The organism is Cryobacterium sp. TmT2-59, from assembly GCF_004403545.1.
GTDB classification, from domain to species: domain Bacteria; phylum Actinomycetota; class Actinomycetes; order Actinomycetales; family Microbacteriaceae; genus Cryobacterium; species Cryobacterium shii.
In genome coordinates this window covers 1-46551 of sequence record NZ_SOGM01000081.1, presented here as the reverse complement: position 1 = coordinate 46551, position 46551 = coordinate 1, and the positions used below count along the sequence as shown (strand labels likewise).

General features: G+C 68.8%; 39 protein-coding genes and 1 tRNA gene. 20 read left to right on the top strand and 20 right to left on the bottom strand.

Going from position 1 to position 46551, the window contains the following annotated elements; translation table 11 throughout:
• From E3T24_RS12645 to E3T24_RS12635, 3 genes are all read left to right on the top strand, one after another.
• On the top strand, positions 1-1385 hold a 1385-nt coding region (locus E3T24_RS12645; protein WP_134434679.1), incomplete at its 5' end, for a multicopper oxidase family protein.
• Positions 1386-1427: 42 nt separating this feature from the next.
• Positions 1428-2669 carry an aminotransferase class V-fold PLP-dependent enzyme gene (locus E3T24_RS12640; RefSeq protein ID WP_134365199.1) on the top strand — a complete coding sequence of 414 codons (1242 nt, stop codon included), beginning with the start codon at positions 1428-1430 and terminating at the stop codon, positions 2667-2669.
• Complete coding sequence (locus E3T24_RS12635) at positions 2670-3731, top strand: hypothetical protein (protein ID WP_134365198.1); 1062 nt, start codon at positions 2670-2672, stop codon at positions 3729-3731. It abuts the gene before it with no gap.
• A gap of 49 nt (positions 3732-3780) precedes the next feature.
• Here the strand turns inward: E3T24_RS12635 and E3T24_RS12630 are convergent, their stop codons facing one another.
• From E3T24_RS12630 to E3T24_RS12590, 9 genes are all read right to left on the bottom strand, one after another.
• Entirely contained in the window at positions 3781-4245 is a 465-nt protein-coding gene (locus tag E3T24_RS12630; RefSeq protein ID WP_134365197.1) for a DUF2269 family protein, read from the bottom strand.
• A 74-nt stretch (positions 4246-4319) separates the two neighbouring features.
• Positions 4320-4967, bottom strand: coding sequence for a hypothetical protein (locus E3T24_RS12625; RefSeq protein WP_134365196.1), 648 nt, complete (start codon positions 4965-4967; stop codon positions 4320-4322).
• Between the two features lie 35 nt (positions 4968-5002).
• Positions 5003-6121: a ferrochelatase gene (locus E3T24_RS12620; protein ID WP_134434678.1), complete on the bottom strand. Its 1119-nt coding sequence runs from the start codon at positions 6119-6121 to the stop codon at positions 5003-5005.
• 7 nt (positions 6122-6128) lie between these two features.
• Entirely contained in the window at positions 6129-7325 is a 1197-nt protein-coding gene (locus tag E3T24_RS12615; RefSeq protein WP_134365194.1) for a TIGR04053 family radical SAM/SPASM domain-containing protein, read from the bottom strand.
• Positions 7322-8755, bottom strand: coding sequence for a protoporphyrinogen oxidase (gene hemG / locus E3T24_RS12610; RefSeq protein ID WP_160141039.1), 1434 nt, complete (start codon positions 8753-8755; stop codon positions 7322-7324). The genes E3T24_RS12615 and hemG overlap by 4 nt, the downstream gene beginning before the upstream one ends.
• A gap of 187 nt (positions 8756-8942) precedes the next feature.
• Positions 8943-10364 (bottom strand): aminotransferase class V-fold PLP-dependent enzyme, encoded by a 1422-nt coding sequence (locus tag E3T24_RS12605; RefSeq protein WP_134434677.1) that lies wholly within the window; start codon positions 10362-10364, stop codon positions 8943-8945.
• Positions 10365-10373: 9 nt separating this feature from the next.
• Complete coding sequence (locus E3T24_RS12600) at positions 10374-12449, bottom strand: heavy metal translocating P-type ATPase (RefSeq protein WP_134365191.1); 2076 nt, start codon at positions 12447-12449, stop codon at positions 10374-10376.
• Between the two features lie 56 nt (positions 12450-12505).
• A complete protein-coding gene (locus E3T24_RS12595; protein ID WP_134365190.1) occupies positions 12506-13540 on the bottom strand; it encodes an NYN domain-containing protein in 1035 nt (344 codons plus the stop codon).
• Positions 13541-13653: 113 nt separating this feature from the next.
• Positions 13654-14328, bottom strand: a complete 675-nt coding sequence (locus E3T24_RS12590; protein WP_134365189.1) for a BON domain-containing protein — start codon at positions 14326-14328, stop codon at positions 13654-13656.
• An 87-nt stretch (positions 14329-14415) separates the two neighbouring features.
• Between E3T24_RS12590 and E3T24_RS12585 the strand changes: the two genes are divergently transcribed.
• Both E3T24_RS12585 and ppsA read left to right on the top strand, forming a co-directional pair.
• Entirely contained in the window at positions 14416-15237 is an 822-nt protein-coding gene (locus E3T24_RS12585) for a pyruvate, water dikinase regulatory protein (protein WP_134365188.1), read from the top strand.
• A 98-nt stretch (positions 15238-15335) separates the two neighbouring features.
• Positions 15336-17732 (top strand): phosphoenolpyruvate synthase, encoded by a 2397-nt coding sequence (gene ppsA, locus E3T24_RS12580; protein WP_134434676.1) that lies wholly within the window; start codon positions 15336-15338, stop codon positions 17730-17732.
• A gap of 62 nt (positions 17733-17794) precedes the next feature.
• Here the strand turns inward: ppsA and E3T24_RS12575 are convergent, their stop codons facing one another.
• Both E3T24_RS12575 and E3T24_RS12570 read right to left on the bottom strand, forming a co-directional pair.
• Positions 17795-18517 (bottom strand): SOS response-associated peptidase family protein, encoded by a 723-nt coding sequence (locus E3T24_RS12575; RefSeq protein WP_134404416.1) that lies wholly within the window; start codon positions 18515-18517, stop codon positions 17795-17797.
• 85 nt (positions 18518-18602) lie between these two features.
• On the bottom strand, positions 18603-20045 hold the full coding sequence (locus tag E3T24_RS12570) for an Ig-like domain-containing protein (protein ID WP_134402793.1): 1443 nt from the start codon (positions 20043-20045) through the stop codon (positions 18603-18605).
• 242 nt (positions 20046-20287) lie between these two features.
• Here E3T24_RS12570 and E3T24_RS12565 point away from each other — a divergent pair, with 242 nt between their 5' ends.
• Both E3T24_RS12565 and E3T24_RS12560 read left to right on the top strand, forming a co-directional pair.
• Entirely contained in the window at positions 20288-21094 is an 807-nt protein-coding gene (locus E3T24_RS12565; RefSeq protein WP_134365184.1) for an HAD-IA family hydrolase, read from the top strand.
• Entirely contained in the window at positions 21091-23589 is a 2499-nt protein-coding gene (locus tag E3T24_RS12560; RefSeq protein WP_134365183.1) for a glycosyl hydrolase family 65 protein, read from the top strand. The genes E3T24_RS12565 and E3T24_RS12560 overlap by 4 nt, the downstream gene beginning before the upstream one ends.
• A 272-nt stretch (positions 23590-23861) precedes the next feature.
• Here E3T24_RS12560 and E3T24_RS12555 read toward each other — a convergent pair whose 3' ends face one another.
• The 3 genes from E3T24_RS12555 to E3T24_RS12545 all read right to left on the bottom strand — a co-directional run bounded on the left by E3T24_RS12555 (position 23862) and on the right by E3T24_RS12545 (position 26900).
• Positions 23862-24647, bottom strand: coding sequence for an SGNH/GDSL hydrolase family protein (locus tag E3T24_RS12555; RefSeq protein ID WP_134365182.1), 786 nt, complete (start codon positions 24645-24647; stop codon positions 23862-23864).
• A gap of 37 nt (positions 24648-24684) precedes the next feature.
• Entirely contained in the window at positions 24685-25218 is a 534-nt protein-coding gene (locus E3T24_RS12550; RefSeq protein ID WP_134404419.1) for a hypothetical protein, read from the bottom strand.
• Between the two features lie 206 nt (positions 25219-25424).
• Complete coding sequence (locus E3T24_RS12545; RefSeq protein WP_134365180.1) at positions 25425-26900, bottom strand: hydroxymethylglutaryl-CoA synthase; 1476 nt, start codon at positions 26898-26900, stop codon at positions 25425-25427.
• Positions 26901-27070: 170 nt separating this feature from the next.
• On the opposite strand from E3T24_RS12545, the gene mvaD reads away from it, so the two are divergent.
• The 3 genes from mvaD to E3T24_RS12530 are packed head-to-tail and all read left to right on the top strand — an operon-like array spanning position 27071 to position 31480.
• Positions 27071-28081 carry a diphosphomevalonate decarboxylase gene (gene mvaD / locus E3T24_RS12540; RefSeq protein ID WP_198419679.1) on the top strand — a complete coding sequence of 337 codons (1011 nt, stop codon included), beginning with the start codon at positions 27071-27073 and terminating at the stop codon, positions 28079-28081.
• A gap of 4 nt (positions 28082-28085) precedes the next feature.
• Positions 28086-29126: a hypothetical protein gene (locus E3T24_RS12535; RefSeq protein WP_134434675.1), complete on the top strand. Its 1041-nt coding sequence runs from the start codon at positions 28086-28088 to the stop codon at positions 29124-29126.
• On the top strand, positions 29123-31480 hold the full coding sequence (locus tag E3T24_RS12530) for a hydroxymethylglutaryl-CoA reductase, degradative (RefSeq protein ID WP_134402791.1): 2358 nt from the start codon (positions 29123-29125) through the stop codon (positions 31478-31480). The genes E3T24_RS12535 and E3T24_RS12530 overlap by 4 nt, the downstream gene beginning before the upstream one ends.
• Positions 31481-32190: 710 nt before the next feature.
• Here E3T24_RS12530 and E3T24_RS12525 read toward each other — a convergent pair.
• A tRNA-Leu gene (locus E3T24_RS12525) sits at positions 32191-32274 on the bottom strand.
• Positions 32275-32524: 250 nt separating this feature from the next.
• On the opposite strand from E3T24_RS12525, the gene E3T24_RS12520 reads away from it, so the two are divergent.
• The 7 genes from E3T24_RS12520 to pknB all read left to right on the top strand — a co-directional run bounded on the left by E3T24_RS12520 (position 32525) and on the right by pknB (position 41403).
• On the top strand, positions 32525-33280 hold the full coding sequence (locus E3T24_RS12520) for a DUF3662 and FHA domain-containing protein (RefSeq protein WP_134365177.1): 756 nt from the start codon (positions 32525-32527) through the stop codon (positions 33278-33280).
• Entirely contained in the window at positions 33277-33858 is a 582-nt protein-coding gene (locus E3T24_RS12515; protein ID WP_134434674.1) for an FHA domain-containing protein, read from the top strand. Before E3T24_RS12520 ends, E3T24_RS12515 begins: the two co-directional genes overlap by 4 nt.
• A gap of 4 nt (positions 33859-33862) precedes the next feature.
• Entirely contained in the window at positions 33863-35092 is a 1230-nt protein-coding gene (locus E3T24_RS12510) for a PP2C family serine/threonine-protein phosphatase (protein WP_134365175.1), read from the top strand.
• Positions 35082-36473, top strand: coding sequence for an FtsW/RodA/SpoVE family cell cycle protein (locus E3T24_RS12505; protein WP_241975918.1), 1392 nt, complete (start codon positions 35082-35084; stop codon positions 36471-36473). The genes E3T24_RS12510 and E3T24_RS12505 overlap by 11 nt, the downstream gene beginning before the upstream one ends.
• Positions 36473-37924, top strand: a complete 1452-nt coding sequence (locus tag E3T24_RS12500; protein ID WP_134402788.1) for a penicillin-binding protein 2 — start codon at positions 36473-36475, stop codon at positions 37922-37924. The genes E3T24_RS12505 and E3T24_RS12500 overlap by 1 nt, the downstream gene beginning before the upstream one ends.
• The gene (locus tag E3T24_RS12495; RefSeq protein WP_134402787.1) at positions 37921-39642 is read left to right on the top strand and encodes a protein kinase; all 1722 of its coding nucleotides are present in this window, start codon (positions 37921-37923) and stop codon (positions 39640-39642) included. The genes E3T24_RS12500 and E3T24_RS12495 overlap by 4 nt, the downstream gene beginning before the upstream one ends.
• Positions 39643-39771: 129 nt before the next feature.
• The gene (pknB, locus tag E3T24_RS12490; RefSeq protein WP_241978703.1) at positions 39772-41403 is read left to right on the top strand and encodes a Stk1 family PASTA domain-containing Ser/Thr kinase; all 1632 of its coding nucleotides are present in this window, start codon (positions 39772-39774) and stop codon (positions 41401-41403) included.
• 63 nt (positions 41404-41466) lie between these two features.
• Here the strand turns inward: pknB and E3T24_RS12485 are convergent, their stop codons facing one another.
• Genes E3T24_RS12485 through E3T24_RS12480 form a run of 3 tightly spaced genes read right to left on the bottom strand, consistent with a single transcriptional unit; the run spans position 41467 to position 43076 of the window.
• Positions 41467-42105, bottom strand: coding sequence for a gamma-glutamyl-gamma-aminobutyrate hydrolase family protein (locus tag E3T24_RS12485; RefSeq protein ID WP_134402785.1), 639 nt, complete (start codon positions 42103-42105; stop codon positions 41467-41469).
• Positions 42102-42263 (bottom strand): DUF4175 domain-containing protein, encoded by a 162-nt coding sequence (locus tag E3T24_RS17435; protein WP_166789101.1) that lies wholly within the window; start codon positions 42261-42263, stop codon positions 42102-42104. The genes E3T24_RS12485 and E3T24_RS17435 overlap by 4 nt, the downstream gene beginning before the upstream one ends.
• A 9-nt stretch (positions 42264-42272) precedes the next feature.
• The gene (locus E3T24_RS12480) at positions 42273-43076 is read right to left on the bottom strand and encodes a class E sortase (protein WP_134365169.1); all 804 of its coding nucleotides are present in this window, start codon (positions 43074-43076) and stop codon (positions 42273-42275) included.
• A 96-nt stretch (positions 43077-43172) separates the two neighbouring features.
• On the opposite strand from E3T24_RS12480, the gene E3T24_RS12475 reads away from it, so the two are divergent.
• A complete protein-coding gene (locus E3T24_RS12475) occupies positions 43173-43418 on the top strand; it encodes a cell division protein CrgA (protein ID WP_134365168.1) in 246 nt (81 codons plus the stop codon).
• 122 nt (positions 43419-43540) lie between these two features.
• Here the strand turns inward: E3T24_RS12475 and E3T24_RS12470 are convergent, their stop codons facing one another.
• Positions 43541-44383 carry a rhomboid family intramembrane serine protease gene (locus tag E3T24_RS12470; RefSeq protein WP_134365167.1) on the bottom strand — a complete coding sequence of 281 codons (843 nt, stop codon included), beginning with the start codon at positions 44381-44383 and terminating at the stop codon, positions 43541-43543.
• A gap of 12 nt (positions 44384-44395) precedes the next feature.
• Positions 44396-44935, bottom strand: a complete 540-nt coding sequence (locus E3T24_RS12465) for a peptidylprolyl isomerase (RefSeq protein ID WP_134365166.1) — start codon at positions 44933-44935, stop codon at positions 44396-44398.
• A gap of 124 nt (positions 44936-45059) precedes the next feature.
• On the opposite strand from E3T24_RS12465, the gene E3T24_RS12460 reads away from it, so the two are divergent.
• Entirely contained in the window at positions 45060-45587 is a 528-nt protein-coding gene (locus E3T24_RS12460) for a hypothetical protein (protein ID WP_134365165.1), read from the top strand.
• A 276-nt stretch (positions 45588-45863) separates the two neighbouring features.
• Positions 45864-46551: DUF222 domain-containing protein (locus E3T24_RS12455; protein ID WP_134434673.1), on the top strand; the 688-nt coding region annotated here is incomplete at its 3' end.

Below are 46551 nucleotides of genomic sequence, written 5' to 3'. Positions count from 1 at the left end.
CCGGCCGGCCCGCCGGCTCGCCCGCCGGCCCGGCCGCGGGCGACGCACTTCGCGAGCCCGCCGAGCTCCGCAGCCGGGCGGGACTGCTCGAGCTGCGACTGGATGCCGCCGCCGGACGGACGCAGATCGGCGGCAGGACCGCCACCACCCTCGGCTACAACGGCGGCCTTCCGGGGCCCACCCTGCGCCTGCGCGCCGGCGACCGCCTGCGGGTGAGCCTGCGCAACGGCCTGACCGACCCGACGAACCTGCACGTGCACGGCCTGCACGTCTCCCCCGAGGGGAACGCCGACAACCCGTTCGTCATGATCGACCCGGGCGCCTCCTTCGACTACGACTACCTGCTGCCGCAGGACCACCCGCCCGGCCTCTACTGGTACCACCCGCACCACCACGGCCTCGTCGCCGACCAGGTGTTCGGCGGCCTCTACGGCGCCATCGTGGTCGAGGACCCTGACCCGGTCGACGTCGCCCGCGAGCGGCTGCTGATCATCTCCGACCTCACCCTCGACGGGTCGGGACGGGTCGCCTCGGCCGGCCGGGCCGAACGGATGGCCGGCCGCGAGGGCGAGCTCGTGCTGGTCAACGGCCAGCTGAACCCGACCCTGGGCATCCGCCCGGGCGAACGGGAGCGCTGGCGGATCGTCAACGCCTGCGTCTCCCGCTACCTGCGCCTGCGGCTCGACGGGCAGGCCGTGCAACTGCTCGGCCTCGACTCCGGCCGATTCGAGACGCCCCAGGACGTGGCGGAGGTGCTGCTCGCGCCCGGCAACCGCGCCGACCTGCTGGTCACCGCCGCGGAGGGGACGGCCGTGCTGCGGGCGCTGCCCTACGACCGCGGCAGCATGGGCGGGATGATGGGCGGCACCGCCCGGTCGACGGCGGAGGTCTCCCTGGCCACGGTGACCGTGTCCGGCGAGGCCGCGGCCGCGGCATCCGTCGTTGCCCGGCGTCCGGCGGCCCGCGATCTGCGCGCCGAGCCCGTGACGGCCCGCCGGGAGCTGATCCTCTCGATGGGGATGGGCGGAGGGATGGGCGGCGGGATGAACTTCACCATCAACGGCGAATCCTTCGACGCCGGACGGGTCGACACCACGGTGCAGGGCGGCAGCGTCGAGGAATGGCTCCTCACCAACACCAGCCCGATGGACCACCCGTTCCACCTGCACGTCTGGCCGATGCAGCTCCTCGAGACCAACGGGCGGGCCGCGGACTCCCCCCCGTGGCAGGACGTCGTCAACCTGCCGGCCCGAGGGTCGGCGCGGGTGCGGATCGCGTTCGACGACTTCACCGGCCGCACCGTGTACCACTGCCACATCCTCGACCACGAGGACCTGGGAATGATGGGCGTCGTCGAGGCCCGGGGCCCTCTGCTCGGCGGATAGTCAGGCTGCTCTTCTAGACTGAGCCGGAAAGAAACGAAGGATATGAAGCACTCTGGGTTGTTCCGGCGCACGACGCCGAACCCGAGCACGACCGACAGCCAGGCCGCCCGAGCGGATGATTTCTCCTACCTCGACCCCGGCTCGACCTACCTCGACTCTGCCTGCCAGAGCCTGCGTCCGCAGCCCGTGCTCGATGCGATGACCGAGTACTACACGGCCTACAACGCCTGCGGCGGGCGCGTGAAATACGCCTGGGGCACGCGCGTCGACAACGAGGTGCAGGACGCGCGCCGCGCGGTGCTCGACCTGCTCGGGCTGTCCGCACGCCAGCGAGCGGTCTCCTTCACCCTCAACACGACCTTCGGCCTGAACCTGCTGCTGCAGCAGCTGCCGCAGGACCGGTTCGCCTCCATGGTGACCAGCCACATCGAGCACAACTCGGTGTTCCTGCCCACGATGACGGCCGCCACCCGGCTGGGGGTGCCGCGCCTCGTTCTCGACCGCACCCCCGACGGCGCCCTGGTCTACCAGCCGGCCCAGCTCGAGCGGGCGGTCGTCGTCGTCAACGTCGCCTCCAACATCGACGGGCGCCTGCTGACCAACCTCACCGACCTCGTGCGCGACACCCATGCCCGGGGCGGTATCGTCATCCTCGACGCGGCGCAGGCGATGGCGCACAGCCGCGCCCTGCTCGCCAAGACCGAGGCGGACGCGCTCTGCTTCTCGGCGCACAAGATGTACGGCGCGAGCCTCGGCGTGATCGTGGCCACGCACGAACTGATCGAATCCCTCGACCTCACCTTCGTGGGCGGCGGCATGGTGGCGGATGTCCGGGAAGACTCCTACGACCTGCTGCCGGGCGACCCCGGCGCCCTGCTCGAACCCGGGCTGCAGGCCTGGGGCGAGATCATCGCCCTTCGCCGCGCGATCGGCTGGCTCGGCACCGTTCGCCCGGGCGGGCAGACGCCGGCCGCGCACGTCGCGGCGCTGTCACAGCAGATGTTCGAGGGACTCGCCGAGATCCCCGGACTGACCCTGCTCAACACGGAGCCCAGCCCCGTGATCAGCCTCTACGCACCGAGGCAGGATTCGCACCGGCTCGCCGTGTTCCTGTCCCAGTCGGGCGTCATGGCGCGCAGCGGTTACTTCTGCGCCCATCACTACCTGAAGGAACAGCTCGGCCTGCCGCCGCTGCTGCGCTTCTCGCTCGGACTGCACTCCACCCCGGCCGACATCGACAAGGCCGTCCAGGCCCTCGCGCGCCTGATGAAAGGCCTCTCGTAAGTGTTCTGTGTTGCCGCATTCATCGTTCTCGTCCTCATGGCCGCCGTCTCGGCCAGGTACCGCCGCTACCTCGGCAAGGCGTGGAACTGCACCCTCCGCCGCGTCACCTTCCGCCCCTGCGACACCACCTTCAAGCAGGACATCAAGGACCACCTGCTCGCCCCGCTGGCCGTGCGCCGTCCCGGCCTGGTCGGACCGGCGAGCGTCACGCTCGAGGTGCTCGCGGTCCTGGTGGTCCTGACCACGATCTGGAGTGGGTACACCGTCGTCAAGAGCGGCGTCAACCTCTACGTCTACGGCACCTGCAACAAGCAGGATTCCGCCTCCTGCAGCCTGGGCGCGGAGGCCTGCGCCATCCCCGACCAGACCCCGACCTTCGGTGAGTCCCTGGCCGAGGGCGACGTGATCGGGGCGTTCGGCAACGACTTCGCCAGCCTCGGCAAGACGTTCTCGGCCATTCCCGCCCGCATGCAGAACTGGGACGCGAAAGACTACCTGCCCGCCAACGCCAGTTACCTGAACCCGTTCGACGAGAAGAAGGAAACGGCGCTCGAGGTCATCGACCCCGGCTGCACCTACTGCCTGCAGCTCTTCCAGAACATCGAGAAGGCCGGCTTCGACCAGAAGCAGAACCTCACCTACATCGCCTACCCGATCGCATCCGAGGACGGCTACAAGTTCAAGAACTCGCTGCTCGTCACGCAGTACCTTGAGGCCCTGCGCCTGAACCCGCTCGACGGCGCGAAGACACCGGTCGACTGGGAGATCCTCAGCCGGATCTACACGGAGAAGAACGAGGCGGGCGTGTCCTGGCAGAGCGTGATCAACGGCGCAGACCCCGCCGTGGCCACCGCACTGCTCCAGGACTGGTCAGCCGAGTTCGGCCTGAGCCCGGCGCAGGTCGCCGAGGTGGCATCCGTCGCCGCCTCCGACGAGGTGGCCGGCATCATCGCCGCGAACACGGAGCTGGTCGAAGAGAGCATCCACACCGTGAAGATTCCGTCGATCATCTTCGACGGGCGCCGCCACGACGGACTCGTCTCGCTGGACGACCTGGACTAGACGCGGGGCGGGCGGCCGAAGCGGCCGAAGCGGCCGGACCGGGTGGCTGCTACGGCTTCCAGACCATCAGCACGACGATGAGCACGAGGAGCAGCGACGCGATGCCGGAGCCCATGGCCACGCGGGAGTAGCCGGCGATCTTGGTGCCGGTGGCGGGCATGGCGTTCGTACTCAGTGCCTCTGTACTCAGTGCCTCGGCGGCGGAGCGCATCGCCGGGACCACCAGGAACAGGTTGATCGCGAGGGCGATCACGTACAGCACGATCGACAGCCAGACCCAGGTGGAGCCGAAGGAGAAGCCCTCGTCCGCGTCCGCCATGCCCAACGCGCCGAAGCCGAAGAACGCCACCAGCACGGACAGCAGGCTGAACAGGTAGACCGATTTCGCCAGCGCGGCGACCTGTCCGGCTTCCCCGGCGCGCATGGAGCGCATCGCCGTCATGGGCAGGATGGCCATCGGGCCGACGATGAAGACGGCGGAGACAATGTGCAGGGTGTTGAACAGAAGTTCCATGGCTTCAGAGTAGGCCCGGGGCGGCGGCGGCGGTGAACCGACACGTCTGAGGCGTTGACGGCGGCCCGCACCCCTCAGAGCCGTCGTTGGGCGGCCGTCACCTCGGGGTGGTCCTCGGGGAGGGCGTGCCGGGCTCCGGCGTGCAGCAGGGCGACGTTCTTCTTCTCCCAGTCGAGCACGGCCTGCCGTTGCGGGTCGAGCGCCCGGCCCTCGGCGCAGGCGGACGCGCTTCGGCCGCAGGCACAGACCGTCGGCTTCGCCGGGTCGGCGTGGTGCAGCTGTCCGACCCGCCAGAGCACGGCCATCGCCCAGTCGATCTGGCGCTGCGCCAGCACGGTCTTGCGCTCGGCGCGCCGCACCAGGTCGCTCTCGAGGAGGGCGCGCACCCCGTCGCTCTTCGTCCGGTCGAACTGGCCGGCCACGACGCCGCGCAGCTCCGCCACCTGGGCGGCGAGGCCGTCGATCACCGCCTGCTGCTCAGCGTCCACCACCGCCGACTTCTCCGCGAACTTGCGGTGGTTCTCCTGCTGGTCCGCATACTGGCCGACCCAGAGCTTGATGTGTTCGGCGTCGCGGCGTTCAGCCTTCTCCGGCCCGAGGTGGTGCAGGCACGACGCACACACCACCTGGTCGGTCGGCGAGGTGAACGTGAACGGCTGCAGAGACTGGCAGCAGAAACACTGGGCCCGGATGGCCACATGCAACGGATACGGATGGGTCACGGAACTCCCTGCTTAGCCCTGTGCCGAGCGTACTGCTAATGCTGCCGTGGCCGCCCGCCGGCTGCGCCCTTCGCGCAGCAGCCCGCGGCGCAGGCATCGGGCCACGGCCCGAGGGCGGTCAGCGCGGCGCGCGGCGAGGCCGGCCCAGGTGCCAGGCGCTCCAGCAGCAGGTCGACGAGTCCCGAGACGAAGGCCGGGTGAACGCCCGGAGTCGGCACCCGCAGGAATTCGATTCCCACTCGGTGTGCGGTCGCGGCCGCCTCGGTGTCGAGGTCCCACACCACCTCCATGTGATCGGAGATGAAGCCCAGCGGCACGACGACCACGGCCCGGGTTCCGGCCGCGGCAAGGCGCTCGATCGCGTCATTGACGTCGGGTTCGAGCCAGGGCATGTCTGGCGGGCCCGACCGGGACTGGAAGGCCAGCGACCAGGCGGGTGCGGGCGGCCATTGAGCATCGGGGTCAGCGACGGGCAGTGCAGCCATGACCACCGCCGCGACCGCCAGATGCTGGGCCTCGTAGGCGCCGCCGGGGCCGAGATCGCGATCCGGGAGGCCGCTGCGCACGGCATCCGCGATCGGAATGGAGTGGGTCGTGAAAAGAACGTGGGTGTCGGCGACGCAGATGCCCCGCCGGGTGAACCGGGCCAGGGCCTCCCGCACGCCCTCGATGAAGGGAGCGACGAAGCCGGGGTGGTCGAAGTAGGGGCGCACGGCGTCGAGCTGCACGCCGCCGATACCGGTGGGCAACGCCTCGGAGAGGTCCTCGCGATACTGGCGGCAGCTCGAGTAGGAGCTGTACGCGCTGGTGGTGAGGGCGAGCAGCCGGGTGTGCCCGTCGAGAACGGCGGCGGCGACCTCGCCGGGCAGGTACGGCTCCCAGTTGCGATTGCCCCAGTACACCGGGAGGTTGACGCCGCGTGCGGCGAGTTCGGCCTCGAGCGCCGCCCGGAGGGCACGGTTCTGGGCGTTCACCGGGCTCACGCCGCCGACGGCGCGGTAGTGCGTCGCCACGGTCTCGAGGCGGGCCTCCGGGATGCCCCGGCCCCGGGTGACATTTCGGAGGAAAGGGATGACGTCGTCCTGGCCCTCCGGGCCGCCGAATCCGACGAGCAGGATGGCGTCGTACCGGTACGGGAGCGGTTCGGCGCTCATCCCGCCGCTAGGCGCCGGCACCGACGGCCGCCGGGGCCGCCGCGCCAGGTTGGAAAGGACACGCGGGGTCTTCGCCGAGAGGGTCGCCGCTGTCCGCGAACGCGCGGGCCCGGGATCCTCCGCACAGGTCGGCGTACTCGCACCGGCCGCAGCGCCCGCTGAACTCGGTGGCCCGGATCTGCTTGAGCAGCGCGTTGTCCCGGTAGATCTCGGCCAGGGGTGTCGTGCACACGTTTCCGAGGCCGAGGGGCAGGAAACCGGCGGGGTAGACCTCGCCGTCGTAGGCGACGAATACGATGCCCTTGCCGTCGCGGGTCGACGCGGTCTGGGCGCGCGGCAGGCCGGCGGGCGGTCCCATCAGGGTTTCGAGCCTGGCGGACAGCGCGCGGTACCGCTCGCTTGCCGGCGCCGGGTCGCCGGCGCGGCGCCGGGCGACGACGCGACGGAAGAAGGGAGCCTCGACCGTGCGCACGATGAAGCCGTGCTGGGAGGCATCGAAGAGGAAATGGCAGATGTCCTCGTGCTCGGCCGGGGTGACGGCTTCGGTCGAGACGCCTCGGCCGACCTGCACCAGGAAGAAGACCTCCCAGATGGCCGCGCCCGCCTTCTTGATCAGGGCCGCGACATCCGCGAGCTCGCCCACGTTGGCGCGCATGACGGTCGTGTTCACCTGAACGGTGAGTCCGGCCGCTGCGAGGGCACGGATGGCGCGCACGGTGTCGTCGAAGTGGCCCGGAATCCCGCGCACACCCTCATGGGTCGCCGCGACGGCGCCGTCGAGGCTGATCGACACCGCCTTGACCCCGCTCGCCACGATCCGGTCGATCATCAGGGGGGTGAGGGTGGGGGTGACGGACGGGGAGAGCGCCGTGGGCAGTCCCAACCCGGTGGCGTAGTCGACGAGCTCGAACAGGTCGGGCCGCATCAGGCAATCGCCGCCGGTGAGCACCAGAATCGGATACGGTCGGCCGAAGCCCGCCACCTGGTCGATCAGGTCCCGGCCCTGCGCGGTGGTGAGTTCGCCCGGAAGGGCCTGCATGTCGGCGCTGGCCCGGCAGTGCTTGCAGGCGAGCGCGCAGGCGCGGGTCGTCTCCCAGAAGACCAGCATCGGGCGCTTCGCGTAGTCCGGCCCCTTGCCACGACGCGCGGCCGGCACGGCCGGCAGCACGGCGGTCTCCCCGAGCGGGATGCTCAGCCCGCTCATGCGGACGCCTCGCTCCGGGCACGCGCATCGGACAGGACCTGCGCGATGCTGTCGGCGGTGCGCTCTGCGTCCGCCACGCAGCTGGCCAGCCCGACCCCGCGGTAGGCGGAGCCGGTCAGGCGGATCCCGGGCAGCCGGCCGAGTGCCTCCTCGGCGGCCGCGAGCCGAGCCTGGTGGCCGACGACGTACTGCGGCATTCCCTGCGGCCACCGTTCGATGTGCTGTTCGGTCGGGCGCCCGGTCAGGCCCATCGCCTCCACCAGCTCGGCGTGCACCTGGCTGACCAGGGTATCGTCATCGAAGCCCACCCAACGCTGGTCACGGCGCCGGCCCACCATGCAGCGGATGAGGACGGTGTTCTCATCGGCAAGGTGCGGCCACTTGACACTGGACCAGGTGCAGCCGACGATGAGGCGACCCTCTTCTGGCGGCACCAGGAAACCGGTGCCGTCGAGGTCGTGAGCCACCGCGGAGTGCGGGTAGGCCAGACAGATCGTGGCCACGTCGACGTAGGGAATGCCGCCGAGTGCGGCCGCCAGATCCGGCGCCTCGGCGGCGATCATGCCGGCGGCCACGAATGCGGGGATGGCGAGCACGACCGCATCGGCCGGAAAGACGGTCCCATCCTCCAACGCGACCAGGTAGCCGGTGCCGTTCTCGTCCCGTGTCACGGATACCGCGGCACTGCCCAGACGCACGTCATCGCCCGCCACGCGGTCGGCCAGCGCGTCGATCAGGCGGGCCAGCCCGCCGACCAGGGTTACGAGGGCAGCGCCGCCGGTTCCGGCCGGTTTCGGCGCGTTCCGCCGGCGGCGGCGCAGGCCGAGATAGAGACTGCGGTTGGCCCGGCCCAGTGCCTCGATATCCGGTGCGGTGCTGCGAGCACTGAGCTCGTCGGCCCGGCCGGCGTGGACGCCGCCCAGGAGCGGGTCCACGAGCCGGTCGAAAACCTGCCCGCCCATCCGGGGCCGCACCAGTTCGGCGATTGTGGGGTCCTCCGGCAGCGCCGCCCGGGTCGGGAGCACGACGTCAAGGGCCGCGCGCGCCAGGCCGAGGGGCGAGAGCAGTCGCGATTTCATCAGCGGCAGCAGCCGGTCGGGGATACCGAACAGGGTGCCGGCCGGGAGGCGGCGCAGCGCGCCGCGCGACCAGATCCGGGCGCCGGACCCGGCCGGGGCCACGACAAGATCACTGAGACCGAGGTCCTCGATCAGTGCCGCCGCCACGGGCGCCCGCACCATCAGGGCGTCGGGTCCGACGTCGACCAGGTGCCCGCCGAATTGCTCGGTCGCGATCTTGCCGCCGAGCCTGGGCCCGGCCTCGACCAGACTGAGTTGCACGTCCGCGCCGAGCCGGCGATGCAGGTAGTGCGCTGTCGCCAATCCGCTGATTCCGCCGCCGACAATGACGATCCGTGGTTGAGAGAGCACTTGTATATTCCTCCAGCTGCCGGTACGTCCAGCGCAGCCGGCAACCGATGGCAATCCTTGTTGCCTCGATCCTACGACCGTCGTGCGGCCCCGTTCCAACCGGGGCACCGGCCGTGGGCGTCGAGTATCAGGCGAATCGCCGCCCGGACCGGGGCCTGATCAGATGACGGATTGCCTGGACGGCCGCCTAATATTCTCGTTTTGGCATACGCTTTTCGGTGGGTAGGGAGACCGCGGCGCGGGCTCGCTCCACCGCCTCGACGGAGCGGGCGACGTCCTCCGCATCCGTCGACCAGTTGCTCACCGATACCCGCAGCACGTCTCTGTCGTGCCAGCGGGAGCCCGACATCCAGGTGACTCCCTCGGCGAGCAGCGCCTCGGTCACCCGGCGGGTGCTCTCGTCGTCACCGAAACTCACGCACACCTGGGTGAACACCACGTCGTTCAGCACCTCGGCGCCCGGGATGCGCCCCAACCCGTCGGCGATGGCCCCGGCCTGGTCGGCCAGGCGCTCCACCAGCGCCACGGTACCGGACCGGCCCAGCGATCTCAGGGCCGCCCAGACCGGCACGCCGCGGGCCCGACGCGAGAGCTCGGGCACCTTCTCGTGCGGATCGCCCGGGCCGCGCTCATCCGCGACCAGATAACTCGTGTGCACCCCGAACGTGGTCCTCAGATCGGCGGGGCGGGCCACGATGGCCATGCCGCAGTCGTAGGGCACGTTGAGGGTCTTGTGCGCGTCGGTGGCCCAGGAATCGGCGGTGTCGAGTCCGGCCAGCTGCTCCCGATAGCGCGGGCTGGCCGCGGCCCAGAGGCCGAACGCGCCGTCCACGTGCACCCAGGCTCCGTGCTGCCGGGCGAGGGCGGCGAGTTCGCCGACCGGGTCGAAGGCGCCGGAGTGCAGGTTGCCGGCCTGCAGGCAGACGATCACGGGCCCCGTGACCCCGGTGAGCGCGGCGGCCAGGGCGTCAGGACGCATCCGGCCCTGGTCGTCGGCCGGCACCACGATGGGCGCGCCGAGGCCCAGGTAGCGCAGGGCTTGGTCGATCACCGCGTACCGTTCCTCGCCCACGAAGACCTTCACGCGCGGCGATCCGGCCAGCCCGTTGACGGCGACATCCCAGCCGGCCCGGCCGAGCACGTGGTCCGGCCCAGCGGCCAGACCCGTGAAGTTGGCCATCGTGGCGCCCGTGGTGAAGCCCACGTCGGCCCCGGCGGGGAGCCCGAGCAGGTCGAGGATCCAGCCGCCCGCGGCCTCCTCGGCGGCCGCAGTGGCCGGCGTCGCGAACCGCATGCCCGCGTACTGGTCCCAGGCGCTGACGAGCCAGTCCGCGGCCAGGGCGGCCGGCAGCGTGCCGCCGATCACCCAGCCGAAGAACCGGCCGGACGGCATCGCCATCAGCCCGGGTTCGGCCAGGGCGGCCAGCTCGTCGACGACCTGGGCCGGGTCGGTCGGCTGATCCGGCAGGGGCGCAGCGAAGCCGGCGACGAGCGCGTCGGCATCCAGCCGGGGGCCGACGGGCCGGGTGGGAACGGAGGCGAGCCAATCCATCGCGTGCACCCGAGCCCGCTCCAGCGCTGCGCGGTAGTCCTCCGGGCGAGCAGTCATGGCGCGATTTTATCGCCGCGCACCGAGCGCGGAAAGGGTGCTGGTCTCCGGCCGCAGGTCGAGGCGGCGCAGCAGCTGCGCGTTCACGGCGACCACCACCGTCGACGCGGACATCAGCAGCGCCCCGACCTCCATCGGCAGCACGAAACCCACCGGGGCCAGCACCCCGGCGGCCAACGGCACGGCCAGCAGGTTGTAGCCGGCCGCCCACCACAGGTTCTGGCGCATCTTGCGGTAGCTCGCGCGGGACAACTCGATCACCGAGAGCACCGACCGGGGGTCGTCGCTGGCGAGGATCACGCCGGCCGAGGCGATGGCGACATCCGTGCCGGCTCCGATCGCGATGCCGACATCGGCCTGGGCCAGCGCCGGCGCGTCGTTGACGCCGTCCCCGACCATCGCGACCGTGCGGCCCTCCCCCTGCAGTTCGGCCACCTTCGCGGCCTTGTTCTCGGGCCGTACCCCCGCGAACACGCGGTCGATGCCCAGTTCGGTTGCGACCGACCGGGCCACCGGTTCGGCGTCGCCGGTGATCATCACCACCTCGATCCCCTCCGCGTGCAGCGCGTCCACGGCCTGCCGGGATTCCGCCCGCACCTCGTCGGCGAGCCCGATCGCGCCGACCACGTCACCGTCCCGGAGCACGTGCAGGACGATGGCGCCCTCCCCGGCCCATGCTTCCGTCTCCGGCAGCGGAGCCCGGTGGTGCCGCCGCAGCAGTCCGGGGCCGCCGACGCTCACCTGCCGCCCGTCGACGAACCCGGTCACCCCGACGGCCGCGGACGCCTGGAACCCGGTGGCCCGCGGCACTTCGAGCGCACGGGACCGGGCCGCGGCCACGATGGCGCGGGCAAGCGGATGCTCGCTGTCGGCTTCCACGGCGGCGGCGAGCGCGAGCGCATCCGTCGGCGACGCGTCGGCGGGGGCAGCGAGGCGAGTGAGAGTCGGCTCGCCCCGGGTCAGCGTGCCGGTCTTGTCGAACAGGACGGCGTCGACCAGGCGCATGCTCTCCAGGGCCAGCCGGTCCTTGACCAGCACGCCGCCCCTCGCGGCCCGCTCGGTCGCGATCGACACCACCAGCGGAATCGCAAGCCCGAGCGCGTGCGGGCAGGCGATCACCAGCACCGTCAGGCTGCGCACGATCGCGGTCTCGGGGGTGCCCACCAGGGTCCAGACGGCCGCGGTCAGCAGGCCGGTGCCCAGCGCGAACCAGAACAGCCACCCGGCGGCCCGGTCGGCGATCCGCTGCGCGCGCGAGGACGAGCCCTGGGCCTCCGCGACCAGGCGCCGGATGCCGGCCAGCGCCGTGTCCTCGCCCACCGCGGTGACCCGCACCCGCAGGGCCGAGTCGGTGGCGACGGTGCCGGCGACGACCTGCCCGCCCGGCCCGCGGCGAACGGGCCGCGACTCGCCCGTGATCATCGACTCGTCGACGTCGGCCGTGCCCTCCGTGACCTCGCCGTCGGCGGGCACGCGCCCGCCCGGCCGCACGATCACGAGGTCGCCCACGGAAAGCTCGGTCGGGGAGACCACGACCACTTCGTCGCCGACCACCCGCTCCGCCTGGTCGGGCAGCAGGGCGGCCAGGGACTCGAGGGCGGTGGAGGTCTGCGCGAGCGAACGCATCTCGATCCAGTGGCCGAGCAGCATGATCGTGATCAGCAGCGCCAGTTCCCACCAGAAGTCGAGTTCGGGGGCCAGGATACCGAGGCTCGCCCCCCACGATGCGGCGAACGCCACCGTGATCGCGAGCGCGATCAGCAGCATCATGCCCGGCGTGCGCGCCCGCAGCTCCGAGACGGCTCCGGTGAGGAACGGCCGGCCGCCCCAGACGTACATCACCGTGCCCAGCACCGGTGAGATCCATTCGATCCCCGGCAGGCCGGGCAGGCGGTAGCCCACGAGCATGGCGAACATGGGGCTGAACCAGACGACCGGAACGGTGAAGACCAGCATCACCCGGAACAGGCGGCGGAACCGGGCCACGTGGTCGCCGTGCCCCGCGTGCCCGGCGTGCCCGGAGTGCCCGGAGTGCCCGGGCGGGCCGGGGGCGGCATGGTCCATCTCAGCGTGGTCGTGCTCCATGCCGCCACGTTATGCCCCTTGGGGATGTCCTGCCAGAGCGCTGCCGCGGCCCGTCCTCAGCGTCCGGTGTTCGCCTCCGGACGCAGCCGGATCAGCCGCTGCGGCCCATCCTCGTCCAGTTCGGCCACGTCGCCGCGCGAGGAGAGGAAGTCGGTGAAGGAACGGAAGCCTAGCGGCTTCTCGTTGAATGAGGGGTCCATCCGGCGCATTTGGTTCTTCACCGATCCGGTGTTCAGCCACTCGTCGGCGTCGCCTTTCGCGTGACCGATCTGCAGGGCCCGCACGAGGAGCTTCGTCGCGATGGTCTGCGGGTCGGTGTCATCGGCCGGTTCGGGCTCGTCGTATTGCGAATCGTCGGTGTGCGAGAACATCGGGATCGTCGTCAACTGGCGCACCGGGATCGGGGTCGTCTGGGGCCCGGCCACCTCGGGTTCCGGCGCCGCCCTGCCCGACGGGGGCTTCTCCGCCGTCACCGGCGCGGTCACAGCGGCGGCCGCCGCGGTGGCGGTCACCTTCGCGATTCCCGGCAGGGAGTCATAGTCCTCGAATTCGTCACAGGCGGCCGCGAGCGAGGTGCTCGTCGACCCGGCGACTCCGATGCCGACGACGAAGCGGCCGAGCCTCTTCGACTTCTGGGCGAGGGCGATGTAATCGGAGTCCCCCGCGACGATGATGATGTGGGTGAGGTCGGGCAGCCGGAACAGGTCTTCGACCACGTCGACGGCGAGACGGATGTCCGCACCGTTCTTCGTTCCCCGCGTGGTCGTCGTGAACAGCTGGGTGAGGTCGACGGCTCGGGACATGAGCTGGCGTTGGTAGCTCGCGTTGACGGGCACCGACCAGTCGGCGTACGCCCGGTTGACGACCAGGGTTCCGAATGACGCGGCGAAGTCGATGATCGCGTTGAAGTCGACCGTCGCGGCGTTCAGCCGCGTGGTGACCAGGGGGTCGGAGGCAGCGCTCGATCTGTCGAAATTGCGGATGCCATCGCGCTGGAAGGCATTGCGGCCGTGCAGTTGCTGGTATCGAGAGATGACGATGTTGTCAAAGTCGATGTAGAGGCCGACGCGTGAATCGCTCGGTTCAGTCATGTGATGGGTTCCTTAGCTACCGGCGCACGAATCGGTCCGGGCCCGGCACTTCAGTCTGCTGCGACCGACGCGAGAACAGCAACTCTCCGTCCTGTGACTTCGCCGACGGATGCTCAGAAAGCGCGCACCGTGAGGTGGTTGTGCACCTCCGACACGTGCGGCGACCGCCAGGCGGCCTTGCCGGCCTGTTTCTTCTCCGCCCAGGACCGCACCGAGCCGGTGAGCGTCACCTCGCTGCCCTGGATGCCGACCGCGATGTTGTCGGCGTCGAGCTGGGCGCTGCGCAGGATGGCCTTGTGGATCAGTTCCTCCGTGTCGGTAGCCGACGGGCGCCTCGTCAGGCCGATCCGGCTGTCGACGAGGTGCACCCCCGAGATGCGCTCCACGGCTGCGCGGGCGGCTTCTCGTTGGTAGTTCCAGTCGACCGTGCCGGACAGCGTCACGATGTGGTCCCGCGCCTCGGCCTTCACCGCGTCCCGGGGGATGCCGGCCGCCCAGGAGAGCGCGTTCTGCACGGCACGGGCGATCTCGGTGTCGGTGTGCTCGGCGACCGCCGAGGAGCGCACCGTGAGGTCGTCGGCGACGGCGGTCACGCCGCGCACGCGCAGCGCCGCCTCGGTCGCGGCGATCCGCTCCGCGTGGTTGCTGACCTCTCCGGCCAGGGTCACGACCCCGTCGTTGACGGAGACGCCGATATGGGCCGGGTCGAGACCCGGCATCCAGTTCAGTTCGTCGCTGACCTCGGCCTGCACCTCGAGGTCGTTCGGTTCGTCCTCTGTTGTCGTCATGCGCCCAGCATGGGCCTGCGCGGCCCGGCCGTCTAGGGCCGGGGTGCCGAATCCGGCGAACGGGGCCGGCGGGTGGAGAATGCGACTATGACCAACGTCGATCCAGTCCCGGTTTTCTTCCTCTCGGACAGCACGGGCATCACAGCGGAAACGCTGGGGAACACCCTGCTGACCCAGTTCCCGGAGATCGACTTCGACCGCACCACCATCCCCTTCATCATGGACGTGGCCCAGGCACAGTCCGTGGTCGCCACCATCGACGGCGTGGCCGCGCACGGCGGCCACAAGCCGATCGTGTTCTCCACGGTCGTGACCAGCTCCATCCGTCATACCCTGGCCGAGTGCACCGGCACCCTGGTGGATCTGCTCGGCACCTATCTGGGCCAGCTGGAGCAGGCCCTGGCCACCCGGGCCAGCAACGAGCCGGGGCGGGCGCACGGACTCGGCAACGCCGCCCGCTACCAGTCACGTATGACCGCGGTGGAATATGCCATGGAACATGACGACGGCCAGAGCCTCCGCGCCCTGGAGAAGGCCCAGATCATCCTGGTGGCGCCCTCGCGGTGCGGCAAGACGCCCACCACGATGTACCTGGCCCTGCAGCACGGGATCTTCGCCGCGAACTTCCCTCTGGTCGACGAGGACTTCGAGCGCGAGGGTCTGCCCAAGCCCCTGCGCCCCTTCGTGGACAAGTGCTTCGGCCTCACCACCAACCCGTTGCGGCTCAGCCAGGTGCGCACACAGCGGCGGGAGGGGTCACCCTACGCGTCCCTGCGCCAGTGCGGGTTCGAACTGCGCAGCGCGGAGCGACTGTATGCCTCCCACGGCATTCCGTTCCTCAACTCGGCGAGCATGTCGGTGGAGGAGATGTCCGCCACAATCCTGCAGCAGATGAAACTCAAGCGCTGAGGCACCTGACACTATGGAAGCAGGGACTCGCCCACGACGACGAGCCACCTCACCTCGCGGCCGCACCCCTGGCCGCACACCTGCAAGGGAGCAGAAACATGACGACGGACATCCTCTGGTTTTCAGAAATCGGACTCACCGACCTGGATCGCGTGGGAGGCAAGAACGCCTCCCTGGGTGAGATGGTGCAGAACCTGACGTCCGCCGGGGTCAAGGTGCCAGACGGCTTCGCCACCACGGCCGACTCGTACCGCCGGTTCCTGGCCGATTCCGGCCTCGACCGGAGGATCATCGAGCGCCTGCGGGGCCTCGACATCGACGACGTCACCGAGCTGGCCGCCGCCGGCCAGGAGATTCGCACCCTGATGCGCGACACCCCCTTCCTGCCCGAGTTCGAGGCTCAGATCCGGGCCGCCTACGCGACCCTGGTCGGCAAGCACGAGGGCTCGGAGGAGCTGTCCTGGGCGGTTCGCTCCAGCGCCACGGCCGAGGACCTCCCCGATGCGTCCTTCGCCGGCCAGCAGGAGACGTTCCTGAATGTGCGCGGGATCGAGAACATCCTGCCGGCGATCAAGGATGTCTTCGCCTCGCTCTACAACGACCGTGCCATCGCCTACCGGGTGCACCACAACTTCGAGCACGCCGAGGTGGCCCTCTCCGCCGGGATCCAGCGCATGGTGCGCGCGGACATCGGATCCTCCGGTGTCATGTTCACCATGGACACCGAATCCGGGTTCCGGGACGCGGTCTTCATCACCTCCTCCTACGGACTCGGCGAGGCCGTCGTGCAGGGCGCCGTGAACCCGGACGAGTTCTACGTCTACAAGCCGGCCCTGCTGGCCGGACGGCCCTCCATCCTCAAGCGCACCCTCGGCGAGAAGGCGCTGCAGATGACGTTCACGCAGAACCGTGAAATCGGCCGCACCATCGACTTCGTGCCGGTGGAGGCCCGCCAGCGCAACCTGTTCAGCATCACCGACGCCGACGTGGAGGAGCTCGCCCGCCACGCGCTGGCGATCGAGGCGCACTACGGGCGATCGATGGACATCGAGTGGGGCAAAGACGGCCTCGACGGCGGCATCTACATCCTCCAGGCGCGCCCGGAGACGGTGCAGTCGCGGGCGTCCGCGGTCTCGATGAGCCGGTTCAAGATGCATGAGACCGGCAAGGTGCTCGTCGAGGGCCGCGCCATCGGCCAGCGGATCGGCGCCGGGCCGGTGCGCATCCTCTCGTCCATCGACCAGATGGCGAGTTTCACGACCGGGGATGTGCTCGTCGCGGACATGACCGACCCGGACTGGGAACCGATCATGAAGCGCGCCAGCGCCATCGTGACCAACCGCGGTGGCCGCACCTGCCACGCGGCGATCATCGCCCGCGAACTCGGCATCCCCGCGGTCGTCGGCACCGGTACGGCCACCGACGTCCTGTCCGACGGCCTCGAGGTGACGGTGTCCTGCGCCGAGGGCGAGAGCGGCCTGATCTACGAGGGCATCCTCGACTTCGGCATCGAGGAGACCGCGCTCACCCTGCTGCCGCCGGCGCCGGTCAAGGTGATGATGAACGTCGGCACGCCCGAGCAGGCGTTCACGTTCGCCCAGCTGCCCAACCACGGCGTCGGCCTGGCCCGGCTCGAGTTCATCATCAACCGCCAGATCGGGATCCACCCAAAGGCGCTGCTGAACCTCGCGGACCAGCCGGCCGACGTCGCCGCAGAGATCAACACCCGCATCGCCGCCTACGGCAGCCCGCGGGAGTTCTACATCAAGCGGCTGGCCGAGGGTGTCGCCACCATCGCGGCCGCGTTCGCGCCGGAAACCGTGATCGTGCGGATGAGCGACTTCAAGTCGAACGAGTACGCCAACCTGATCGGCGGCCCGGCCTACGAACCGCACGAGGAGAACCCGATGCTGGGCTTCCGCGGGGCGTCACGCTACCTGGAGCCGTCCTTCCGGGACTGCTTCGACCTCGAGTGCGAGGCGCTCTCGTTCGTGCGCAACGAGATGGGACTCACCAACGTCAAGCTGATGATCCCCTTCGTGCGCACCCTGGACGAGGCGCGCGGAGTGATCGACCTGCTGGCCGAGAACGGGTTCCGCCGGGGTGAGAACGGCCTCGAGATCATCATGATGTGCGAGCTGCCGGCCAATGCGCTGCTGGCCGACGAGTTCCTCGACCACTTCGACGGGTTCTCCATCGGCTCCAACGACATGACGCAGCTGACCCTCGGCCTGGACCGGGACTCCGCGATCGTGGCCGGCGGTTTCGACGAGCGTGACCCCGCCGTCAAGAAGCTGCTGAGCATGGCGATCGCGGCCTGCAAGGCCCGCGGCAAGTACGTAGGAATCTGCGGCCAGGGTCCGAGCGACCACCCCGACTTCGCCGAGTGGCTGGTCGAGGAGGGCATCGACTCCGTGTCCCTGAACCCGGACACCGTGGTCGACACCTGGCTGCGCCTGGCCGCCGCCGCGGCGGTCGAGGTCCCGGCGGTCTGACGCGAGGCGGGCCGACGCGGGGCGGTCCGGCTCGGCGCGGGCGTCAGAGGGGGCGGATCAGGTCAGGGCCGCCGTTCGGCACGCCCGCCTGGAGCTCGACCCGGTTCACCGATGTGGACACCGGGTAGCAGTCCAATTGGCCCGCGATGGCGGCCGAGTCGCTCTCGAGCATCCCCAGCAGCTCCTTCGCGCCGAGGCCGTCGCCCAGCCACGCGTCGTAGGAGCCTGCCCACAGGGCCGCCGGCATCCGGGCGAGGCTCGAGGCCCGGCGCGACGCGCGCGTCGCGGGTGATGATCGACATCGACAGCCGCCACCGGCGCGGATCCTTCTCGGCCAGGGACGGATCCGGCCAGGCGCACACGATTCCCGCCATCGCCAGCGGATGCTGCGGCTCCCGGATGAAGTACGGCTGCTTGCCCGATTCCTGTTGCTCCCACTCGTAGTAGCCGGTGGCGAAGACGATGCAGCGTGACTTCAGGAACGGATTCTTGAACAGGCCGAGCCGGTCGACAGACTCGATCCGCGCGTTGAAGACCGGCTTCCCGCCGCCGAAGGTCGGCGATCCGGGCGCGACCATGCCCCAGCGCACGTCCGCGACCTCTCGATCACCGTGACGTTCACGCATCACCGGCACCTCGTTCGTCGGCGCGATGTTGTAGTGCGGCTGTCGCTCTGCGAGCGTGGCCGGCTGCGCGCCGGGCTGCTTCGGGTCGAGCTGCTGCTCCGCAACCAGGAAGTCCAGCAGCTGGTACACCGTGCCATCCATCGCGAATCGACCGCACACCGCCGACCTCCGTCCTTTCGTCCCCTCCAGTAAACCCCTCCGCGCGAGCCTCTGCCGGAGTCCACGGGTCAGAAGCGACCGGGCCTCATCCAGTGCACCAGTCCGGCATGAAGCCGGACACGCTGCGCGTGCTGGTGCCGGTGGCCAGGTCGACGAATGTGGTGCTCATGCCGGAGAACGCGGGCACCTGCCGGTAGGCGTCGGCCCGTCCGCTGCCCGCAATCGTTTCGACCGCGAGGTACTGGCCGTTCGGGGAGGCGCAGACGTCGCGCACACGGGAGGACTCCGACGCGGGCGTGAAGACCACGTTCGAACCGTCATCGTCGGTGACGGCGATCAGGGAGATGAGGTCGTTGATTCCCGTGCTCTCCTGCAGGTACAGCCGCGCGTACCGCCCCTGCTCGTTCAGCAGGATGAGTTTGCCGGGGTACGCGGCCTCGTCGAGCGGGCTGGGCGCCAGCTCGAAGGGCGTCACCTCGCCGTCGGCGAGGTCGAGGGTCGAGCCCCGCTCGGGATCGGCCAGGATCAGCGCCCGGGAGCCGGGAACGAAGCCGCGCATCTCGGCGTGCACGCCCAGGGGCTCCAGCGCGCCGTCACCGAGCACGTCGACCAGGAACAGGCTGTGGCCGGAGTCGTGCACGACCAGCGAGGCGGTGTCCGGCACGAACGCCAGGTCCATCGCCTCCACCGCCGGCCCGTCGGCGCCGGCGACCTCCTCCGGGAGTCCGGACTCCGCGGTCAGGTCGTAGATGAAGGGCGTCTTCTGATGACGGCGCCCTTCTGCGGCCGGGCCGCTGGTGAAGGTGTAGGCGATGAGGTGCCTGGAGGGCGACGCCTGCAGGTTCTCGACCGTGCCAGCCGAGGGCAGGGGCAGCCGCACCGTCTCCCCGATCGTCTCGCCGCCCGCGAACGAGACCACCTCGATCGCGGCCGCGGCCGCGTCGTCCAGGGTGACGGCGGCGAGATGGGAGTCCAGCGCGACATACTGCTGGATGCGCGGGGCGCTGAACACGACCTCACCGTCGCCGCGGCCGCGCAGGGTGGTGCGCCGAACGGTGTCCGGCAGCTTCGCCCCGTCCTCCCCCACCCGGTCGTCGCGCTGCAGGGCGTAGAGGCCGGGATCGGGGGTCGTGAACCGGTAGTCCAGCGTGGCAGCGGCGTTCCGGGCCGACCCCGCGACATCCGTGACCGTGACGGTGTACTCGGTGTTGTAGCGAAGGATGCCGGTGAACCGCACCGTGAGTTCGGCGCCCGACACCGAGGTCGAGACCGCCGTCTTCGGGGTCACGGACACCTGGCCGGCCTCGATCTCGGCGAGCGGCTGGTTCGCCGTGAGGCTCAGCCGGGATCCGGCGTGCACGATGGACCGGTCGAGGTCGATCTCGGCGGAGGCGAGCCGGGGCGCCTGGGCGAAGTTCACCGCCGCACCGGCTGCCGCGAGGCCCGCCACCAGCACCACCAGCACCACGACGACGAGACCGAACGAGCGGGTGAAGCGCCGGTTCGCGCGCCGGTCGGAGCGGATCATTTGAGTAATCGTAGCGGGCCGATCGACGCCATCCTCGCCGGATAAGCCGGGCACTCAGGCCGGGGGCTTAGGATCGATGATGTATTCAGGCGCATGCTGCCCGCCAGCCGGCCGCATCGTCGTCAATTGCGTTCCCCCGCCATTGGCGCCCATGATGACGATCCACCCCGATCGAGATCGTGACCTACTGACCGATTCGATCACCCCCCCCCCACTTTGGCACCTACCCAGCAAGGCTCCCCATGACATCCACGCAATATTCTCTGTCGTGCGCCGAAACGCGCGACCGCCTCCTGACCCTGCGCGGCGTTCTGTTCGACCTCGACGGAGTGCTCACGCCCACCGCCGACGTTCACATGGCCGCGTGGTCGCGACTGTTCACCCCGTTCCTCGAGGAGCAGGGCGTGAGCCCCGCCTACAGCGACGCCGACTACTTCCGCTACATCGACGGCAAGCCCCGCTATGACGGCGTGCGCTCCCTGCTTTCCTCCCGCGGGATCACCCTGCCCGACGGGGATCCGACGGATGCCCCCGAACTGAACACCGTCTGCGGCCTCGGCAACCGCAAGAACGAGGCGTTCAGCGAGACGCTCGCCGAAGACGGAGTCACCCCGTACCCCGGATCGATCGAGTTCCTCGACTACGTCGTGTCCGCCGGCCTCGCCGTGGCCGTCGTCACCAGCTCCCGGAACGGGGAGAAGACCCTCGCCGCCGCCGGCATCCGGGGCCGCTTCGAGATCCTCGTCGACGGTCTGCTGTCCGCCGAACGCGGCCTCGCCGGCAAGCCGGCCCCGGACACCTACGAACTGGGCGCCAAGCTGCTCGGGCTCACCGCCGCCGAGTGCGTCGTGGTCGAGGATGCGCACTCCGGCATCCAGGCCGGCCGGGCCGGCAACTTCGGCCTGGTGCTCGGCGTCGACCGCGGCGTCGGGGCGCAGACCCTCCTGGAGGCCGGCGCCGACGTCGTCGTACCCGACCTCCACGACCTCCTGCCCGACGCTTCCCCCGTGCACTCGAACACGTCCCACCCCACGGAGGCCGGCGAATGAACCTGAACCCCGATCCCCTGGACCGCAACCGGTTCCCCGTCGACGAATGGGCCCTGGTGGAGAAGAATTTCTCCGGGTCCGACATGGGCCGCACCGAGACCCTCTTCGCCGTCGGCAACGGCTACCTCGGCCTGCGCGGCAACGTGGATGAGGGCCGCGACGCCCACGCCCACGGCACCTTCATCAACGGGTTCCACGAAACCTGGCCCATCCGCCACGCGGAGGAGGCGTTCGGCTTCGCCCGCGTCGGCCAGACCATCGTGAACGCACCGGATGCCAAGATCATCCGCATCTACGTCGACGACGAGCCGCTCGTGCTCACCAACGCCGACCTGCTCAGCTACGAGCGCCGCCTGGACTTCGCCGACGGCGTGCTCTCCCGCGAGCTGGAGTGGCGCACGCCCTCCGGCAAGCGCGTGTCGATCCGGTCCCGGCGCCTGGTCTCGTTCACGGAGCGCCACCTCGCGATCCTCGAATACGAGGTCACGATGCTCGACGCCGACGCATCCGTCGTCATCTCCAGCCAGATCCTGAACCGTCAGGACGGTGCCAGCGAGTACGACGCGTCGAAGCTGATCTCCGACAAGAAGTTCGACCCGCGCAAGGCGGAGTCCTTCACCGACCGGGTGCTCATGCCCCGGTTCAAGCGCGCGTCCGACGGCCGCTACGTCCTCGGCTTCCGCTGCACGAACTCGGGCATGACGATCGCCTGCGCCGCCGACCACGTGATCGAGACCGTGAACGAGTACGACGTGGACTCCCACATCGACGACGACCTCGCCAAGCACGTCTACCGGGTCAAGGCCAAGCAGGGCAAGACCATCCGCATCACCAAGACGCTCAGCTACCACACCTCCACCGGCGTGCCCACGCACGAGCTCGCCGACCGGTGCGACCGCACCCTCGACCGGGCCCGCGAAGAGGGCACCGCCGTGTTCCTCACCCAGCAGCGCGAGTGGCTCGCCGATTTCTGGGCGCGCACGGATGTCGTCGTGCACGGTCAGCCCGCGCTGCAGCAGGCCACCCGCTGGAACCTGTTCCAGCTGGCCCAGGCATCGATGCGCGCAGACGGCCAGGGCGTGTCCGCCAAGGGCGTCTCCGGCTCCGGCTACGGCGGGCACTACTTCTGGGACACCGAGGTCTATGTCGTGCCGTTCCTGACGTACACGTCGCCGAACGCCGCCCGCAGCGCGCTCCGGTTCCGCCACTCGATGCTTGACCACGCCCGGGCCCGCGCCACGGAGCTGAACCAGCTCGGCGCCTTGTTCCCGTGGCGCACGATCAACGGCCTCGAGTCCTCCGCGTACTACGCGGCCGGCACCGCGCAGTACCACATCGACGCCGACATCTCCTATGCGCTCAGCCAGTACGTGGCGGCCACCGGCGACGAGGACTTCCTCGCCCGCGAAGCCATCGACATCCTGGTGGAGACCGCGCGCATGTGGGCCGACCTCGGCTTCTGGCGCGGCAACGGCAAGGATGTCTTCCACATCCACGGCGTCACCGGGCCCGACGAGTACACGACCGTCGTCAACGACAACCTGTACACGAATATCATGGCGCGCTCGAACCTGCGCACCGCGGTGACGGCGGTGCGGCGGCTGCGCTACATCGATGTGGAGTCGTACAACTCCATGGTCGCCAGGCTCGGCCTGGACCTGGCCGAGGTCGCGGAATGGGCGTTCGCCGCCGAGGCGATGCACATCCCGTTCGACGAGACCCTCGGCATCCACCCGCAGGACGCCCAGTTCCTGGAGAAGGAACGCTGGGACCTCTCGAAGACCCCGGCGGCTCACCGGCCGCTGCTGCTGCACTATCACCCGCTGGTGATCTACCGCTTCCAGGTGCTCAAGCAGGCGGATGTCGTGCTCGCCCTGCTGCTGCAGGGTGACCAGTTCACGGCCGAGCAGAAACGCGCCGACTTCGACTACTACGACCCGATCACCACCGGCGACTCGACCCTCTCCGACGTCGTGCAGTCGATCATCGCAGCCGAGGTCGGCTACCACGAGCTCGCCCTGAAGTACTTCACCTCCGGGCTGTTCGTGGACCTGGCGGACCTGCACCACAACGCCGCGGACGGCGTGCACGTGGCCTCCGCCGGCGGAGTGTGGAGCGCGCTGGTCTACGGCTTCGGCGGGATGCGCGACCACAACGGCCGCATCACCCTCGACCCGCGGCTGCCCGTGGACTGGGAGGGGCTCAGCTTCCGGATCACGCTCAAGGGCACCCGGGTGCGCATCGACGTGCGCCAGACCGAGGTCGAGATCACCGTCGAAGACGGCGACGAGGCCAAGCTGGCCGTACGCGGCGTTCCCGTGCACGTTCGGGAGGGCCAGCCGGTCACGGTTCCGCTCGCGCACCAGGGCTCACGCGACCCGGGCCAGCCGGCAGCGGCGGCGATCGAGGGTGGCCGCCGTTCCGACGGCACCGTCATCACGTCCTCGATCCCGACGATCGCCCACGAGGCCGATTTCTTCGACGCGATCGACTAGCTCCCGGTCACCGCGGTTCGCCGCGACGAGGAACGGCCCCCGACGCACGTTGTCCGGGGCCGTTCTTCGTCCCCGGTTCTTCGTCCCCGCCCTGCCGCCCCAGGTCCCTCCACCCCCGGTCCCTCCGCCCCCGGTCCCTCCGCCCCGGGTCCCAACCAATTCGACGGAGATTTTGCTCTAAACGGCCAGTTTCAAGCGATACGGGTCAGTTTTCGTCAAAATCTCCGTCGAATTCGTTAGTGGGGCCCGACGGGTCAGGCGCGGCAGTCACGCTACAGGGCCGCCCGGATGGCGTCAGAGTAGGCCAGATAGCCGGCGGGGGTGGGGTGGAAGGCATCCGGGCCGGCCATTTGGATCCAGGGGTCCGTGCTCCCGATCCCGTGGCCGGAGAAGGCCTGGGCGACATCGACGTACTCGATGTCCGCGCCCGCGGCCTGGGCCTGGGCGACAGCGCCCTGAATGTTTTGGTTCAGCAGCAATGTTGCACCGTTGAGTTGGTTGATCAGCGGGTCTGTCGTGGATGGTTCGAACAGGTACGGGTAGCCGGTGACGATCGTGTGGGCCTTGGGTGCCGCCGCGTCGATCTGGGCGTAGGTGTCTGCCAGCGAAGCGGCGAGCGCACCCAGGAGGCTGCCGGCAGTGGTGATGGCATTCGAGCAGGTCATTGCGTCCGCCGAGACGCAGACGGCCGCGATCCCGGCGACGTTCAGGTCATTGCCGCCCACGGTCAGTGTCACCAGGGTGGTTCCCCGGTTCAGGGCGGAGAGCTGCGTGGCAGTGACGTCGGTGGTCTTCGCCGAGCTGCAGCTCACGTTGCGCAGCAGGTTGATGCCCTTGACCGCGTCCAGCAGCGCCGGGTAGCCGTTCGGGCTCTGCAGGCAGCCGTCCAGGTAGCCGCCGCCGCCTTGCCCGGCCGCGTAGGAGTCGCCGAGGGCGACGTATTTGCTGACCGGGGCCGTGGGCGCGGCAGTGGCCGGGAGGTCGCCGGCAGCACCCACGCCCGAAGCGGCGAGGACGACGGTGATCACGCTGGATAGGAGTCGGGTTCGTGGTTTCATGACCTGAACCTACTCGCAACGTGCACGGTCCGCAGGACTATCTTTGGCGCGGCCTCAGCGATTCCACTAGGGCGGCCCGCCGCTCGGCCATCGCGGTTTCCTGAGCCGCCCGACGCATCCGTTGCCTCTCCCGTTTAGCTCGGTAGAGTTCCCATCGGCCGCGGTCGATCGCACCGCGGATGTCCATGAGGATGCATTGCCGCCCCTCCCTGGGTACCAGCCCGCTGCGCATCACCGCCGTGGCCAGAATCTCGGCCAGGTCGAGCTGCACGCGCTGTTCCAGGTGATTCGGACGCAACCACGGCGAGGTGAGAAACAGGGGAAGCACGAAGAGCAGGTCCTCCGCGTGCATCGTCCTGGTGAAGGCCCCGTCCGGCTCGAACTGCCGCTCCGCGGCGAGCAACACCCGATCCGGCTCGACCAGGATCCTCTCGCCGTCGGTCTCTAGACATTCGCGCAGGAGTGACTCGACCAGGTCGATCCGTCGTCGTTTGACTCCCGTAGCGCGCTCACGCTCCGCGTGGATGACGTGACCGAGGATGTCGTCGATGGTGGGGACCGAGGGTGTCATGCGCCCAGTGTCACCAGAGCCTCTGACACTGCCCCCGCCGCATCCGGCCGCCGCCTGCCCGGCGTGCTCGCCCGGCGTGCAGAGTTCACCAATTCGACGGAGATTCTGCCCAAATCACTTCGTTTTGGCCGAAATACCGCTTTTTAGAGCAAGTTCTCCGTCGAATTGGTTCGGGCGCTCGGGGACTCTCGGGCAGCGGGGAGCTCTCAGGCAGTGGGTGGGACGTAGCGGTAGTACTCGATGCCCTGGTCGTAGAAGTCGGGCCCGTTGGACGTGCCGAGGTGGTCGACGACGAACACGTCGCTGGGTTCAGCGGCGACGAACTCACCCAGGCGTCCCTCGTGCAGGGCGATGTACTGCGCCTCGGTGAGGTCGATCGGGTCGTCCAGCGCGCTCTCGAAGTTGATCCGGGCCGCCGCATCCTGCCAGCCCGGCACGACCCGCATCGGCAGCGCCTCCGCGGCGTCACCGCTGCCGTAGCCCAGGGCCAGCCACTCCTGGCCGGAGAGCTCGAGGCCGTCGGCCAGGGCCTGCTGCAGGCCGGATGCGAGCCACGCCGGCAGAGCCGCCGTGTACAGGTTGCCCAGGTCGCGCATGGCTTCGGAGCCGAGGCCGAGCTTGTCGCGCACCAGGGTGCCCCAGAGTTCGGTGCTGCGCAGGTGCTGGCGCAGGCGGCGCGACAGCGGGAAGACGTCGCCGGTGATTTCGCCGATCTCCGCCCCGTTGCCGTGGAACGGGGAGGGGGCACACAGTTCGGCGAGCAGGAGCTCCGCGTCGATGCCGGCGTCGGCGCAGTGGGCGCGCAGCTGGTCCCGGCCCGATTCCTCGTCGGCCGCCAGCGCGAACAGGTAGGCCATCACCCAGCCGGTCGCGGGCATCTGGTGGTACGGGCGGTGCATGAACACGCGTTCGACCACGTCGAAGTAGTCGAGGGCACGCCCCGGGCGCTTGCGCAGCACGGCCGCCATGGCGTGATGGGTGGCATCGATGTAGCAGCTGGTCGAGTAGCGGCCGTTAAACACGGGAAGGTCCTGCATCTGCCCGTCGTCGCGGGGCGGCTGGCCCCGAAAACGTGCGAACGGCTTGCGGAAGTCCGCCACGCGGTAGTCGGAGTCGCTGCCGGACCCGGCCAGATTCACTTCCAGCAGGCGGGGAGCGGACTCCAGGAGCATGGCAACCGCGCCGGCGCCCTGGGTGGGCTCGCCGCTGCCGCCGCGGGCGTACTCTGCGATGTCGGCGGAGACGACGATCGCCTGGCGGTCCGCGCCATCCGTCGCCAGGTAGCGCAGCGCGGCCTTGACGCCGTAGACGCCGGCCAGGCACGCCTGCTTGAACTCGGGCACCTCGCAGTCCCGGGCCAGCTGCGGCAGGCCGTGGGCGCTGAGGGCATCGTTGACCATGCCCTTGACGATGACGGCCCCGGCCGAGTTGTCACTGCTGGATTCGGTGCCCAGCGCCAGGAAACCGACCTGGGTCGGGTCGATGTCGTAGTCCCGGATCAGTCGCCACACGGCGTTGGCGGCGAGCGTGTACACGCTTTGACCGGGGCCGCGCATGCGGAAACTGCGGCCGACGACGTTCTGCACCTTGTTCCAGGGTTGATCGTTCCACTCGCACCAGTCCTCCAACTGCACACGGTACGGCGGGACAAACAGAGAGAATCCACTAATTCCAGGCGTCAAGAGGTTCCACTTCGCGGCTCGCGTGCTCGTTCACCCACACCGGGCATAAAACGCACCCTTACATTATGAAGGGAGCGGTTTGAGATGTGCTGTGCGAATAGCGGCTGAACATCGATCTGCGGCCCCGGTCAGGCACGCTAAAATCGAGGGAATTCGATCGGAGCACCACTGTGGATCAACTCATCAATGGTGGCGCCACCGCCGCGGCCCGTGCGCACAGCAATATCGCGCTGGTCAAGTACTGGGGCAAGCGCGACGCCACCTTGAACACCCCCGCCGTCGGCTCGATCTCGGTCACCCTCGACGCCCTCTATACCGACACCCGGGTGACCTTCCGCAGCGATCTCACCGACGACGAGCTCTGGCTCGACGGATGCCGCAGCGACGCCACCCGCGTCCGTCGCGTGCTCGATCTGGTGCGCGGGTATGCCGCCAGCGCCGGTCACCCCGCCGGCGGACAGCACGCCGTCGTCTCCTCAACGAACAACTTCCCGACGGGAGCAGGCCTGGCCTCGTCGGCATCCGGGTTCGCCGCCCTCGTCGTGGCCGCCACGGGCGCCGCCGGCCTCGCCCTGCCCGCCCGGGAGCTGTCCATCCTCGCGCGCCACGGCTCCGGTTCGGCGGCCAGGTCGATCTTCGGCGGTTTCGCCGAGATGCACGCCGGCACCGCGTCCGACGGGTCGGACTCGTACGCCGAGGAGCTGCAGGGCCGGTCCGCCTGGCCGCTCGCGGTGGCCGTGGCCATCACCGAGCGCGGCGAGAAGTCGATCAACTCCACGATCGGCATGGTCGAGAGCGCGGCCACCTCGCCCTTCTATCCGGCCTGGCTCGACTCGGCCGACGGCGACCTCGCCGAGATGCGGGCCGCGATCGCCGCGCGCGACTTCACCCGGCTCGGGGAACTCACCGAGTACAACTGCCTCAAGCTGCACGCGCTGATGCTGTCGACCCGCCCCGCGCTGATCTACTGGAACGCCGCTACGGTGGCGGCCATGCATGCCGTGCGCGAACTGCGCTCCGGCGGCGTGCCCGCCTACTTCACCATCGACGCCGGGCCGCAGATCAAGGTGCTCTGCCTGCCCGGTGACGCCGAAGTGGTGCGGCAGGCGCTGGCGGCCGTCCCCGGGGTGCACGAGGTACGGATGAGCACGCTCGGCCCGGGCGCGTACCGGCTGGAGTGAGCTCGTGACGATCCGAACATCCGCGCCCGGCAAGCTTTTCCTGCTCGGCGAGTACGCCGTGCTCGAGGGTGCGCCGGCCCTGTTGACGGCCGTCGACCGACGCGTCCTGGTGTCGATCGACGACATCGACGACCTCAACGACCCGGCATCCGGCGCCTGGCAGCTGACCGCCGCCGGCCTCGGCATCGGCATCGAGAACCTAACCCTGAACACGGATGGCGCCCTGCCCGCGGGCCTCGATCCGCGGCTGCGCGCCCGGCTCACCCTGTTCGACGCCGTGCGCGAAACCGTCCTGGCCCGGGCGCCCCGGCCGGTCCGCCCGCTGCGGATCTCGATCGACAGCACCGCGTTCTCCCGGGGCGGCCACAAGCTCGGCCTGGGGTCGAGCGCCGCCGTGGCCGTCGCGCTGACCGCCGCCCTGGCCCGGTCCGCCGGGCTCGACCTCGGAAGCGAGGAGCTCTTCCGGCTCGCCCACGCGGCGCACCGGAGCGCGCAGAACGGCACCGGCAGCGGCGGCGACGTCGCCGCGAGCGTCTACGGCGGACTGATCGGCTACACCCCGGGCGCCGACCCCGTGCGGCTGCGCTGGCCGGCGGGACTGAGCCTGATGGCCGTCGTCACCGGCGAGGGGTCCCTGACCACCCGGCTGGTCGGCCGCGTCGCCGAGTACGCCGCCACGGATGCCGCGGGGTACGCAGCAGACCTGTCCCGTCTGGCGGGCCTGGCCGCACGAGCGGAGACGGCCCTGGCCGATCCCGCCGGTTTCCTCGGCCTGGCCGCCGACTATTTCGCGGCACTCGCCCTGCTCGACGCCCACGCCGGGGCGGGCATCGTGACGGAGCGCCACCTCGAGCTGCAGGCCTTCGCGCACCGGGAGGGCGGCGTCTTCAAGACCTCGGGAGCCGGCGGCGGTGACGTCGGCCTGGCATTCAGCCTCAGCGGCGAACCCACCGAACGTCTCTCCGCGGCACTCGAAGCCGCCGGTGCCACGGTCGTCCCTCTCGGTTTCTCCGCCCCCGGTCTGCAGGAAGGTTCCCTCGAATGAGCGACTCGCGCATCCCTAAGTTCTATCGTTTATCCGTCCCCGAACGCCTGCAGGTGCTCCACGACCGCGGTGTCCTCAGCGACGCCGATCACGCCGCGCTCCGAGACGGCGACTCCTCCCTCGACGTGGAGACCGCCGACCGTCTGATCGAGAACGTGATCGGAGTGTTCTCCCTGCCGATGGGACTCGGCTTGAACTTCCGCGTCAACGAGCGCGACTACCTGGTGCCGATGGTGGTCGAGGAACCGTCCATCGTCGCCGCGGTGAGTTCCACGGCCCTGCTGGTGCGCCAGGCCGGCGGGTTCACCAGCGTCGCGGACGAGTCGCTGCTGATCGGTCAGATCCAGGTCGTCGACGTCGACGATCCCGAGGGCGCCCGCCTGGCCGTACTCGCCCGCAGCCGGGAGATCATCGCCCTGGCCGACAGCGGGCATCCGAACATGGCGGCCCGCGGCGGCGGCGCGCGCGGCGTCGAGGTGTTCCTGCGCGGGGAGACCGCGCAGAACGGCGAGCTGCTGGTCGTGCATCTCAGCGTGGACACCCGGGATGCGATGGGCGCGAACCTCGTCAACTCGATGTGCGAGGCGCTCGCGCCGTTGATCGAGGAGATCACCGGCGGGCGCGTCTTCCTGCGCATTCTCTCCAACCTCACGGATCGCGCCCTGGTGCGTGCGCGGGCCGTGATTCCGCACGCGCTGCTGGCGACCGGGGAATTCATCGGCGAGCAGGTGCGCGACGGCATCGTTCTGGCGAATGAATTCGCCGCGATGGACCCGTACCGGGCGACCACGCACAACAAGGGCATCATGAACGGGGTCGACGCCGTCGCCCTCGCCACGGGCAACGACTGGCGGGCGATCGAGGCTGCCGCGCACGCGTATGCCGCGCGGGGCATGCGCTACGCGCCGCTGACCGACTGGAGCGTCAACGAGCACGGCGAGCTGGTCGGCGAGCTGACCATGCCCCTGAAGGTGGGAACGGTCGGCGGCCAGGTCGAGTCGAACCCCGCGGTGCGGCTCGCGCGCACCATCCTCGGCGTGTCCTCCGCCCGGGAACTGGCCGAGGTGATGGCGGCCGTCGGCCTGGCGCAGAACCTGGCTGCGCTCAAGGCGCTGTCCACCAGAGGCATCCAGCACGGCCACATGCGGCTGCACGCGCGGGCCGTGGCGGCCGCGGCCGGCGCCCAGGGAGCCAGGTTCGACGAGGTGGTCGAGAAACTCATCGCCGACGGCGAGATCAAGGTCTGGAAGGCCCGGCAGATCATGCAGGCCCTCGACGGCGCCGCGGCTTCCGCCGTGGCCGAGAATGCCGCCGCGACCGAGGGCACCTCCGAAGCCGAGACTCCCGCCGCCGTGACGGCGCCGCGCCCCGCGGCATCCGTCCTCGTCGCGGCGCAACCTCCGGTCGCCCCCGGCGCCCCGGGACCCGATGCCCACGTCGGGTACGGCAAGATCATCCTGCTGGGCGAACATTCCGTGGTCTACGGCCACCATGCCATCGCGGCGCCGATCGGCCTGTCCGTGCGGGCCGAGGCCACCCGGACGACGTCGTCGGCTGAGCCGGTGATCGCTGACTGGAGCGTGGACGGGTCCTTACGCGAACCGATCCGGGAGGATATCTCGCACCGGGTCGCTGCCCTGATCACCGGGCGCCTCGGCGTGCCCGCCGCGGGCCTCCGCGTCGAGGTCTTCTCCGACCTGCCGCGGGCGAGCGGCCTGGGAGCGTCCGCCGCCTTCGCCGTGGCCGTCATCCGCGCGGTGGCCAGCCGCTTCGACCTGCGGCTCAGCGACGCCGAGGTGTCGAACCTGGCCTTCGAGTGCGAGCGGATCGTGCACGGCACCCCGTCGGGCATCGACAACACCGTCGCCACCTTCGGCCGCCCGGTCCTGTTCCGAAAGACGGATGCCGCCGGCGGGCACGAGATCCACGATATCGTCACGCCCTATCCGATCCCGGTCGTGATCGGGCTGTCCGGGGTGCACGCCCTCACCTCGCAGACCGTCAGCCTGGTGCGCACCGCCTGGCAGAAGAACCCGGCACGCTACGACTCGATCTTCGCCCAGATCGACGCATTGGTCCTGGCCGGGGTGGACGCGCTGCGGCATGGAGACATCGCCGAACTGGGCGAGTTGATGAACATCAACCAGGGTCTATTGAACGCCCTGCAGGTGTCGAGCCCGGAGATCGAGCAGCTCGTGGCCATCGCCCGCCGCGCCGGAGCCCTCGGGGCGAAACTGACCGGCGGCGGGGGTGGCGGCGCCATGATCGCCATCGCCGAACCCGGCGGCACGGAACCGATCATTGCCGCCATGCGCCGCGCCGGGTTCGCCACTTACCTGACGGAGCTCCGTTGACGGCGAGCGACGCGCCGCAATCCGAACCTTAATTCGATTTTTCGGATTCATCTCCTCGCCCTTCGGTGTTCACTCCACCGGCCTGTAAATGCCACTTTTCACAGCGTGGGTGCGGAGTTATCCACAAGTGGAATCCCAGTCAGGACAACACACAGACGGCTGTTTTCACATTTTCTACACAGAGTTGTCCACAGGCCTGTGGAGAGAATCATCTTCTACTCTTTGGGTGCTCGATCTGTCTGACGGGCGCAGCCGGTCCCTTCATCCGAACAGGCACCGCGTAAGCCCGTCGTACCCCCGACTCAGCCGCCTTCTTCTTCCTCCTCGTCTCCTTCCTTTTCTTCGCCGAGCCGTGAGTATCGCCCCCTTTTCGCGCCGGCGGAGGGGCGGTACTCACGGCTCGGCGAAGTTGCGGGCGCCGCGTTATCGCCGCCGCACGCCACCCTGGTGGTCCCACGGGCAACACCAGTCTCAAGTGCCACGGGCGGCGCGGGACGAGCCCGGGCCATCCGCGGCCACGACTCCTCACCTGGAAGCAGGGCGCCGGCAACGGCCTCGACCTGATCACCCGCGTCACCGGCGCCCCGGCCGCGACGTCGGCACCGGCCGTCGCACACCACCTGATTGAGCGCCACGGACTCCAGAAACGACGAAAGGCCCCCGATTGCTCGGGGGCCTTTCTTGTCCGACCGGGGTCTTTCAACCCTGTGTGCGCGAGGGGGGACTTGAACCCCCACGTCCTTTCGAACACTGGCACCTGAAGCCAGCGCGTCTGCCAATTCCGCCACTCGCGCGAACTTTTGAAGATTAGCATTTCCGGGACCACTTTGCCATTCGAGAGCCGTGAGCCGTGAAACCGGTCCGGAAACGGAGACGATGAAGCCGAGATGGCACCACTTCCGGAGGGGAGCGATCAGGCCGAGATAAGGCGAGACAGGATCGCTCCCGTAGGATGACAACTCCTGCCGTCAGTTGCCGGGCAGGTGAGTTAACACTTGAGACAAGTAACATGCTCATAGCCGAAAGGATCGGATCGGGAGACCTGTGGGCATTCTGGATAGTTTTGAAAAGGGTCTTGAGCGCGCCGTCAACGGTGCTTTCGCCAAGACCTTCAAGTCGGGCCTGCAGCCGGTGGAAATCACCTCGGCGCTGCGCCGCGAACTCGACACGAAGGCCGCTGTCGTGTCCCGCGACCGCATCCTCGCGCCCAATCGCTTCACGGTCCGCATGAGCCACGCCGACTTCCAGCGCATGTCCGCCCTCGGCCAGACGCTCATCGACGAACTCACCGGCCTGGTGCAGCAGCACGGCCGTGAGCAGCGCTACCAGTTCGCCGGCGGCGTCTCGATCAGCCTGTCCGACGACCGCGGCCTCAGCGAGGGCATGGTGCAGATCGACTCCAGCACGGTCAAGGGCGGCGTGGCCTGGATCCCGGTGGTCGAGGTCAACGGCAAGCGCTACCCCCTGACCCAATCCCACACGGTGATCGGTCGCGGCAGTGACGCCGACATCACGGTCGACGACTCGGGCACCTCCCGCCGCCACGTCGAGATCCTCTGGGACGGCACCCGTGCACAGGTGCGCGACCTCGGTTCCACCAACGGGTCCCAGCTCAACGGGTCGCCCGTCTCGCAGGCCATCCTCGAACCCGACTCCGTCGTCACGATCGGGCGAACCCGCATCATCTTCCGGGTGATCGCCCAGGCCTCGGCCGGCGAACCCGTCAGCGAGCGTCGCAGTGATGCCGCCCGCGACCGCGACCGCCATGACATGGGCGGATTCTGGGGGCCCTCCGCATGAGCGTCAGTGAACTCACCCTGCTCGTGCTGCGCCTCGGCTTCCTGCTGTTGCTGTGGCTCTTCATCTTCGGCATCGTCTACGCCCTGCGCAGCGACCTGTTCGGCCAGCGGGCCCGCAAGATGCAGCCGGATGCCGCGACCGCCCCGCCCGCCCCGTTCCCGAGTGCCGCGCCCGTCTCCCTCACCCAGCCCCCCGTCCCGGCAGCCTCGGCCTCGGCGATGACGGAGCAGTTCACGGCCCGGCCGAGCCCGGCCGCCGGCGGCGCTCCGGAGAACGCGAACGCCAGGAACGCGACCCGCCTGGTGATCACGTCAGGCCCGAAGGCCGGCACCGAGTTCCCGTTGACCGGTGAATCGATCACCATCGGCCGGTCGGGCGACTCCAGCCTCGTCATCCGTGACGACTACACGTCCACCCATCACGCTCGCCTGATGCTCTGGCATGACGAGTGGATGATCCAGGACCTCGACTCCACCAACGGAACCTTCCTCGCTGGCAATCGCCTCGCGGTGCCGACCCCCGTGCCACTGAACACCCCCGTCAAAATCGGCGCGACCAGCTTCGAGCTCCGGCGGTAGCTCCATGGCGACAGTCAGCAACAGCGCGGCCGTGTCCCACGTTGGAAAAATCCGGTCCAACAACCAGGACTCCGGGTATTCCGGGCGCCACCTCTTCGTCGTTGCCGACGGCATGGGCGGGCATGCGGGCGGCGACGTCGCGTCCGCCATCGCCACCAAGCGCATCGTGGAGGCCGACCAGGACTACCGGTCCCCCCAGGATGCCGAATTCGCCCTGCAGGCCGCACTCATCGCCGCCAACTCGCAGTTGGCCGAGACCGTGTTCGAACACCCCGAGCTCACCGGGATGGGCACCACCGTCAGCGCCCTGATCGTGCTCGAAGACGAAGTCGCCATCGCGCACATCGGCGACTCCCGCATCTACCTCCTGCGCGAGGGCGTACTGTCCCAAATCACCATCGACCACACCTTCGTGCAGCGGCTGGTGGACAGCGGCCGCATCACCGAGCAGGAAGCCATGGTGCATCCGCGCCGTTCCGTGCTCATGCGCGTCCTCGGTGACGTCGAAGCGTCGCCCGAGATCGACACCTCCATCCTCGCCACCTTTTCCGGCGACCGCTGGCTGATCTGCTCCGACGGGCTCAGCGGTGTGGTCTCCAACGTGGGCATCGCGGCGGCCCTCAAGTCCGACCTCGACGCCCAGGCGGTCGCGGACCGACTGGTCAAGGAGAGCCTCGACGGCGGCGCCCCCGACAACGTCACGATCGTCGTCGTCGACATCGGCACCGGTGCCGAGCGGGTCGACCTGCCCACCGTGGTCGGGTCGGCATCCGCCCCTCTGGCCTTCGGTGAAGAGCCCGGCCGCAGCCGGGCACTGCGCATGTCCAGCCTGCGCCTGCACCCGGTGCGCGAGACGCACTTCGAGCCGGACTCGCAGGATTACCTCTCCGAGCTGATCGAAGAAGACAACCGCCGGGCCCGCCGCCGCAAGATCACCTGGCTGGTCGGAATCATCCTGCTGGTCCTCGCCATCGTCGGCGCCGCGGTCCTCGGCTACCGGTGGACCCAGACCCGCTACTTCGTCGGGGTCGAAGGCAGCACCGTGGCCATCTACCAGGGCATTCAGCAGGACCTCGGCCCGATCTCCCTCTCCTCGCTCTATGAGGACACCAACCTGGAGGTGTCCGAACTGCGCGTCTTCGACCGCCAGCAGGTCGAACAAACCATCAGTGCAAGCTCCCTCACGGACGCGTTGCTCATCGTCGAACGGCTCCATGATGCCAGTGTCCAGTAACCGCTCCACGACCACGGATGCGCCCGCGCGCCCGGGTCGCGTGCGCCGCCTCCACCTGCCGCAGAAGCTGCGCAACCTCGAGCTGTTCCTGCTGCTCATCGCCTGTGGCATCAACGCCGCCACGGTCGTGCTCGTTCAGCTCGGCGCCCTCGGTCGCATCGACACCACCCTCGTGCTGCTGGGAGCCGGTCTGTCCGTCCTGGTTCTCGGCATGCACGTCGTGCTGCGCGCGGTGGCCCGCGAGGCCGACCCGTTCATCCTGCCGATCGCCACCCTGCTCAACGGTCTCGGCATCGCCATGATCTACCGGATCGACCTTGCCAACAAGGAATCTGGCTGGGCCAGCGCGGCCGTGCGCCAGACCGTGTGGAGCGCTCTGGCGATCGCCTGCGCGATCGCGGTCGTGCTGATCATCCGCAATCACCGCGTGCTGTTCCGCTACACCTACATCGCCGGCTTCGTCGGTGTCGCCCTACTGCTCCTGCCGCTGGTGCCGGGGCTGGGCCGTGAGGTCAGCGGAGCGCGTGTGTGGATCGGGGTCGGCTCCTTCGCCACGTTCCAGCCCGGCGAGATCGCGAAGATTGCGCTGGCCGTCTTCTTCGCCGGCTATCTGGTGCGCAACCGCGACAGCCTCTCCATGGTGGGCAAGAAATTCCTCGGCATGCGGTTCCCGCGCCTGCGCGACCTCGGCCCGATCCTGGTCGTCTGGGCCCTCTCGATGTCGGTCATCATCTTCCAGCGCGACCTCGGTACCGCGCTGCTGTACTTCGGCCTGTTCCTGGTCATGCTCTACGTGGCCACCGGTCGGCTCAGCTGGGTGCTCCTCGGCATGTCCCTCTTCCTCGGCGGCGCCCTCATTGCCAGCCAGACCCTCGACTACGTCAACGGACGGTTCACGAACTGGCTGGATGCGCTCAACCCCGACGTCTACGGAGCCGACGGCGGCAGCTACCAGCTGGTGCAGGGTCTCTTCGGTCTCGCCAAGGGCGGTCTTCTCGGCACCGGCCTCGGCCAGGGCCGCCCGGACATCACCCCGGTCCCCCAGAGCGACTACATCATCGCGAGCCTCGGCGAGGAACTCGGGCTGGCCGGCCTCTTCGCCATCCTCGCCCTGTACCTGCTCTTCGTTGCCCGCGGCTTCCGTATCGGCTTCGCCGGCAATGACGACTTCGGCAAGCTCCTCGCCGTCGGCCTCTCGTTCGTGGTGGCACTCCAGTGCTTCATCGTGATCGGCGGCGTCACCCGGGTGATCCCGCTCACCGGCCTGACCACGCCGTTCCTGGCGGCCGGTGGCTCCTCCCTGGTGGCCAACTGGATCATTGCGGCCCTGCTTCTGCGCCTGTCGGACACTGTGCGCAACCAACCAAGGCTGGTGGTCTGATGAATCGCGAACTCAAGCGTGTCAGCATCGTGGTGCTGCTCATGTTCCTGGCTCTGCTCGGCTCGACGACGGTCATCCAGGTCTTCCAGGCCGACAGCCTGTCAGCGGATGCCCGCAACACCCGCACGCTCTACGACAGCTACGCCGTCGAACGCGGCGCCATCCTCGTCGCCGGTGAACCCATCGCCCAGTCCATGCCGGTGGACGACGACTACAAGTTCCAGCGCACTTACAGCAACGGGCCCCTCTACGCGCCCGTCACCGGCTTCATCCCACTCAACGGCGCTCCGACCGGCCTCGAACACGCGATGAACGCAGAACTGAGCGGTACGTCGAACGCGCAGTTCTTCGAAAAAGTCAACGGCCTGATCACGGGCAAGAATCCCAAGGGCGCGTCAGTGGAGGTCACGATCGACCCGGTCGCGCAGCAGGCGGCCTGGGATGCCCTCGGCAACCTCACCGGCTCAGTGGTCGTGACCGAGCCGAAGACCGGGCGCATCCTGGCCATGGTCTCCAAGCCCAGCTACGACACGAACCTCCTCACGGTTCATGACAACCAGCAGGTCGCCGACACCTACCAATCGCTGCTCAACGACGATAGCGACCCGCTGATCAACCGCGGCATCAACGCCCTCAACCCTCCCGGCTCGGTGTTCAAACTGGTCGTGGTGACCGCCGCCCTGGAATCGGGCAAGTTCACCCCCGAGAGCGCGTTCCCGAACCCGGGCACGTTCCAGCTGCCCGGATCCAGCGCGGTCGTCATCAACTCGGGCGGCGGGACGTGTGGCGGCGGCGACACCGTGACCATCGCGACGGCGCTGCGGCTCTCCTGCAACATCCCGATGGCGGAACTGGGGCTGCAACTGGGTGACAAGGCCATCCGGGACACGGCCGAGAAGTTCGGTTTCAACTCGGATTACACGGTGCCGCTCGACGTCTCCCAGAGCGTGTACCCCACCGATCTCGACGATGCGCAAACGGCACTGTCGGCGTTCGGCCAGACCGATGTGCGGGCCACGAACCTGCAGATGGCCATGGTGTCGGGCACGATCGCCAACGGCGGCATGGAGATGGCGCCCAACCTCGTGGAGAAGGTGATCGCCCCGGATCTGAGTCCGCTTCAGGTCTTCGAACCCAAAACGATGAAGCGCGTGATGAGCGCCGAAACGGCGGCCACAATCACCCAAATGATGGTCAATGGAGTCCAGGACGGCGCCGCCAGCAATGCAAGAATAGATGGGGTCAAGGTGGCAGGTAAAACGGGCACGGCGGAGAACGCCGAGGACGAGCCTTACACCTTGTGGTTTACCGGATTCGCTCCTGCGGAGGATCCGAAATACGCGATCACCGTTCTCGTCGAGGATGGCGGGGGACTTGGACAGACGGGGTACGGCAATCTTGTTGCCGCACCCATTGCAAAGCAGGTACTAGAGGCGGTGCTGAACAAATGAGACCCACATCAGGGCTCACCTTCGGGGGACGATACGAACTGCAGTCCCGGATCGCCATTGGCGGCATGGGTGAGGTTTGGAAGTCCGTCGACCTCGTAATCGGACGCACGGTCGCCATCAAGATCCTGAAGGACGAGTACCTCGGTGACCCCGGATTCCTCGAGCGCTTCCGTGCCGAGGCCCGCCACGCAGCCCTCGTCAATCACGAAGGCATCGCCAACGTGTTCGACTATGGCGAAGAGGACGGCAGCGCGTTCCTGGTGATGGAGCTCGTTCCCGGCGAGGCGCTCTCGACCATCCTCGAGCGCGACCACGTCCTCCCGACCGACAAGGTCCTCGACATCGTGGCCCAGACCGCGGCCGCACTGCACGCCGCGCACGCCGCGGGCCTGGTACACCGCGACATCAAGCCGGGCAACCTCCTCATCACCCCCGACGGCCGGGTCAAGATCACCGACTTCGGAATCGCCCGCATCGCCGACCAGGTCCCGCTCACCGCGACCGGCCAGGTCATGGGCACCGTGCAGTACCTCTCGCCGGAGCAAGCCAGCGGACGCTCCGCCTCCCCGACCACAGACATCTACTCCCTGGGGATCGTCGCCTACGAAAGCCTCGCCGGCCGGCGCCCCTTCACCGGGGAGTCCCAGGTCGCCATCGCCATGGCGCAGATCAACGAGATCGCGCCCGACCTTCCGGAGACCGTGTCCGAGCCGGTGCGCAACCTGGTGATTTCCTGCCTGGCCAAGAACCCGGCGGACCGCCCGGCCTCGGCCGCGCACCTCTCCCGCGCCGCGGCGGCCCTGCGTCGCGGCGATATTGCCGCTGCGGCGGCATCCGTTCCCGCCATCATGAACGGCGTCACGCCAACCTCCGCGACCATGCTGATGCCCGGTGCCGGCAGCATGGACGCGACCACCGTCCTGCCCACCGGCGCGCCGGCCACGCGCACCTCGGTGGCCGCTGCTGGAGCCGACGCCGAAGCCGAGGGCACCAAGAAGCGCAGCCCGTGGACCTGGCCGTTGATCGCACTGATCGCCGTGCTCGTGCTGGTGCTGACCGGAACCCTGATCGCGCTCTTCACGCAGGAGGCCGGCACGCCGTCACCTTCGGCGTCAACGTCCCAGAGCGCCAAGCCGACGCCGAAGGCCACACCGAAAGCGACGCCGTCGTCCGCGCCCGCGCCTACCGCCACGACCCCGCCAGCCGCCACCACCGTGCAGGTGAATCTGTCCGACTTCCAGGGGCTGACCAGCTCGGAAGCCCGTGACAAGCTCTCGGAGATGGGATTCGTCGCCGACGTGCAGACCGGCAATGCCTCCACCACGCCGGAGCAGGTTGCCGACACCGTCTACGACGTCAACCCGACCGGGCCGGTAAAGAAGGGTGAGAAGATCACCGTCAAGGTCTACGCCCCGGCTGTATCCCCTGACGCCCCGACCGCTGCCCCGACCGCGGCGCCTGCGACGGTCGCGCCCGGGGGCACCGTGACGGTCAGCTGGGCGGCGCAGTCGTGCCCGAGTGGCCAGACCCTGTCCGGCTACGAGGTTCTCGCCGAAGGCCAGGACGCAGTGTCCCCGGGTCCCGTGGGCCCCGATGCCACCACAGCCACCGTCACGGCAGGACCGGCTGCCGGCACGTTCACGGTCAAGTTCCGCTATTTCTGCGGCCAGACGGAATCCGACTGGTCGGCATCCTCGACCCCGGTCGTCGTCAAGTAAAGGCGTCCCTCACGTTCCGGGTAAAGTTGGAAAATCTGTGTCCGCAAGCTGGGGAGTATCGCTTTGACTGATGAAGGCCGTCTTCTCGCTGGTCGGTACCGGGTCGGAGCTCTCATCGGGCGAGGTGGCATGTCCGACGTGCACATCGGCACCGATTCCCGGCTCGGCCGCACGGTCGCCATCAAGCTCCTCAAGTCCTCGCTCGCCGCCGACCCCGCGTTCCGCACCCGCTTCCGCCAGGAAGCCCAGGCCGCTGCACGCATGGCTCACCCCACGATCGTGCGGGTTTTCGACGCCGGCGAAGAGACGGTGATCGAGAACAGCGGCCACGAGGCCCAGATTCCGTTCATCGTGATGGAGCACGTCGATGGCCGGCTGCTCAAGGACATCATCCGTGAGGGCCCGATCGACTCGGCCGAGGCCGTGCGAATCATCGAAGGCGTTCTGACCGCCCTCGAGTATTCGCACCGCGCGGGCGTCGTGCACCGGGACATCAAGCCGGGCAACATCATGATCACGAAGGCCGGCCAGGTCAAGGTCATGGACTTCGGCATCGCCCGGGCCATTTCCGATTCCTCGACGACGGTGGCGCAGACCACCGCGATCCTGGGCACGGCGTCCTATTTCTCGCCCGAGCAGGCCAAGGGCGAATCCGTGGATGCCCGCACCGACCTGTACTCCACCGGCGTGGTGCTGTTCGAGATGCTGGCCGGGCGCACGCCGTTCCGCGGTGACTCTCCCGTGGCCGTTGCCTACCAGCACGTCAGTGAGACCCCGGTCAAGCCGAGCTCGATCAACAAGAAGGTGTCACCGGCCCTCGACTCCGTTGTGATGCACGCCCTCGCCAAGGACCGGTTCCAGCGGTATCAGAGCGCGGTCGAATTCCGGAACGACGTCGAGACAGCCGCCTCGGGCCAGATCCCGGTTCACCGCAACGCCGACGATGCCGGTGCCGGGCTGTTCGGTTCCCCGCCGCCGTCCGCCTCCGGCTCCGAGCTGGCCCTCAAGCAACTCGCCGAAGACGAGACCATGGTGCGCACCCAGCGTCGCCCGCCGGTCATCTGGATCTGGGCGGGCATCCTGAGCGTCGTCGTCATCGTCATCTCGGTCATGATCTGGGCATTCAGCCTCACGCCGAGCAGCGATCTGCCGGACAACTCCCGCCGGGTGCCCTCCCTCACCGGGCTCAGCTACGACAACGCGCAGAACAAGCTTCTCGACCTGGACCTCGCGGCCACCATGGCCGAGGAGGCCAGCGCCACCGTGCCCAAGGGAGAGGTCACTCGCACCGACCCTCCGGCCGGTACGATCGCCCAGCCCGCCGACGTCATCAAGGTCTTCGTCTCCACCGGCGCACAGCCGGTCGATGTTCCCGACACCACCAATCAGCCCCTGGCAGACGCTCAGGTCGCGATCACGGCGTTCGGCCTCATCCCGGGGTCGGTCACCCGGGAGAACTCCGCGACAATCGCCTCCAACCTCGTGCTGCGCACCACCCCGGCCGGCGGGAGCCCGGAGAAGACCGGCGTCACGGTCGACTTCATCGTCTCCAGCGGTCTCGTCACGCTGGATGATCTCAAAGGCCAGACCCTCAGCGCCGCGAGCGACCTGCTCGAGGGGGCGGACGTTCAGTTGGTTGCGATCCCCACCCCGGACAACACCTGCCCGTCCGTGTCAGGTTCACCGGTACTCAAGCAATCCCTCGCTGCCGGCGACGTGCCGCAGAAGTCACAGGTCGAGCTCTTCTACTGCGCCGGCTGACACGGCGCCGGCTGGGACCGCGCCGGCTGGGACCGCGGCCGGCTGAGACTTCTCGGGCCGGCCTCAGCTGCGCTTGAGCATGGGCGTCAGGCCCTTCGCGGTTTCCTGCGCCTCCGGGAGCCCGGCCAGAGCGAGCCAGTTGCCCAGCATCCGGTAGCCGCCCTCGGTCAGAACCGACTCGGGGTGGAACTGCACGCCCAGGATCGGCGCGCTGACATGCCGCAACCCCATGATCACGCCGCCCTCGGTGCGCGAGGTCACGATGAGGTCATCGGGCACGGTGTCGTCGACCACTGCCAGCGAGTGATACCGCGTCGCCGTGAACGGCTGCGGAACACCCTGATAGAACCCGCTCTCGTCGTGCGTGATCAGGCTCGTCTTGCCGTGCATGAGCTCGTCCGCGTTGGTCACCGTTGCGCCGAAGGCCTCGGCGATGGCCTGGTGCCCGAGACAGACTCCGAAAAGAGGCAGCCCTGACGCGAGCGCGGCCCTGACGATGGCGATCGAGACGCCGGCGTCGGCGGGCTTACCGGGCCCCGGGGAGACCAGCACGCCGTCGAATTCCGCGATGCGCGCCGCGGCATCTTCCGGGGGGAAGGCATCATTTCGAAGCACCACGGTCTCGGCGCCGAGCTCCATCAGATAACCGTTGAGCGTGTAGACGAAGCTGTCGTAATTGTCGATGACGAGGATGCGGGTCATGGGCTTCCCACCGTGGCTTCCTGATTGTTGAGGATGACGTCCACCCAGGGGAACACCCAGGTGGAGAGAACGGACAGTACGCCCGCCAGCAGAATGAAGACGAGCAGGACCCGCACCCACACCGGGCCGGGCAGGATGCGCCACAGGACAGCGTACATCGGAGTCTCCTACCCCTTGGCCTGGACGGCGATGAGCGCCGCGAGTTCGGTCGGTGGTCCGGCGGCTATCGGCTGCCAGCTCTCGAGCACCCCGTAGGCGATGATGCGCTCGGCCGTGGAATAGAAGGGGTTGCAGCTGGTGAGGGTGACCAGCCGGTCCACCGGAGCCAGGTCGGGCTCGTGTGGAACCGCATCGAGCACGGCAACCGTTTCGGGCGAGACGTATTCGAGGTCACGGAACCGATAGGTGTAGTAACCGTCCGCGGTCTGAACGTAGATGGCGTCGCCGAGCTGCAGCTGGTGGATGAGGTGCATTGCGCCGCCGTTGGCGCTGCGGTGCGCGGCGATGGCGAAGTTCCCCACCTCCCCGGGCATCTGGGTGCCGGGATAGTGGCCGATTCCGAGACGAGGACTGTTGAGGACGTCCATGCCAGTGCCCTCGGCGATCGTGCGGTGGTAGTCGTCTCCGAAACGCGGCACGTAGAGAACGGCGAACGGATCCGCCTCGGCCGGAGGCGCCGCAACGACCGGGTTGCCATAGTCTGCGGAAGCCGGCACGGGAAGGGTGTGATCCTGGGCGGCGTGGTCGTCGGAGATCCAGACCTGACTGATCTTCGCGGCCGCCTGGGACTGCTGGTCGGCCATGATCATGTCATTCCACCAGAGCTGCCAGCCGAGGAACAGCATCACCAGAGCCCCCGCGGTGATGAGAAGCTCACCAAGAACCCCGACGACGCTGACGCGGCGACGACGATTCCTGCGCCGGGACCGACGGGTTGCCTCGACTGCGGGCAGATCGGGGCTCTCGGACATGATGTCGATTCTAATCGCGGAGGTTCCCTCCGCCCACCGGTCCGCCTGTGGGCACGCCTGCGGCCTGTTTCAGTCAATGACGCTAGAATCGCAGGCATGTCACGCACGAATCCCCGCACAAAGCCCGCCCGTACCGAGGCCGTTCGCTCCGGCGAGGCTGGGCCGAACGCCGTGTGGTTCAAACCGGTGATGTTCGGTTTCATGCTGCTCGGACTGGCCTGGATCATCGTCTTCTACGTGAGCCAGGGCACGTTGCCGGCTCCGGGCCTCGGCTCGTGGAACATTCTGGTCGGGTTCGGGATCGCCTTCATCGGCTTCCTGATGACCACCCGCTGGCGCTGATCCGGCCGCCCCGCGGGGCGTGAATGACAACGGTGTAATTATCCCCATGGTGTGGATAAACCTGTGGATAACTCCGAAGCCCGGGGATAACCGTCAGGCTGGCCGTCCCGCCGATGGGGCTCTCAGCCCAGGAACTTCACGAAGCCCAGGGCCAGCAGCACAACGCCGAAACCGGCGAGGAGTCCGGTCTGCAGCGTCTGCTGCCTGATCCGTCGTGTCTGCACGAAGATCAAGCCGATGCTCGCCCCGGCGATCAGGCCGCCCACGTGCGCCTGCCAGGCGATGTTGAAGCCGGGTACGAACCCGATCACGAGGTTGATGCCGACCAGGATCAGCAGCTGGGTCGAATTGCCGCCCAGGCGCCGCTGGATGACCAGGAACGCACCCATCAGGCCGAAGATCGCGCCGGAGGCCCCCACCACGGGCACGAGGGGATCGGACAGGAAGAGCACTCCCAGTGAACCCGCCAGGCCGCTCAGGAGGTAGAGGGCGAGGAAACGCCACCGGCCCAGCATCTCCTCGAGGATCTGACCGAAGATCCAGAGCGTGTACATGTTGAGCAGAACGTGGAAGATCAGGCCCGTGGAGTGCACGAAGACGGTGGTCAGCATCCGCCACGGCTCGAAGCTGCCGGGATAGGAATAGATGCCGGCGTAGAGCAGTTTGTCGGTCACGCCCAGGCCAGGGATGAGCTGGAGGAGGAAGACCGCGACCGTGATGACGATGATCGAGGACGTGACCGGGTGGGAACCGCTGCCGGAGAAGCGGGTCAGGATGGCCGGCTTCGTTCGAGGGGCGCTTCGGCGCTGTTCGTTCATACACTCGGGGCAGATCACGCCCACCGCGGCCTGGGTCTGGCAATCGGGGCAGATGGTGCGGCCGCAGCGCTGGCAGAGGATGAAACTCGGCCTGCCCGGATGCCGGTAGCAGTAGTTAGCAGCGGCTGTTCCGGGCAGGTCGGTCATCGGGGTCGGAGCCTAGACCTGCTCGACGGTGACGCTCTCGATGACAACGTCGGTCAGCGGGCGGTCACGGCCGTCGGTGGGGACGGTCGCGAGCTTGGCGACGATGGCACGCGATTCTTCGTCTTCGACGGCGCCGAAGATGGTGTGCTTGCCCTGGAGCCAGGTGGTGGGGACGACGGTGATGAAGAACTGCGAACCATTGGTGCCGCGGCCCCCCTGGATACCGGCGTTCGCCATGGCGAGCACGTACGGCTGGGTGAAGTCGAGGTCGGGGTTGATTTCGTCGTCGAACTGGTAACCCGGTCCGCCGGTGCCCTGGCCGAGCGGGTCGCCGGCCTGGATCATGAAGTCCTTGATGATGCGGTGGAAGACCGTTCCGTCATACAGAGGAGCGGTGGAGGTCTGACCCGTGGCGGGGTGCTTCCACTCGATCTCGCCCGTGGCGAGACCGACGAAGTTCTTGACGGTCTTCGGCGCGTGATTGCCGAAGAGGTTGACCTTGATCGGTCCGAGGGTGGTATTGAGTGTTGCTACCGCGGTGTGCTTTGACATGGGGTCAATTCTTGCACAGCCGGTTTGGTGGATTCCGTCCGGACACCCCGCACTCAGAGCCCTCCCAGACGATTGCGTGGCAAGATGGACATTGTTCGCCACATGACATCGATGGAGGGTCCAGATGAGCCTGTCACGCAAGCGCCGCAAGGAACTTACTCGGCTGCGTAAGAGCGCAGACGAATTATGGAACAACCAGCAGGAAGTGCTGGAGCGTGTAAACGCCCTGGCACGAGAGGCCAGCCGGCAGGCGGGTGTACTCACGCGTGAAGAAGTCGTCCCCAAGGTTCGCGAAAGCTACGACCAGATCGTGCGCCCCAAAGTGCAGGCCACCCAGGAACTCGCCGAAGGCGTGCGCCACCAGGTCGTCGACAAGGTACTGCCGGGCATCGGCACCGCCGTCGGCACGCTGATGAGCGTGGGCGACGTCGCCCACGACGCCCGCATTCGTGCCGCACTCAACCGCGTTCGCTTCCAGAAGCCCATCGTGGTCCAGAAGAAGGGACCCGGAGCCGGAACCTACATCGGCCTCGGTGTCGCCCTGGCCGCCGCCGTGGGTGTCGCCTACGCCGTCTGGCAGACGTTCCGCGCCGATGACGAGCTGTGGGTCGCCGAAGACGAGCCCGCCGCCGCAACGTCGGTCGAAGACTAACCGACAGTCTTTTCAGGGAGGACCCGCATCCGTTGGATGCGGGTCCTTCCTTTTTTCGTGCCCGGCGGCTGACCCTTCCGGGCCTCGTTTCCTTCGCCGAGCCGTGAGTTTTACCCCTTTTTCTTGCCTGAAAAGGGGCGATACTCACGGCTCGGCCGGGTTTCGGGCCCGGTTTTCCGGCGCCTCACCGGCCGGGGAGCCCCACGAGTAACACCCGCCTCATTCGTAACTATCTGCGAAATACTTTGATAAATAGTTGAGATAGTCTCGACAANCATGGCAGGAGCATCTGCACCGCAGTCACCAGCCGCCCCGGCAGAGGCGGCAGATTCACCTGTGCAGCTGATCCGGCGGGCGGGGTTGGCTGTGGCCGCCGCACTCGACTCGATCACGTTATCGCTGATGGCCGACACCGATGCCCTCGCGGTCCTTGGCGCGGTGGAGCAGCTCGGCCGCCGGGTCGACGCGGCCAGGGTGTCCACGGCGACGGATGTCGCGGACCGCTCCCGCAGCATCCTCGGCCACGACTCCCTGGCCTGGAAACAGGGGGCCAGCAACGGCATCGACCTGATCACGCGCCTCACCCGGGTCTCCGCCCGCGAAGCGAACCGGCGGGTGCGGCTCGGCGGCAACGTCTCGGATCGCCGGGCCGGCACCAGCATGCTGCCCCCGTACTACCCGACCGTCGCCGCGGGACTGACCGCGGGCGACCTGGGTGTCGACGCGGCCGAAACCATCGTCACGGCCCTCGACAAGGTCAGCCCGAGCGTCGCCCCGGACGACCTCCTGACCGCGGAACGCGCACTGGTCGCCGCCGCGACCGGCGCCATCACCGAAGAAACAGCGGGGCTGCCCGGGGAGGGGTTCGCGTTCCCCGCGGACCTGATCCGGGGCATGGCCCTGCAGTGGCAGGCCCGGCTCGACCCCGACGGCACCGCCCCGAACGAAGACGTCGCCGAGCCGC

What these genes read in the sequence shown, in the direction of transcription:
- E3T24_RS12595 (WP_134365190.1), bottom strand. Translation starts at nt 13,540, where the DNA reads ATGACTGAACCGAGCGATTCACGCGTCGGCCTCTACATCGACTTTGAC.
- E3T24_RS12560 (WP_134365183.1), top strand. Translation starts at nt 21,091, where the DNA reads ATGAACCTGAACCCCGATCCCCTGGACCGCAACCGGTTCCCCGTCGAC.
- E3T24_RS12480 (WP_134365169.1), bottom strand. Translation starts at nt 43,076, where the DNA reads ATGTCCGAGAGCCCCGATCTGCCCGCAGTCGAGGCAACCCGTCGGTCC.
- E3T24_RS12590 (WP_134365189.1), bottom strand. Translation starts at nt 14,328, where the DNA reads ATGACGACAACAGAGGACGAACCGAACGACCTCGAGGTGCAGGCCGAG.
- E3T24_RS12530 (WP_134402791.1), top strand. Translation starts at nt 29,123, where the DNA reads ATGAGCGACTCGCGCATCCCTAAGTTCTATCGTTTATCCGTCCCCGAA.
- E3T24_RS12485 (WP_134402785.1), bottom strand. Translation starts at nt 42,105, where the DNA reads ATGACCCGCATCCTCGTCATCGACAATTACGACAGCTTCGTCTACACG.
- E3T24_RS12565 (WP_134365184.1), top strand. Translation starts at nt 20,288, where the DNA reads ATGACATCCACGCAATATTCTCTGTCGTGCGCCGAAACGCGCGACCGC.
- E3T24_RS12630 (WP_134365197.1), bottom strand. Translation starts at nt 4,245, where the DNA reads ATGGAACTTCTGTTCAACACCCTGCACATTGTCTCCGCCGTCTTCATC.
- E3T24_RS12555 (WP_134365182.1), bottom strand. Translation starts at nt 24,647, where the DNA reads ATGAAACCACGAACCCGACTCCTATCCAGCGTGATCACCGTCGTCCTC.
- ppsA (WP_134434676.1), top strand. Translation starts at nt 15,336, where the DNA reads ATGACGACGGACATCCTCTGGTTTTCAGAAATCGGACTCACCGACCTG.
- E3T24_RS12640 (WP_134365199.1), top strand. Translation starts at nt 1,428, where the DNA reads ATGAAGCACTCTGGGTTGTTCCGGCGCACGACGCCGAACCCGAGCACG.
- E3T24_RS12475 (WP_134365168.1), top strand. Translation starts at nt 43,173, where the DNA reads ATGTCACGCACGAATCCCCGCACAAAGCCCGCCCGTACCGAGGCCGTT.
- E3T24_RS12600 (WP_134365191.1), bottom strand. Translation starts at nt 12,449, where the DNA reads ATGGAGCACGACCACGCTGAGATGGACCATGCCGCCCCCGGCCCGCCC.
- E3T24_RS12620 (WP_134434678.1), bottom strand. Translation starts at nt 6,121, where the DNA reads ATGAGCGCCGAACCGCTCCCGTACCGGTACGACGCCATCCTGCTCGTC.
- E3T24_RS12550 (WP_134404419.1), bottom strand. Translation starts at nt 25,218, where the DNA reads ATGACACCCTCGGTCCCCACCATCGACGACATCCTCGGTCACGTCATC.
- E3T24_RS12495 (WP_134402787.1), top strand. Translation starts at nt 37,921, where the DNA reads ATGAGACCCACATCAGGGCTCACCTTCGGGGGACGATACGAACTGCAG.
- E3T24_RS12615 (WP_134365194.1), bottom strand. Translation starts at nt 7,325, where the DNA reads ATGAGCGGGCTGAGCATCCCGCTCGGGGAGACCGCCGTGCTGCCGGCC.
- E3T24_RS17435 (WP_166789101.1), bottom strand. Translation starts at nt 42,263, where the DNA reads ATGTACGCTGTCCTGTGGCGCATCCTGCCCGGCCCGGTGTGGGTGCGG.
- E3T24_RS12570 (WP_134402793.1), bottom strand. Translation starts at nt 20,045, where the DNA reads ATGATCCGCTCCGACCGGCGCGCGAACCGGCGCTTCACCCGCTCGTTC.
- E3T24_RS12500 (WP_134402788.1), top strand. Translation starts at nt 36,473, where the DNA reads ATGAATCGCGAACTCAAGCGTGTCAGCATCGTGGTGCTGCTCATGTTC.
- E3T24_RS12585 (WP_134365188.1), top strand. Translation starts at nt 14,416, where the DNA reads ATGACCAACGTCGATCCAGTCCCGGTTTTCTTCCTCTCGGACAGCACG.
- E3T24_RS12515 (WP_134434674.1), top strand. Translation starts at nt 33,277, where the DNA reads ATGAGCGTCAGTGAACTCACCCTGCTCGTGCTGCGCCTCGGCTTCCTG.
- E3T24_RS12460 (WP_134365165.1), top strand. Translation starts at nt 45,060, where the DNA reads ATGAGCCTGTCACGCAAGCGCCGCAAGGAACTTACTCGGCTGCGTAAG.
- pknB (WP_241978703.1), top strand. Translation starts at nt 39,772, where the DNA reads ATGTCCGACGTGCACATCGGCACCGATTCCCGGCTCGGCCGCACGGTC.
- E3T24_RS12465 (WP_134365166.1), bottom strand. Translation starts at nt 44,935, where the DNA reads ATGTCAAAGCACACCGCGGTAGCAACACTCAATACCACCCTCGGACCG.
- E3T24_RS12510 (WP_134365175.1), top strand. Translation starts at nt 33,863, where the DNA reads ATGGCGACAGTCAGCAACAGCGCGGCCGTGTCCCACGTTGGAAAAATC.
- E3T24_RS12470 (WP_134365167.1), bottom strand. Translation starts at nt 44,383, where the DNA reads ATGACCGACCTGCCCGGAACAGCCGCTGCTAACTACTGCTACCGGCAT.
- E3T24_RS12605 (WP_134434677.1), bottom strand. Translation starts at nt 10,364, where the DNA reads ATGACTGCTCGCCCGGAGGACTACCGCGCAGCGCTGGAGCGGGCTCGG.